The organism is Paraclostridium sp. (assembly GCF_051657365.1).
Lineage (GTDB): Bacteria > Bacillota > Clostridia > Peptostreptococcales > Peptostreptococcaceae > Paraclostridium.
Map to the genome: position 1 here is coordinate 1 of NZ_JBOFKN010000177.1, position 56491 is coordinate 56491.

General features: G+C 27.4%; 55 protein-coding genes and 2 riboswitches. Of the genes, 54 read left to right on the top strand and 1 reads right to left on the bottom strand.

All coding sequences use genetic code 11. The features are described from left to right. The 35 genes from ACRCYC_RS13890 to ACRCYC_RS14060 all read left to right on the top strand — a co-directional run. On the top strand, nt 1–218 hold a 218-nt coding region (locus ACRCYC_RS13890), incomplete at its 5' end, for a flagellin (protein WP_438619732.1). 63 nt (nt 219–281) lie between these two features. Next, nucleotides 282–2537: a glycosyltransferase gene (locus tag ACRCYC_RS13895; RefSeq protein ID WP_438619733.1), complete on the top strand. Its 2256-nt coding sequence runs from the start codon at nt 282–284 to the stop codon at nt 2535–2537. 25 nt (nt 2538–2562) lie between these two features. Next, a complete protein-coding gene (locus ACRCYC_RS13900) occupies nt 2563–4410 on the top strand; it encodes a CDP-glycerol glycerophosphotransferase family protein (RefSeq protein ID WP_438619734.1) in 1848 nt (615 codons plus the stop codon). Next, a complete protein-coding gene (locus ACRCYC_RS13905) occupies nt 4407–5123 on the top strand; it encodes an IspD/TarI family cytidylyltransferase (protein WP_438619735.1) in 717 nt (238 codons plus the stop codon). The genes ACRCYC_RS13900 and ACRCYC_RS13905 overlap by 4 nt, the downstream gene beginning before the upstream one ends. Then, a complete protein-coding gene (locus ACRCYC_RS13910) occupies nt 5120–6139 on the top strand; it encodes an alcohol dehydrogenase catalytic domain-containing protein (RefSeq protein ID WP_438619736.1) in 1020 nt (339 codons plus the stop codon). Before ACRCYC_RS13905 ends, ACRCYC_RS13910 begins: the two co-directional genes overlap by 4 nt. A gap of 19 nt (nt 6140–6158) precedes the next feature. Further along, a complete protein-coding gene (locus ACRCYC_RS13915) occupies nt 6159–7646 on the top strand; it encodes a hypothetical protein (RefSeq protein ID WP_438619737.1) in 1488 nt (495 codons plus the stop codon). 166 nt (nt 7647–7812) lie between these two features. Next, nucleotides 7813–7904, top strand: a riboswitch (cyclic di-GMP riboswitch). Between the two features lie 211 nt (nt 7905–8115). Next, nucleotides 8116–8442 (top strand): flagellar basal body protein, encoded by a 327-nt coding sequence (locus ACRCYC_RS13920; RefSeq protein WP_438619738.1) that lies wholly within the window; start codon nt 8116–8118, stop codon nt 8440–8442. Nucleotides 8443–8446: 4 nt separating this feature from the next. After that, entirely contained in the window at nt 8447–8851 is a 405-nt protein-coding gene (flgC, locus tag ACRCYC_RS13925; protein WP_438619739.1) for a flagellar basal body rod protein FlgC, read from the top strand. 11 nt (nt 8852–8862) lie between these two features. Beyond that, complete coding sequence (fliE, locus tag ACRCYC_RS13930; protein ID WP_438619740.1) at nt 8863–9171, top strand: flagellar hook-basal body complex protein FliE; 309 nt, start codon at nt 8863–8865, stop codon at nt 9169–9171. Nucleotides 9172–9194: 23 nt separating this feature from the next. After that, a complete protein-coding gene (gene fliF, locus ACRCYC_RS13935; protein WP_438619741.1) occupies nt 9195–10772 on the top strand; it encodes a flagellar basal-body MS-ring/collar protein FliF in 1578 nt (525 codons plus the stop codon). Between the two features lie 13 nt (nt 10773–10785). Beyond that, entirely contained in the window at nt 10786–11838 is a 1053-nt protein-coding gene (gene fliG, locus ACRCYC_RS13940; protein WP_438619742.1) for a flagellar motor switch protein FliG, read from the top strand. Then, on the top strand, nt 11825–12610 hold the full coding sequence (locus tag ACRCYC_RS13945) for a FliH/SctL family protein (RefSeq protein ID WP_438619743.1): 786 nt from the start codon (nt 11825–11827) through the stop codon (nt 12608–12610). Before fliG ends, ACRCYC_RS13945 begins: the two co-directional genes overlap by 14 nt. Next, a complete protein-coding gene (gene fliI, locus ACRCYC_RS13950; protein ID WP_438619744.1) occupies nt 12607–13914 on the top strand; it encodes a flagellar protein export ATPase FliI in 1308 nt (435 codons plus the stop codon). Before ACRCYC_RS13945 ends, fliI begins: the two co-directional genes overlap by 4 nt. Before the next feature lie 15 nt (nt 13915–13929). Then, a complete protein-coding gene (fliJ, locus tag ACRCYC_RS13955) occupies nt 13930–14370 on the top strand; it encodes a flagellar export protein FliJ (RefSeq protein ID WP_438619745.1) in 441 nt (146 codons plus the stop codon). A 14-nt stretch (nt 14371–14384) separates the two neighbouring features. Then, nucleotides 14385–15635 carry a flagellar hook-length control protein FliK gene (locus tag ACRCYC_RS13960; protein WP_438619746.1) on the top strand — a complete coding sequence of 417 codons (1251 nt, stop codon included), beginning with the start codon at nt 14385–14387 and terminating at the stop codon, nt 15633–15635. Between the two features lie 10 nt (nt 15636–15645). Continuing rightward, nucleotides 15646–16224, top strand: a complete 579-nt coding sequence (locus ACRCYC_RS13965) for a flagellar hook assembly protein FlgD (RefSeq protein WP_438619747.1) — start codon at nt 15646–15648, stop codon at nt 16222–16224. Nucleotides 16225–16245: 21 nt separating this feature from the next. Beyond that, a complete protein-coding gene (locus ACRCYC_RS13970; RefSeq protein ID WP_438619748.1) occupies nt 16246–17079 on the top strand; it encodes a flagellar hook-basal body protein in 834 nt (277 codons plus the stop codon). Between the two features lie 14 nt (nt 17080–17093). Further along, a complete protein-coding gene (locus ACRCYC_RS13975; RefSeq protein ID WP_438619749.1) occupies nt 17094–17906 on the top strand; it encodes a motility protein A in 813 nt (270 codons plus the stop codon). Further along, nucleotides 17896–18648, top strand: a complete 753-nt coding sequence (locus ACRCYC_RS13980) for an OmpA/MotB family protein (protein ID WP_438619750.1) — start codon at nt 17896–17898, stop codon at nt 18646–18648. The genes ACRCYC_RS13975 and ACRCYC_RS13980 overlap by 11 nt, the downstream gene beginning before the upstream one ends. Nucleotides 18649–18654: 6 nt before the next feature. Next, complete coding sequence (locus tag ACRCYC_RS13985) at nt 18655–19080, top strand: hypothetical protein (RefSeq protein WP_438619751.1); 426 nt, start codon at nt 18655–18657, stop codon at nt 19078–19080. Beyond that, a complete protein-coding gene (gene fliP / locus ACRCYC_RS13990) occupies nt 19064–19729 on the top strand; it encodes a flagellar type III secretion system pore protein FliP (RefSeq protein ID WP_438619752.1) in 666 nt (221 codons plus the stop codon). The genes ACRCYC_RS13985 and fliP overlap by 17 nt, the downstream gene beginning before the upstream one ends. Nucleotides 19730–19747: 18 nt before the next feature. Continuing rightward, complete coding sequence (fliQ, locus tag ACRCYC_RS13995) at nt 19748–20017, top strand: flagellar biosynthesis protein FliQ (RefSeq protein ID WP_438619753.1); 270 nt, start codon at nt 19748–19750, stop codon at nt 20015–20017. Between the two features lie 8 nt (nt 20018–20025). Next, on the top strand, nt 20026–21852 hold the full coding sequence (locus ACRCYC_RS14000) for a fused FliR family export protein/FlhB family type III secretion system protein (protein WP_438619754.1): 1827 nt from the start codon (nt 20026–20028) through the stop codon (nt 21850–21852). A 14-nt stretch (nt 21853–21866) separates the two neighbouring features. Then, nucleotides 21867–23924, top strand: coding sequence for a flagellar biosynthesis protein FlhA (gene flhA / locus ACRCYC_RS14005; protein ID WP_438619755.1), 2058 nt, complete (start codon nt 21867–21869; stop codon nt 23922–23924). A 19-nt stretch (nt 23925–23943) separates the two neighbouring features. After that, nucleotides 23944–24648, top strand: a complete 705-nt coding sequence (locus ACRCYC_RS14010) for a sigma-70 family RNA polymerase sigma factor (RefSeq protein WP_438619756.1) — start codon at nt 23944–23946, stop codon at nt 24646–24648. A gap of 8 nt (nt 24649–24656) precedes the next feature. Next, the gene (locus ACRCYC_RS14015) at nt 24657–25430 is read left to right on the top strand and encodes a flagellar hook-basal body complex protein (RefSeq protein ID WP_438619757.1); all 774 of its coding nucleotides are present in this window, start codon (nt 24657–24659) and stop codon (nt 25428–25430) included. Nucleotides 25431–25438: 8 nt separating this feature from the next. Further along, a complete protein-coding gene (locus ACRCYC_RS14020; protein WP_438619758.1) occupies nt 25439–26194 on the top strand; it encodes a flagellar hook-basal body complex protein in 756 nt (251 codons plus the stop codon). 43 nt (nt 26195–26237) lie between these two features. Then, nucleotides 26238–27353 carry a hypothetical protein gene (locus ACRCYC_RS14025; protein ID WP_438619759.1) on the top strand — a complete coding sequence of 372 codons (1116 nt, stop codon included), beginning with the start codon at nt 26238–26240 and terminating at the stop codon, nt 27351–27353. Nucleotides 27354–27477: 124 nt separating this feature from the next. Then, nucleotides 27478–28395 carry a TraB/GumN family protein gene (locus ACRCYC_RS14030; RefSeq protein ID WP_438619760.1) on the top strand — a complete coding sequence of 306 codons (918 nt, stop codon included), beginning with the start codon at nt 27478–27480 and terminating at the stop codon, nt 28393–28395. Between the two features lie 107 nt (nt 28396–28502). Then, entirely contained in the window at nt 28503–29432 is a 930-nt protein-coding gene (locus ACRCYC_RS14035; protein ID WP_438619761.1) for a TraB/GumN family protein, read from the top strand. Between the two features lie 193 nt (nt 29433–29625). Then, entirely contained in the window at nt 29626–30267 is a 642-nt protein-coding gene (gene pcp, locus ACRCYC_RS14040) for a pyroglutamyl-peptidase I (protein ID WP_438619762.1), read from the top strand. Further along, entirely contained in the window at nt 30261–33473 is a 3213-nt protein-coding gene (locus tag ACRCYC_RS14045) for a M14 family metallopeptidase (RefSeq protein WP_438619763.1), read from the top strand. The genes pcp and ACRCYC_RS14045 overlap by 7 nt, the downstream gene beginning before the upstream one ends. A gap of 27 nt (nt 33474–33500) precedes the next feature. After that, nucleotides 33501–34184: a DUF969 domain-containing protein gene (locus tag ACRCYC_RS14050; protein WP_438619764.1), complete on the top strand. Its 684-nt coding sequence runs from the start codon at nt 33501–33503 to the stop codon at nt 34182–34184. Beyond that, nucleotides 34184–35104: a DUF979 domain-containing protein gene (locus ACRCYC_RS14055; protein ID WP_438619765.1), complete on the top strand. Its 921-nt coding sequence runs from the start codon at nt 34184–34186 to the stop codon at nt 35102–35104. The genes ACRCYC_RS14050 and ACRCYC_RS14055 overlap by 1 nt, the downstream gene beginning before the upstream one ends. 5 nt (nt 35105–35109) lie before the next feature. After that, the gene (locus ACRCYC_RS14060) at nt 35110–35523 is read left to right on the top strand and encodes a gamma-glutamylcyclotransferase family protein (protein WP_438619766.1); all 414 of its coding nucleotides are present in this window, start codon (nt 35110–35112) and stop codon (nt 35521–35523) included. A 67-nt stretch (nt 35524–35590) separates the two neighbouring features. Here ACRCYC_RS14060 and ACRCYC_RS14065 read toward each other — a convergent pair whose 3' ends face one another. Then, nucleotides 35591–35779: a hypothetical protein gene (locus ACRCYC_RS14065; RefSeq protein WP_438619767.1), complete on the bottom strand. Its 189-nt coding sequence runs from the start codon at nt 35777–35779 to the stop codon at nt 35591–35593. 272 nt (nt 35780–36051) lie between these two features. On the opposite strand from ACRCYC_RS14065, the gene murQ reads away from it, so the two are divergent. From murQ to ACRCYC_RS14160, 19 genes are all read left to right on the top strand, one after another. Further along, nucleotides 36052–36957, top strand: a complete 906-nt coding sequence (gene murQ, locus ACRCYC_RS14070) for an N-acetylmuramic acid 6-phosphate etherase (protein ID WP_438619768.1) — start codon at nt 36052–36054, stop codon at nt 36955–36957. Between the two features lie 22 nt (nt 36958–36979). Continuing rightward, the gene (locus tag ACRCYC_RS14075; protein WP_438619769.1) at nt 36980–38341 is read left to right on the top strand and encodes a PTS transporter subunit EIIC; all 1362 of its coding nucleotides are present in this window, start codon (nt 36980–36982) and stop codon (nt 38339–38341) included. An 83-nt stretch (nt 38342–38424) separates the two neighbouring features. Beyond that, complete coding sequence (locus tag ACRCYC_RS14080) at nt 38425–39495, top strand: DUF871 domain-containing protein (RefSeq protein WP_438619770.1); 1071 nt, start codon at nt 38425–38427, stop codon at nt 39493–39495. After that, nucleotides 39467–40345 carry a MurR/RpiR family transcriptional regulator gene (locus ACRCYC_RS14085; protein ID WP_438619771.1) on the top strand — a complete coding sequence of 293 codons (879 nt, stop codon included), beginning with the start codon at nt 39467–39469 and terminating at the stop codon, nt 40343–40345. Before ACRCYC_RS14080 ends, ACRCYC_RS14085 begins: the two co-directional genes overlap by 29 nt. Nucleotides 40346–40645: 300 nt before the next feature. Next, the gene (locus ACRCYC_RS14090; protein WP_438619772.1) at nt 40646–41200 is read left to right on the top strand and encodes a hypothetical protein; all 555 of its coding nucleotides are present in this window, start codon (nt 40646–40648) and stop codon (nt 41198–41200) included. Nucleotides 41201–41293: 93 nt separating this feature from the next. After that, complete coding sequence (locus ACRCYC_RS14095) at nt 41294–42058, top strand: LPXTG cell wall anchor domain-containing protein (RefSeq protein ID WP_438619773.1); 765 nt, start codon at nt 41294–41296, stop codon at nt 42056–42058. Further along, entirely contained in the window at nt 42051–43412 is a 1362-nt protein-coding gene (locus tag ACRCYC_RS14100; RefSeq protein ID WP_438619774.1) for a TasA family protein, read from the top strand. Before ACRCYC_RS14095 ends, ACRCYC_RS14100 begins: the two co-directional genes overlap by 8 nt. A gap of 62 nt (nt 43413–43474) precedes the next feature. Continuing rightward, entirely contained in the window at nt 43475–43960 is a 486-nt protein-coding gene (locus ACRCYC_RS14105) for a signal peptidase I (RefSeq protein WP_438619775.1), read from the top strand. 11 nt (nt 43961–43971) lie between these two features. Continuing rightward, nucleotides 43972–44538 carry a class D sortase gene (locus ACRCYC_RS14110; RefSeq protein WP_438619776.1) on the top strand — a complete coding sequence of 189 codons (567 nt, stop codon included), beginning with the start codon at nt 43972–43974 and terminating at the stop codon, nt 44536–44538. 67 nt (nt 44539–44605) lie between these two features. Continuing rightward, nucleotides 44606–45205, top strand: coding sequence for a response regulator transcription factor (locus ACRCYC_RS14115; RefSeq protein WP_438619777.1), 600 nt, complete (start codon nt 44606–44608; stop codon nt 45203–45205). A 182-nt stretch (nt 45206–45387) separates the two neighbouring features. Continuing rightward, nucleotides 45388–45471, top strand: a riboswitch (cyclic di-GMP riboswitch). Nucleotides 45472–45531: 60 nt separating this feature from the next. After that, nucleotides 45532–46161: a response regulator transcription factor gene (locus tag ACRCYC_RS14120; protein WP_438619778.1), complete on the top strand. Its 630-nt coding sequence runs from the start codon at nt 45532–45534 to the stop codon at nt 46159–46161. A 108-nt stretch (nt 46162–46269) separates the two neighbouring features. Continuing rightward, nucleotides 46270–47040: a LamB/YcsF family protein gene (locus tag ACRCYC_RS14125; RefSeq protein ID WP_438619779.1), complete on the top strand. Its 771-nt coding sequence runs from the start codon at nt 46270–46272 to the stop codon at nt 47038–47040. Between the two features lie 16 nt (nt 47041–47056). Continuing rightward, nucleotides 47057–48247 (top strand): NRAMP family divalent metal transporter, encoded by a 1191-nt coding sequence (locus tag ACRCYC_RS14130; protein ID WP_438619780.1) that lies wholly within the window; start codon nt 47057–47059, stop codon nt 48245–48247. Between the two features lie 26 nt (nt 48248–48273). Next, the gene (gene pxpB / locus ACRCYC_RS14135; protein WP_438619781.1) at nt 48274–48990 is read left to right on the top strand and encodes a 5-oxoprolinase subunit PxpB; all 717 of its coding nucleotides are present in this window, start codon (nt 48274–48276) and stop codon (nt 48988–48990) included. Then, complete coding sequence (locus tag ACRCYC_RS14140; protein WP_438619782.1) at nt 48965–49990, top strand: biotin-dependent carboxyltransferase family protein; 1026 nt, start codon at nt 48965–48967, stop codon at nt 49988–49990. The genes pxpB and ACRCYC_RS14140 overlap by 26 nt, the downstream gene beginning before the upstream one ends. 227 nt (nt 49991–50217) lie before the next feature. Next, a complete protein-coding gene (locus ACRCYC_RS14145; RefSeq protein WP_438619783.1) occupies nt 50218–50826 on the top strand; it encodes a hypothetical protein in 609 nt (202 codons plus the stop codon). Between the two features lie 25 nt (nt 50827–50851). Next, nucleotides 50852–54010 (top strand): ligand-binding sensor domain-containing protein, encoded by a 3159-nt coding sequence (locus tag ACRCYC_RS14150; RefSeq protein ID WP_438619784.1) that lies wholly within the window; start codon nt 50852–50854, stop codon nt 54008–54010. A 194-nt stretch (nt 54011–54204) separates the two neighbouring features. Beyond that, entirely contained in the window at nt 54205–55053 is an 849-nt protein-coding gene (locus ACRCYC_RS14155) for a GGDEF domain-containing protein (RefSeq protein WP_438619785.1), read from the top strand. Next, nucleotides 55043–56491: DUF2334 domain-containing protein (locus ACRCYC_RS14160; RefSeq protein ID WP_438619786.1), on the top strand; the 1449-nt coding region annotated here is incomplete at its 3' end. The genes ACRCYC_RS14155 and ACRCYC_RS14160, both read left to right, overlap by 11 nt.

A 56491-nucleotide genomic window follows, 5' to 3' on the forward strand; every position in this document is an offset into this window, starting at 1 on the left:
CTAATTTAGGAGCAACTCAAAATAGATTAGAGTATACTTCTTCTAACTTAACAACTTCAACTGAGAACTTATCAGCTGCAGAGTCAAGAATAAGAGACGTTGATGTTGCTAAAGAAATGGTTAAATTATCTAAGTTAAACATATTAAATCAAGCTTCTCAAGCTATGGTTTCACAAGCTAAGCAACAACCTGAGAGTGTAACTCAATTATTAAGATAATTATTAAACTTAAAACTAAGGGGTAAAGCATGTGCTTTACTCTTTATTTTTAAATTTAATGACTTGAAAGGAATAAAAAATATGTTGTTAAGTATTGTTATGATGATGAAAAATGAAGAAATATATTTAAATAAAACATTAAAAGCATTACAGCCCTTAATGGAAAATATTAATAGTGAGCTTGTAATACTAGATACAGGATCTACAGACTCTAGTGTTGAAATAGCTAAACAATATACTGATAAAGTATACTCTGCTAAATGGAATGATAATTTTGCAGATATGAGAAATATATCAATAGGGTATGCTAGTGGAGATTGGATACTTATATTAGATGCAGATGAAGAGTTAACAGATTATGATAAATTAAGGGTATTTTTCAATTCATCTTTATGTGAGAAATATAACAGTGCTAGTATAACATTGAAAAATATACTTTCTCAAGATGAAAAAGTATATAGTATCTCACCTCTTATAAGAGTATTTAAAAACTATGAAGGTTTTAGATATGAAGGTGCAATACATGAACAACCAATATTTAAAAATCCTATATACAATGATATAGCTAGATTTAATCATTATGGATATTTATTTGAAAATGAAGAAGTAAAACAATTAAAAGACAGTAGAAATAAAAAAATATTATTAGAAGAAATAAAAGATAAACCACTAGACCCATACACTAATTATCAGTTAGGTAAAAATTATATTATATCTAGTGATTATGAAGATGCAATATACTATATGGAAAAAAGCTATGATTTATATACTAAGGCTAGATATATACCTATATTTGTAACTTTAGATTTAGTTAGTGTTTATATTGATTTAAGTGAGTTTGAGAAGTGTGAAAAATTATGCATTAAATATATAAAACAAGATAATAAAAATATAGATATTTATTATTATCTTGCAACAAGTCAAAAGCAATTGGGTAAATACAAGCATAGTATAGAAAATTACAAAAAATATTTATATTTATTAGAAAACTATGATACATCTACCCAAGCAACTAATAGTGAATGCAACTTTGATACTTTTATTCATAAAGATAAATGTATGGTAAATATAATAGATAATTACTATAAATTAGAAATGTATGAAGATGTTATAAAAAATATTGATGAATTAAAAATAGAAGTATTGGAAGAAGCATATTTAGTTATATTTATGAGTTTATATAAGTTAAATAAACTTAATAAAATAATAGAATTATATGAGTTAACCTCAGGTTCTATAGTTCAACAACAAAAATTTAAGATAGCATTAGAATCTATTTTAAAACGAATGAAAGAAAAAGATAGATTAAAAATGTATGAATTACTTTGTAATATAGATGGAAGTTATTCTGTCCTTAATAAAATAAGACTTGGAAAAGAAATAGATATACAAAGATACAATGAGGTTTTAAACTGTGAAAAAGATATATATTATTCAGAAGTGCTATATTATGCAATAAAACAAAATATAGATATAGTTGAAATTTTAAAGGATACGAGTTATTTGAAAATTAAAATGTATATAGAGTATGTAATTAAAAGTAAACGAGATTGTATAATTGATTTTTATGATTATTTACTTAATGCACCAATTACATTGGATATAAAAAAAATACAAATATACAGCTGTTTATCTAAGTCATTATTAATACATGGGAATTTAGTGAATGAAAAATATGAAAATTTATTTTTGATGTATATGACTTATGCATATGAGTGTATAAAGCAAATTTACAATGAAAATTTAACTGATGAACAGCTGATTGAGGTTCTAAGAGATGAAGATGATGAGTTTGTAGTTAGGATGAATATAATTAATAAATTAAAAAACACTGATAAATTAGAATATATAAAAAAATTAAAAGATCTACTTATAAATCATCCTCAGTACAAAAAAGCTGTACAAGTATTAATATCTAAATTTGAATATGAATTAAATTTAACTTCGGAATTATTAGAGCTTAAGTCAAAATATAAATTAATAATTGAGAATAGTATAAATAGTGGAAATTTAAATGAAGCTACAATTATGATTACAGAATATGAAAATATGTTTAGTGAGGAATTTGACATATTTAATATGAAATCGATTATAGCTTTATTGAGTAGTAATTTAGAAGACGCGGAAATTACGTTGAAAAAAGCATGGATTTTAGAAAATAACAACTTCAATATTCTTTTTAATATTGGATATTTAAAAGAAATTTCAGGCGACAAATATGAAGCTATAAATTTTTATAATAAGATTATTAAATATTGTAAAGATCAAACTATAGTAGGTGAAGCTAGAGAAAAAATCAATTTAATTATGCAAAATTAATATAATGAATGAGGAGATTGGATTTATGGACACTATCAATAAAATAAAAAATATGATATTAAATAATGATATAGAAAATGCATATAAATTGATAATAGAAAATGAAAAAGAATACATAAATAACTCTGAGTATTGGAACTTAAGGGGTATGTTATGTTTTAAAATACAAGAGTACGATATCGCTATTAGTTGTTATGAAACTTCAATTAATATAGCTAACAACTATTTAGATGGGTACTTTAATTTGATTTATATGTACAAGATAACTGGAGAAAAACTTAAATCGGCCTTATATGCAGGTATTGCATTAAGATACACTGATGATATTGAATTTATAAATGATATAAATGATTTATATAAAGATGAAGTCTTATATGAAAATTATAAAGCTATAATAAATGAAGTTAAAAACAACTTAGATATAAGATTAGATAATATGGGATTTATTAGATATATATATGCTGATTTTAATGGCGTAGATGAAGAATACATAAGGGTACTAGCTAAAAATAATATATGTCAAAATTGGGCTTATGTAAAAGCAAACCATATAATTACAAGTAAAGAAATATTAACTATTGATAGTTTTATAGTGAATAAAGAACATTTTGAGCTTGAGGTTGTAGTTCCATATGACATAAATTACATAAGCGTAGTTAGAGAACTTGCATTAAAAGGATTAGAAAAATGTTTTATAATGCTTTCTATAGAAAATAAATTTAAACGAATAGAAATTGATTATAAAACTATGCAAGATTTAAAAAATAAAGATTTTGATAGAACAATAACTTTTAACAAGTTTAATGCAGCTGACTCTAATGTTAATGCTCTTATCAAATATATGCCTGAAAAATATAAAGGATTATATAAAATTAACTTAATAAATGGCAGAGATGTATTTGATATAGAAAATATGATTAAAGTACCTTTAGTATCTTCAGTAACCGTTTCTGGATTTAATACTTTTGTTAGCTATCCCAAGTTCACATACAATATTGATGTAGGACATGGTGCAGTATCGTTTAAAGCTGCTGGATTAATGGATAAAAAAAATAAAAACTTTGCATTTACACCTGAGGAATATAAAAATATAGATAAAGTATGTATTACATCTAATATGAATATGCTGACACTTAGTTCTATGGCAGCTATTCCTGAGGATAAATATGAGATTACAGGTAATCCAAGAACGGATACTCTTTTATTAACTGATGGAAAGAAAAATTTAGAAAAACTTTTAGGTAAAAGTATAGGGGATAAAAAAGTTGTATTTAATATGCCAACCTTCCATGTTCATGAAAACACAGGCCTAGCAAGTGGGTCAAAAGAACTTAATGATGTTATAAAAATAAAAGACTTTGATTATCAAAAGTTTGATGAGTTTTTAGAAGAAAATAACATGGTATGTATAGCTAAAGTTCATCATGCAGAAGAGAGAACTGTTACGAATAAAAATGAAGAAAGAAAATTAAATAATTTAATATTCATATCAAATAAAAATCTAGATGAAAATGACTTGGATTTATATGAAATTTTAAATTGTGCAGATCTTTTAATCACAGATTATTCTAGCATATATGGTGATTTTTTATTTATGAATAAGCCAACTATATTTATTCCTACAGATATTGAACAATATAGAAAAGAAAAGGGTATACTTTTAGAGCCTTATGATTTTTGGACGGCAGGACCTAAAGTATTAAATCAAGGAGATTTACAATATGAAATAATGAAAAGTTTAAATGAACCTGATTATTTTAAACAAAAAAGAGAAGATTTAAGAGATACATTTTATAAATATAAGGATAGCGATGCTTCATTAAGAGTTTGGGATCATATAAATGAACAACTTTCTAGGGAGAATAGACAATGATTTATGCAGAAATTTTAGCTGGTGGAAAAGGAACAAGAATGGGTAAAACGGAAATGCCTAAACAATTTTTAAATATAGGAAAAAAACCTATTATAATTCACACAATAGATAGGTTTTTACTAAATAATAAAATAGATAAAATAATAGTTATAACACCTAAAGAGTGGATTGCTCACACTAAAGATATAGTGAATAAATATATATTAAAATCAAATAGACATAAAATACTTATCTGTGAAGGCGGAAAAGACAGAAATGAATCTATAATGAATGGGATTGAATATATAGCAAGTGAATTTGGATTAAATAGTGATGATATAGTTATAACTCATGATGCAGTAAGACCTTTTTTAACACATAGGATAATAGAAGAAAATATTGAAATGGCTATTAAATATGGAGCTACTGACACAGTTATACCGGCTACTGATACAATAGTTGAGTCAGTAGATGGGCAAAATATTAGTAACATACCTGTAAGAAGTGAGATGTATCAAGGACAGACTCCTCAAAGTTTTAATATACAAAAACTACAACAACTTTATAAAGGGCTCAGTAAAGATGAAAAAAATATTTTAACAGATGCATCTAAAATATTTGTCGTAAAAAATCAAACGGTGAAATTAGTTATGGGAGATGTATCTAATATAAAGATAACGACTCAATACGATTTAAAGGTAGCGAATGCAATGTTAAGTGGAGAAATTATATGATAAACAGAGTATACAAACTTATTTCTCCTGGTCAGATTGTAGTTGATTTTGAAGAAAAGGAACTTGATGGAAAAGATTTGGTAATTAGACCAGAAAAGTTGTCAATATGTGCAGCAGATCAAAGATATTATACAGGTAGTAGAGGAAGAGATGTGATAAAAAATAAATTACCTATGGCACTTATTCACGAAGCTGTAGGGAGGGTTGTATATGATAAAAATAACGAATTTAAACCTGGTGATAAAGTTATTATGATTCCTAATACTCCAGTTGAGAAGGATGAGGTAATTAGTGAAAATTATTTAACGTCTAGTAAGTTTAGATCTAGTGGATATGATGGATTTACTCAAGACTATGTATTTATGGATAGGGATAGAGTTGTAAGGTATGAAAATATAGATGCTGATATTGCATCATTTATAGAACTTATTAGTGTAGCTATGCATGCTATAGGTCGATTTGAAAAAAAATCTAATATCAAAAAAGACATTCTTGGAGTATGGGGAGATGGTAATTTAGGATTTATTATATCTTTAATATTAAAAACTAAGTATCCTGATTCAAAAATATTAGTTTTTGGCAAAAATGATGAAAAATTAAGTTTTTTTTCATTTGTGGATGAAGTATATCAAATAGATGAAATTCCAAGTGATTTATCAATAGATCATGGATTTGAAGCTGTTGGAGGTATAGGAAGTAATTTTGCCATAAATCAGATAATAGATTATATAAATCCGGAAGGCAGCATAATTTTACTAGGTGTATCAGAAAAGTTAATTGAAATGAATACAAGGATGGTTTTAGAAAAAGGTTTGACACTTATTGGAAACAGTAGGAGTGGGAAAAATGATTTTATAGAAACTGTAAAGTTCCTAGAACAAAATTTAGAATGTCAAAATCAACTTCAAAAACTAATTTCAAAGGTTATTGATATTAAGTGTATAGATGATTTAAATAAATCTTTTGAACAGGATTTAACAGTAACATTTAAAACTATTTTGAACTGGAATTTATAAATTAAGAAGGAATAAAACAATGGGAAACTATAGAGAAACTAATAATAAATATAATTTAAATGAGCATTTAAAAAATAAAGAAATAATAGAAGCTATAAGCAATTTACTATCAAAAAAAAATATTAGTGAATCAGAATTGATAGACATAATAAATATATTAGCTGATTTTATGCAATATAATAATGAATATTATTCAAATATTAAACCATTTATTGACTTAGCCGATAAGTTAGTAAATATAATTGAAAATTTTGGAGACGAAGATTGTTGTCAAGCAATAATAAAAGATGAACTTAATATATACTTAAATAAATTTGATACTTACATGCAAAAATATGACAATATTAATTTGTTTTTTTATGGAGTAGATAAATATAACATATTAAAAACATCAATTAATCATAAAATTGTATATATAGAAAATATAGATGAATATAAAAACCTATATAAACAACATGATAACTCACAAATAAATATACTTATTTATAGTGAAGAAAGCCAAGTATGTGATTTAGACTTAGACTTTAAATTGTACTTTAATGATGTTGTATACTATGATAAAACAATGAACTATATGTTTGATATTAGTAATAAAATATATTATAGCAATTATGATTATAATTATTTATTGAAGTCTTTAGAAAAATCTAAAGATAAAGATATAGAAACTATAGTAGTAGGGAATTCATATCCACTAACGGGAATTAATACAAACTTATTAGTATCAAAGAGTATAAGTTTAGCTTTATCTAGCCAAGATTTATACTATTCATATAAATTAGCAAAATTAGCTATAGATAATAATAAATCTATAAAGAGATGTATTATAGGTGGAGGGTACTATTTAGTGAATCATGATTTGTCAAAGTCAAAGAGTGATTATTCTGTAAATTTAATTAAAAATACATACTATCCAATATTAAAAGATAAACATAACTTAGAAGTTGTAGATTGTATAGAGTTATTAAATATTGAAAAGGTATTAAATGATAAAGTTCTAGAATATACATTTAACTTAGAAAATCTAGATTATTACTTTAAAGATTTAATATACAGAGATAACAATGGATATTTTAACATTAATTTTAAAAGAGAAATGAATAGTATACTCAGAGGTACAAAATTAAGTGATATTAGCGAATTAGAAAAATATAGGCTAGGTAAAGAGCGAGCTAATCAACATAATAAATTATCTAGTTACTCACAGACAAAAGAAGAATATAAATGTATATTTAATCAATTTATAAATTTTTTAAAAGAAAAGAATATAGAACCAATTATAGTTGTATTTCCAAATACTAAATACTATAGCGAGTTTTTAAATAAAGAATATGAATGTGAATTTTACAAGATATTAAATGAGATTGAAGAAAAATTTAAAATAAAATTAATCGATTTTACAAAAGAAGGCATATTTGAAGAATGTGATTTTATTGATTTAGATCATATTGGTGAAATTGGATCTGTTAAAATAACTAATTTAATAAATCAATATTTAAGTGTATAATTTGATAGTATGTATATATTTGGCTAAAAAATACATATAAAACGACAAATTATAAGTTTTTTTATATAAATGAGAATATTTCCATTTGTTGAAAAAATTAGAATTTAAAGTGAATGCTTGAATAAAAACGAATAATGTTATATTATAAATATATAAGTCGAAAAACAATACTTAAGGGCAAAACTAGGGAAACTTAGTGACGCAAAACTATAGGGGTTAAGGTTTATGTTACATAAACTATGCCAGCCAGCTGCCGAAGAGTTAATAAACTTTTTGTTATCATTGCTAATATGTGTATTATAATTTAGGATGAAAAACATATAATATAAACCAAGGAATAAGTGGGTATATTTATATAATTTTATTTTGATTTTGTAACATAATAGTAAGTATTGATATATTATAAAAGTGATTGAACTACTCTTTAAGAGTAGTTTTTTTTGTTTTAATAAAAAAATTGGAGGTAATAATGGAAATTTATGGTTTAATCAAGGCGGGATTAGATGCAACAGAGCTTAGAGGCAGAGTTATTGCTAACAATATTGCAAATATTAATACCCCTAATTACAAAAGAAAGTATGTAACGTTTGAAGAAACATTAGATGATTCTATAAATAAAAAACCAAAAATAGAAGTTAAAACAGATGAAGTGAGTTCTATGAGAGAAGATGGAAACAATATTGATTTAGAAAATGAAAAGGTCAATCAAGCTGCTACTACTCTTGAATATAACGCACTTATAACTTTAACTAATATAAAATTGGGCATGACCAGAAATGTTATAACGGGGAGGTAAGTAGATGAGTGTTTTTGGAGGAATGAGAATCAGTGCAAGTGCTTTATCTGCAGAGAGGTTAAGAATGGATGTAGTATCATCTAACGTAGCCAATATGAAAACAACAAGAACTAAAGATGGTGGAGCATATAGACGTAAAGTTGCTGTATTTGAAGAAAATTACGATGAAAAATTAGGCATGTTAGGTGTAAAAACTAAATCTATAGAAGAAGATAAATCACCTCTTAGAAAATTATATGAGCCTAATCATCCAGATGCGGATAAAGAAGGATACGTAGAATATCCAAACGTAGATATATTAGTAGAAATGACTGATTTAATGACAGCATCTAGATCATATGAATCTAATGTAGATACATTAAATGCACAAAAAAATATGATTTCTAAGGCTTTAGAAATAGGTAGATAAAGGAGTATATTATGAGTGGAGTAGGCGCTATAAATGCAGTAAACAATATATCAACAACTAATAATGCACTTATGAAAACTACTAAAAGTAGCGAAAGTGAAAGTAGTTTTTCAAATATAATAGAAAATGCATTACATAAAGTTAATGATAAGCAAGTGGATGCAAATAACAAAATTGAAGGCCTTATAAAAGGAGATAATGTTGCCATGCATGATGTTATGATGGCAGCACAAGAATCTCAATTATCGATGCAGTTAATGGTTGAGGTTAGAAATAAGGTGTATGAAGCTTATCAAGAGCTAAATAGAGTTCAATTATAACTTCATAGCAAGGAGAATTTTAGATGAATATAAAGGAATTGCCACAAAAAACGAAAGATTTTGTGATAGTTAAAAAAGAACAATTTGAGGCCTTATCTAAAAAGAAAAAAATAGCAGTGATAGTTGCAGTTATATCTTTAGTGCTGGCAATAATATTTGGGATAAATTATGCAAAACAAAATAAATATGGTGTGCTTTTTTCAGGGTTAGATCCTAGTGATGCTACTGCAGTAACTAAAGAATTAGAATCTAAAAAAATTGAAACAAAAATAGAAGGAAATTCTATATTAGTTCCTAAAGAAGATGTAGATAAATTAAGAATGGAATTATCAAATAGTGTATCTAATGGATCTAAGGGATTTGAAATAATGGATGAAGGTTCATCATTTGGTATGACAGATGAAGAATTTCAAATAAAAAAACAAAGAATGCTTCAAGGCGAAATTGAAAAAACAATTAAAGTTTTTCCGCAAGTGGAGAGTGCCAGAGTTCATATAACTGAAGGTGAAGAATCAGTTTTTGCAAATGAAAGTGTACCAGGTAAAGCGGCAGTTTATTTGAGTTTAAAACCAGGAGAAAATCTACAACCATCTCAAGTAAGATCTATAATGTCTTTAGTTTGTGCGAGTACAGATAATGTACCAAAACAAAATGTAGAAGTAATAGATCAAAATATGAAATTATTATCAGAAGGACTAATAGATGAAGATGGAAATATAAATACGTCTAACTTAAATGATGTAGATGAAGCTATGAAAGCAGAGAAAGATTTAAGTAGACAACTTGAACAATCAATAACAGGACTTTTAGAACCTATATTTGGACCAGGAAATGTTAGGGCAACTGTAAATACAGATTTAAACTTTGATACAAGTGAAAAAACTGAGATTGTAATTGATCCAAACAAAGTAATAACTAAAGAATCAAAATCAAACAGTAAGTCTACTGAAAAGCAAAATACAGGTGGAGCAGTAGATAACAACATGAGTAACGTTAACGAAAGTGGAGCGGGACAAAATGAAAATACTGAAGAAAATATCGAGTATCAAACAGGAAAGACAGAAACAAAGACTATAAAGTCAAAAGGTGAAATAAATAAATTAACAGCATCTGTAGCTATAAATGGACAATTAACTGATGATGTTATAAGAAATGTACAAGCTATGGTAGGAAATGCTATAGGAATAGATGATAAAAGAGGCGACAATGTAAAAGTAGTTGCTATGGGATTTGACTCAGAGAAAAAAGATACTTCTACATTTGGCGTTATAAAAGATGCTATAAGTAAGGATAAATCAATGTCGACTATATTAATAGTTGTTGCAGTAATATTTGTGTTAGCAGTGATTTTATTAATAGCTGCACTAATACATATGCTTCTTAAAAAGAAGAAAGATAAATCTGTAGATTTAGATTATGTTGGAGAAGAAGACGAAGTAGAATTAATCAACAAAAGACTAGAAGAAATAGAACAAAATAGATTAAACAGTGACGAAGAAGAGGATGAAGAAAGCATAAGCTTAGAAGATGAAGTTAAGAAATTCGCAGCTGATAATCCAGATCAAGTTACAGACCTAGTTAATAGTTGGTTAAATGAGTAAAGGGTGATGTTATTTGCAAAATGAAGGTGTTAAAGGTAATGCGTTTGACTTAGGTGATATACCTAAGTTTAGAAGAGTTACAGGTGCAAGAAAAGCAGCTATTTTATTAATGACTTTAGGGCCAGATGTTGCTTCTAGTGTGATAAAAAATTTATCTGATAGAAAAATACAAAAAATAGGTGTTGAGATAGCTAATACAAATATGGTTAGACCTAGAGAAAGAAGAGAAGTTTTACAAGAATTTATAGAATTGAATAAAGGTAAAGAGTTTGTTATAGAAGGTGGTATAGATTGTGCTAAGTCTCTACTTAATGGAGCTTTAGGAAGTCAAAGAGCCAATAAGCTTTTAGAAGGTATAAAATATGATGCTTATACGAAATTATTTATATCAGCTAGAAAAGCAGAGCCAGAACAAATACTATCTTGTATTCAAGGAGAAAGTCCTCAAGCTATAGCGATACTTTTATCTCATATTCAGCCTGATAAAGCTGCAGTTGTTTTATCTGAGTTATCAGATGAGTTAAAACTTGAAATTTCTCTAAAGATAGGGTTGACATCTAATGTACCTCCAGCTGTTATAAAAGCTATAGATAAAGCTATAGAACAAAAATTAAATAGCTTAGGTAAATTAGATATGGAAAGCTATGGTGGTGTTAATAACTTAGTTGAGATATTAAGTAATGTTGATAGAAAAACAGAAAAAAGCATCATAAAATTCATTGAAGAGAAGAATGAAGAATTAGCTGAAGAAATAAAATCTAATATGTTCATATTTGACGACATTATTAGACTTGATAATATGGCGATACAAAGAATTCTTAAAGAAGTTAATGTTAAAGACCTTGCATTTGCTCTTAAAGGTGCATCAGGAGAGGTTTCAAACTCTATATTTAGAAACCAATCTCAAAGAGCATCACAAGCTTTAAGAGAAGAAATCGAATTATTAGGAAAGGTAAAAATATCTCAAGTGGAAGAAGCTCAACAATCTGTTGTAAATGTTGTTAGAAGACTTGAAGACGCTGGAGAAATAACATTATCTAGAGGTTCAGAAGATGAATTCATTTAAACATAATAATATTTTGAAATCTGAAGGAGTAGTTTTTAAAGGTGTAAAGCCTTTAAAAACTATCGCTACAGATAAATTAAACATAGCACATAATAATAAAATAGATGAATCAATAAAAATAGAGCTAGAAAATACAAGAGAAGAATTAGAATTACAAATAGAACAAGCTAAAAAAGAGTATGAAGAAATTGTAAAAGAAGCAGAGTTAAAAAGTGAAAGTATTATACAACAAGCTTCAGAAAGTGCAAAAGACATAAAAAAAGAAGCTTATGAAGAGGGCCATACACAAGGTCTTAAAAATGGATATGAAGATGGTTACAAAGAAGCTTATGAAGAAAATATTGAAAAAGCTAAATTAGAATCAGAAGAAATAACAAATCAAGCTAATCATATTTTGATAGATGCCAAAAATAAAGTAGCTAATTATTTAAAAGATAATAAAAAACAGATAATAGATTTAAGCATAACAATAGCTGAGAAAGTGCTTAAAGAAAAATTTAATGAAATAGATTCGATGAACAAAATAATAGAATCTGCAATTAGTGAATATGAAATAAAAGAAAATTTTGTTATTAGAACAAACTCAATATATATAGAAAGTTTAAATGAAGAAGTTACTTCTTTAAAAGAAGAACAATCTATAAAAGGTGAAGTATTTATATTACCAGATGATTCTATAGATCAAGGCAATGCAATAATTGAAACTAATAAAGGTAGATTAATTATAGGTATTGATTGTGTCTTAGAAAAAGTAAAAGAGGAGCTATTATGATAGATTTAGATTTTGAAAGATTAAAACACAAGGTTTTAGATATAAAAGGTGTAATAGCTGAAGGAAAAGTTACTAAGATAATTGGATTGACAGTAGAAGTTGAAGGTATAAAAGCTTTTGTTGGAGAGTTATGTATTGTATACAACTATGCAGATGAAGCTATAAATTGTGAGGTTGTAGGTTTTAAAGATAAGAATGTAATACTTATGCCATTAGGTGAACTTGCAGGTGTAGCACCTGGATGTAGAGTTGTGGCTAGAGGAATTCCACTGAGTGTTAAATGTAGTGATGATCTTTTAGGCAAGGTATTAGATGGTATAGGAAATCCAATCGATGATATGGAAGTTATAGGTGGGGAAAGATATAGTCTTTCAAACGAACCGCCAGATCCTATGAAAAGACCAAGAATAAAAAATATTATGCCAACGGGAATAAGAGCTATTGATGGATTTTTAACTTGTGGAGAAGGACAAAGGATAGGTATATTTGCAGGAAGTGGAGTAGGAAAAAGTACTACTTTAGGTATGATAGCAAGAACAGCTAAAGCAGATGTGAATGTTATTGCACTTATAGGGGAAAGAGGAAGAGAAGTCCTAGATTTTATTGAAAGAGATTTAGGTGAAGAGGGTATGAAAAAGTCTGTAGTAGTTTGTGCAACATCAGATAAATCACCACTACTTAGATTAAAAGGAGCATTAACTGCTACTGCTATTGCCGAGTACTTCAGAGATCAAGGTAAAAAAGTAATACTTATGATGGACTCAGTGACCAGATTTGCAATGGCTCAAAGAGAAGTTGGGCTTGCCATAGGTGAACCACCAGCACAAAAAGGATATACTCCATCTGTGTTTGCAATACTTCCTAAACTTATGGAAAGAAGTGGGATGTCAGAAAAAGGATCAATAACAGCATTTTACACAGTATTGGTAGATGGAGATGATTTTAATGAACCTATAGCTGATACGGTAAGAGGTATATTAGATGGACATATAGTTTTATCAAGAGATCTTGCACATAAAAATCATTACCCAGCTATAGATATATTAAATAGCGTAAGTAGATTGATGAAAGAAATATGTGAAGATGAACACCAAGATTGTGCATCTTTAGCTAGAGATATATTAGCTACTTATAAAGAGGCTGAAGATTTAATCAACATAGGAGCTTATGAAAAAGGATCAAATAAAAAAATAGACATGTCTATTGAATATATAGATAAAGTAAATTCCTTTTTAAAACAAGGTGTAAATGAAAATACAAAGTTTGATGAAAGTGTAGTTGAATTGAAGCACATATTCAAATAACAAGGAGCATTTTAATTGACAACATATAAATTTAAGCTACAAAAGCTGTTAGATATAAGATTAAAAGAAGAAGAAGAAAGCAAAGTAGAATATACAAAAGCTCAAAATGATAAGAGAGAAGTAGAAAAAAATATAGAAGAACTAGATTCTAATTATAAAAAATATTCGCAATTTAATTCATTTGAAGATATTGTTAGTCAAAAAATTAGATTAAACTACTTACATTCTATTACTCATACTATTGAGCAGTGCAACATAATATTAGAAGAAAAAGAGCAAAAGGTAATTGAAGCTAAAGATAATTTTATTGAAAAACAAATAGATAGAAAATCTTTAGAAACCTTAAAAGAAAACAAATTTAATAAGTTAAAAAAAGAAGAAGAAAGAAAAGAGCAAATAGAAAATGATGAGTTTGCTTTATATGCATACATGAGAAACAAAATGAATATATCGTAAAAGGATGATTATATATGAACTTTAATTTAAATGTTTCTAAGGATTTTTTAAAGACTATATCTGATAAGGCTAGTTTAAGTAAGACTTCTTCAAAGAGTGTTGAATTTGATGATTTACTTAAAGCATTAGATGAACAAAATACAAATTCTAAAGATTCAATGGGGATTATGGAATTAATACAAAATCTTCTTGCTAATATAGAATCATTTAAAGCTATTAACAATAATGATACAAATGATAATCCTCAAAAAGGTGAATTGTTAAAAGAAATAGATTCTATAATTGATAAAATTAATAAGCAAGAAAATGGATTGAAAATAAATGAAAAATTAAACTTAAGAGAAATTCTAGTAAATTTTAAAAATGAAAATAATGATGATAACAAAGATTTGAATTTTAACATAGATTTTGATATACAAGATATTGAAAATAAGATTAAAACAAATTTATCACAAGGAGTTAATGATGATAAAGATGGAGTTAATTTATTACAAAAAATATCTGAAACATTGAATATAGACAAGGAAGTTAACATAAAAGAAGTGTCGAAAAATACTGATGAAAAAACATCTAAAATAATTAAATTAGATGATAAAGCTCATATTAACAATGTTGAAAAATTAGATACTGAGATAAAAACTTTAAAATCATATGAGGAGCTAAATGTATCTACCAATTTAAATAAAAATAATATTGTCGATGTTAAGGCAAAAGAAGATGATAAAGATTTAAATGTTTTAGAAAATATAATAGACAAAAATACTAATTTACTTTCGGCATCAAATAATAAAATATTTACACAAACCCCAGCTGAACATAATAGCTTGCCAGTTGTAACTATTAGGGCAGATCACATGGGTGATGATTTTATAAAAATGGTTAAATATTTAAAAAACAATAACATAGAAGAAATAAAAGTAAACATAAATCCTAGAGAGTTAGGCGATATGACGATAAAACTTGTAAAAGACAGTGAAGCTACCAAGGTATTTATAAATGTAGCTAAAGAAGATACTTTTAATATGTTAAATAAAAATATAGGTGATATAAATAAACACTTATTTGACTTAGGAATAAAAGCTAAAGATGTAATTGTAACAATGAAATCAAATAATGAAAATTTCTTTTCAGACAATTTAAATCAACAATTTAATAAAAGAGAAGAGTCTAGAAAACAAAGAAAAAATAACCAAAATCAATCAAGTTCTATAGACGATATAGAAGAAATTGATATTTCACAAGAGAATTTTAATATATTAGCATAGAAGGTGAATTATGAATAATTTTATGAAAGTAACTCAAAAGAGTTCAACTCAAAGTAATGCAAAATCAAGTAACGTTAAATCTGCAGGTAAAACTGAAAATGGAACAGATATAATAATGCCTGGTGAAGAAACTGACAAAGATATGTTTTTAAAGTTACTAGTAGCACAAATGGGTAATCAAGATCCAATGAATCCCCAAGATCCTACTCAATATGTAACCCAATTAGCTCAATTTAGTACACTTGAACAAATGCAAAGTATGAATGATGGGATGCAATACCTGGTAGGATTAACAAATGGAGTACTTGTAAACTCAGCTATGGCTACAGCTTCAGGATTAATAGGAAAGCAAGTTGAAGTTTATGCACCTAAAGAAGATGAAGATATAGATGGAATTGATGATACAGACACAGATACAGATACAGATGAACCTAAAACTTTAACTGGTGTTGTTGAAGGTATAAAAATAGAAAATGGAATTGTATATATGGAAGTTAGAGTGGATGAAACAGGAGAATTAAAATCTGTAGAATATGGATCACTGATAAAAGCAAGTGAGAAAAAACTAGATACAGATGAAAATTTATAAAATAAAAGGGAGATTAAACTTATGTTAAAGTCAATGTATTCAGGAATAAGTGGAATGAAAGCAAATCAAACTAAAATGGATGTTGTAGGTAATAATATTGCAAATGTAGGAACAACTGCATTTAAAAAATCAACTACAAGATTTTCAGATGCACTAAATCAAACTATAATATATTCAAGTGTTCCAGGTGGTAATGCTAATGACCCTAATGTTATAGGAGGGGTAAATCCAGGACAAGTTGGAATAGGTACAAAGGTAAGTGGAATTTTTAGAAATATGGCTCAAGGAGCTATACAACCAACTGGAAGACCAACAGACTTAGCAATAGATGGAGATGGCTTCTTTACTGTTAGTGTAGGACCAAATCAAGAAGCATTTACAAGAGATGGTTCATTTACATTAGATGCAAATGGTAACTTAGTAACATCTGATGGATATAAAGTTTTAAATGACAAAAATGAGCCTATATTAATTCCTAAAGAGGAAAAAAATCCAGATGGAGAAACTCAAAAAGTTTTATCATTTAATATATCAAAAGAAGGTAGTGTTTCATATTTATTAGCAGATGGAACTAAAGTTGAAAATGCACAAACTTTAAAAGTTGCAGTATTTCAAAATCCAGAAGGTTTAGAATCTCTAAGTGGAAACTTATATAGAGAAAGTGCAAACTCTGGAAAGCCTATGTTTGAGGCTAAACATGGACTTATAAATCAAGGAGCAATAGAAATGTCAAATGTTGACCTTTCAGAAGAATTCACAGAAATGATAGTAACAACAAGAGCTTTCCAAGCAGCAGGTAAAGTTATAACAACAAGTGATGAGTTGTTACAAGAAATAATAAATTTAAAAAGATAATATAGGAGGGTAATATGAAAAAAATAGATATATTAACTCCCATAGGATTGATATTTGTTATAGGATCTATATTATTCGGTATAGCACAAGGAAAAACAGGGATCGGCGCATTTATAGATGTGCCATCCATTGCTATAACAGTTGGGGGATCAATTGCAGCAGTATTTGTAACATTTCCTATGGATGATATAAAGGTAGGGTTAAAAACAACAAAAGAATTATTTAGAACTACAAATGTCAATAAAGTTGACTTAGTAGATCAATTTAAAGAGTTAGCAAGAAAAGTGAGAAAAGATGGACCACTTTCAGTTGAACAAGAAGTATCAGAGATAGAAGATAGCTTTTTAAAAAAAGGTCTAGAATTAGCAATAGATGGGATAGAATCAGAGGCTATACAAGAAATATTAGAAATAGAAATTATGGAAGTAGAAAGTAATTATAGCAAAGGATCTAAAGTTTATAAAGTATGGTCATCATATTCACCAGCATTTGGTATGGTAGGTACTTTAATCGGGCTTATCCAAATGCTATCAGATATGGGATCTCCAGATACTATAGCAGCAGGTATGGCAGCAGCCCTTATAACTACTTTTTACGGAGCTATAATGGCCAATGGTTTTTTAACACCTATGGGAATTAACATACAAACAAAGGGTGAAAAAGATTGTGAACGTATGGATATGATGCTATGCGGAATTATGAGTATGCAAAATGGAGATAGCACTAGGGTTATAGAGGAAAAATTAGTTAACTTTTTAAGTGCAAAAGAAAAGAAAAATTATTATAGCAGAGAATCAATAGAAGGTGAGGCAGCACATGTCGCGTAGAGATAGAAGAAGAAAGAAAGATGATGACGTAGATACAGGCTCTTGGCTAGATACTTATGCTGATACTATAACATTACTTCTTACTTTCTTTATATTACTATATTCAATATCGGCAGTAGATAGCCAGAAATTAAAGCAACTATCAAAAGCTCTTCAAGGATCTTTAGGAGGTAGTACAGCAGTAACAGAGCTTGAAAATATAGATGATTTAAAAGTAGATGTAAAAGATGCAGCTAAAGATGCAGCCAAAGATGCTAAGGATACTAAAGAAGATTTAACAAAAAAAGTAAATGAGGCAATAAATAAAAATAGTCTTAATAATGTTATAAAAGTAAGAGAAGAAGAGAGAGGGATAGTATTACAATTAGATGAAACTATATTGTTTGATTCAGGTAGAGATGAGTTAAAGCAAACCAGTATAGCTGCACTAGATACTATAACTAAGTTAGTAAATGATGTTGATAATGATATTTTAGTAGAAGGTCATACAGATAATGTTCCTATACATAATTCAAGGTTTGCTTCAAACTGGGATTTATCAACATCAAGAGCTGTGAGTGTTGTAAGTTACTTTGTTGAAAATAAAGGTATAAAGCCAACTAGATTTTCAGTGAAAGGATATGGAGAATTTAAGCCATTAGTACCTAATGATACAGCAGAAAATAGATCGATAAATAGAAGAGTAGACATTTTAATAGTAGATCAAAAGGATGAGGTACAACCTCAAACGAAAAAGGAGTAAAAAATTATGGTGGATGAGACATTAAAGTATTTAGTAAATTTAAGTGCCTTTATTATTTTGATGTTTGGTGTGATTTTAGTAGCTCATAAGATGAATGGACTTAATCTACAAAATATGGGCATGTATAGATATGCAAAAGTAATTGAAAAATTGCATATAAGTAAAGACATTCATTTGATAGTTTTAAAAACTGGAGAAGAAGGATGTGTTTTATTAATTTCACCTAACAATTTACAAAAAATAAAAGATTTAAGCAAAGAGGATATAGAAGTTATAGAGAATAATAAAAAAAATAATAGTAATAAATTAAAATTTGACAAGTCAAAATTTATCTTTGTTAAATTTAATAAAATTAAGTTTAACAAAGATAAATATAACACTATGGAATTAATACAAAAGCTAAAGGAGAATAAAGATGCAAACATTAAGTGATATAACACCATATTTAAATGACTACACTCCTTTAATGAAAGTATTTTTAATTTTAACAGTACTTATGTTTTTAAGTACTATAGTATTTATGACTACAAGTTTTGTAAGAATTATAATTACATTTTCTTTTATAAAATCAGCGCTAGGAGCTCAACAGTCAATACCAAATCAAGTATTGGTAGGGCTTGCAATGTGTTTGACTATGTTTATTATGGCGCCTACTGTAAAAGAAATAAATGAACAGGCTTTAAAACCATATATAGATCATGATATTAAATTTGAACAAGCAGTAGAGAAAGCTGAAGAACCTGTGAGAAAATTTCTTTTAAAGCAAACTAGACAAGAAGATATAAAATTATTTGTTGAAAACTCAGATATAAAACAAAAAAATTTAACAAGAGACAATATACCTTTATATATATTGGTGCCAGCTTTTGCTATTAGTGAATTAAAAACAGCTTTCCAAATCGGATTTTTAATATATTTACCATTTTTATTAATAGACTTAGTAGTATCAAGTGTACTTATGTCTATGGGAATGTTTATGCTTCCACCTGTTATGATTTCACTACCATTTAAACTACTATTATTTATTATGGTAGATGGATGGAATTTATTAATTAAATCTTTATTGTTAAGTTTTCAATAATTAAGGAGCGTATTCATTATGAATGAAAGTATAGTAGTCAGCATAGTAAAAGAAACTTTATATACAGGAATGTTAGTAGGGGGACCCGTATTAATATTATCTTTAATTGTAGGATTATTAGTAAGTATATTTCAAGCAACCACTCAAATTCAGGAGCAAACATTAACTTTTATACCGAAGTTAATAGTTGTAGCGCTAACTTTAGTAGTAGGCGGCTCTTGGATGTTACATGAGCTTATGCAGTTTACTAATAAGATTATGAATATGATAGCAACAATAAAAGGATAATTTGGAAATTGATATTCGTATTTATTAGATTAATCGCATTTTTTTCTTGTATAAATATAATATTTCCAAGTGGAACACCGAAAGTATTTAAAATTACCTTCTCTTTATTTATGTCGGTAATAATATCTTTTACTATAGATGTAAACGTAGAAATAAATAATTTTTATAATTTAATTTATATAACAATAATGGAAACTATAACAGGATTGGTTTTAGGATACATAACAAGCATATGTATAAGCAGTTTGAAAATAGCAGGTAGTTTAATAGATCAACAGTTAGGATTATCAATGATAAGCATATATGACCCTAATAGTCATGATAATACTACATTAATTGAAAATATAATGTACTGGGTTGGAATAATGGTATTTTTTAGTATAAATGGACACCACAGACTAATAATTGGCATAAGTCAAAGCTTTAAACTTATAAAAGTTGGAAGTTATATACTAGAAAGTAATTATAGTTACATAGTAAATGTATTTATACAATGCTTTGTAATAGGATTTAAAATAGCAGTACCAATAATACTCGCTCTTATAATAACAGATTTTATAATGGGCTTAATATCAAGAAGTGTTCCGCAATTAAATGTAATGATTATAGGAATGCCTTTAAAAGTAATTGTTGGAATAATGTTCTTTGTAATATCATTGCCATTTATATTAAATGAAATGCATAATTTATTGCTCAATATGACTGATATATTAAATGGAACCTTTATGAGTCATAATTCTTATTTTACAGCAATGGCTCCACTAGGAGCAATGTTGTCAACTGACAAGACTGAAGATCCATCATCTAAAAAAATAAAGGATGCTAGAAAAAGTGGAAATGTAGCAAAGAGTAAAGAGGTTATAACTACAGTAACACTATTAGGTGTACTTATGATAATTTATGCTATGTCAGATTTTATAATAGGAGAACTTCAAAATTCTATAGTCAAATATCTAAGTATTGGATTCTCAAGTGAGTTTTCAATGAATACAGTTGGAAATTTACTTATGATGGCACTTTTAGGATTTATGAAAATAATAATACCTATTGGGATGTGTATAATTGTATTTTCAGCAATTGGAAATCTAATACAAAGTGGATTTATGATGACTACAGATCCTTTAAAGCCTAAGTTATCAAAATTGAATCCTATAACTGGATTTAAAAATATGTTTTCAAAAAAGGCATTAGGAACACTAATAAAAAGTATACTTATCGTAGTTATATTATTTAAAATAGGATATTCCTTTATGGAGAAAAACTTCATGGGAATTTTAAAAACAGGAGATGTATACCTTCCATATTTAATGAGTACAATTGTTGAACTTATTAAAGATTTGATACAAAGTATATTACTAGCTTTAGTGGTAATTGCAGTACTTGATTTTGCTTATCAAAAATATGTTTACAAAAAAGATTTGAAAATGACAAAACAAGAAGTTAAAGAAGAGCACAAGCAAATGGAAGGTAATCCAGAAATAAAAGGAAAGATAAAACAAAAACAAAGAGAAATGGCTTCAAGAAGAATGATGGAAGCAGTACCATCGGCTACTGTAATTGTAACAAATCCTACTCATATATCTATAGCTATAAAATATGAAAAAGGTAAAGATCAAGCGCCGACAGTAGTTGCTAAAGGTGCCGACTTAATAGCCTTTAAGATAAGAGAAATAGCAAAAGAACATGAAATACCTATTATAGAAAACAAGCCTTTAGCAAGACTTATGTATAAAGAGGTAGAAATTGAACAAGAGGTACCTGAAAAAATGTATCAAGAAGTAGCAGAGGTATTAGTTGCAGTTTATAAAATAAGAAATAGATATAAAAAAATATAAAAAAGAGGTTTTAAATGAAAAAGTTAAAGCTTAAAGAAAGAGCTGATATAGTAGTTGGATTTGGGATAATTGGAATAATTCTTATGATAATAATTCCACTACCACCTTTTTTACTAGATATAATGTTAGCTATAAATATAGCATTTTCAGTGTTAATACTACTTATGACTATTTTTTCAACTAGTATATTAGAATTATCAATATTCCCTACAATACTTTTGGTAACGACCTTATTTAGACTAGGACTTAATATATCTTCAACTAGACTTATATTAGGAGAAGGATATGCAGGTAATGTAATTGAGTCATTTGGTAGTTTCGTTGTCGGAGGAAATTACATAGTAGGTATAATCATATTTTTAATTATTATAATAATACAATTTGTTGTTATAACAAGTGGTTCAAGTAGAGTATCTGAAGTATCTGCAAGATTTACACTAGATGCTATGCCAGGAAAACAAATGAGTGTAGATGCAGATTTGAATGCAGGTATGATAGATGAAAAAACTGCAAGAAAAAGAAGGACAGAGCTTCAACAAGAAGCTGAATTTTATGGAGCAATGGATGGGGCATCTAAATTCGTAAAAGGAGATGCAATTGCAGGAATAATAATAACTACAATAAATATACTTGCGGGGATAGTAATAGGAGTTGTAATGCTTGATATGGATTTTATGGAATCTATACAAACATATACAAGACTTACTATAGGAGATGGATTAGTAAGTCAGATTCCAGCATTAATCATATCAACATCAGCAGGTATATTAGTAACTAAAGTTAGTGGTGATGAAAACTTTAGTAATCAGTTAGGTAAGCAATTAATATCTATTCCAAAAGCAATACTTATGACAGGAATAGTACTATGTTTATTAGGTCTTTTACCAGGACTACCTAAATTATCGTTTTTCGCTTTAGGAGGAGGAGCTATATTTATAGGATATACTCTTGGAAAAGAAGAAAAAGTTGATGAAAGTGAAGCTTTATTTGAAGCAGAAGAAGCACAAACGGCAGAAGAAAGTTTAGAAAATGCAGAAGATGTATCAACACTTATAAATGTAGAACCTATAGAAGTTGAAATAGGTTATGGAATAATACCACTAGCTGATGAAAGTAGTGGAGGCGATTTGCTACAAAGAATAGTATCAGTCAGAAGACAATGTGCAATAGATATGGGAATAATTGTACATCCAATAAGGATAAGGGACAATCTACAATTAGAACCAAATCAATACACAATAAAAATAAAAGGAATACCAGTTACAACATATGAACTTATGCCAAATATGTTGTTGTGTATGAACCCAATGGGAATGGATGTAGATATGGAAGGTATATCTACAAAAGAACCTACCTTTGGATTAGATGCCTTATGGATAGAAAAAGATAAGGCAGAGGAAGCAGAATTATATGGATTTACAGTTGTAGACCCTACAACGATATTAGTAACGCACTTACTGGAGACTATAAAGGCAAGATCTCATGAGCTTATGGGAAGACAAGAGGTTAAAGCTGTAATAGATGCTACAAGAGAGAGATATAGTGCGGTTGTAGATGAATTAATACCAGATTTAATGACATTAGGAGAAGTCCAAAAAATATTCCAAAATTTATTAAAAGAAAAAGTATCTATAAAAGATAGAGTTACCATATTAGAAACTTTAGCAGATAATGTAAGAAACACTAAAGATTTAGAACTACTTACCGAATATGTAAGAATGGCTATGAGTAGAAGCATATGTTTTGAATTGATAGATGAGAATAACTCAATTACAGTAACTACATTATCTATGGAGCTTGAAAACTTAGTTGCTAATAGTTTACAAAGGTCTGTAAATGGAACATATCCAGCTATAGATCCAGATACTACTAATAAAATTTTCAAAGGAATACAAAGTACTATAGAGTCTGTAAACTTTAATAATAATAGACCTATATTATTGGTTTCACCAAAAATAAGGGCACCGTTTAGAAGACTAGTAGATATGGTCTTTCCTAACTTAACTATATTGTCATTAAATGAAATACCTAGTGATGTTCAAATAAAATCCCAAGGTGTAGTTAATATATAGTGATTGGAGAGTTATAGTTATGATTAGTAAAGAAGAACTTATAAATCAAAATATGCCTATCGTAAAAAGTATTGCATACAAGTATTATACAAATAAGATAGGTATGGAGTTTGAAGATTTAGTAAGCTATGGTGTTATGGGATTGTTAGATGCAAGTGATAAATTTGATGAAGAAAAAGGTGTCAAATTTTCAACTTATGCATCTATAAGAATAACATCTTATATAATAGATGAAATAAGAAAGCAATCACCTGTGTCTAGGGGGTGCTTAAGTAAAGTAAAGTCATATAAAAATTGTATAGAAGATTTACAACATAAATACCTTAGACAACCTACAGTAGATGAAATATCAAACTATATGGATATATCAAAAGATGAAGTTCATAAGATAAAAAGAAGTACTTTAAATCTAAACACAAGCTCTCTTGATAATATAGTTTTAGATAGTGAAAATGATTTAAAACTTATTGATATACTAAAAGATGATTCTGTAAATATAGAAGATGATATAGAAAAAGAAGAGCTAATAAAAACTGTAACTAAAGCATTAGATATGCTAAAAGAAAGAGATAAATTAGTACTATCACTATACTATTATGAAGAATTAACACTAAAGGAAATTGGTGCAGTATTAGGAGTTTCTGAATCTAGGGTATCACAATTAAATAAAAAGGCTATTTTAAATTTAAGAAATATGATGAAAAAATTAAATTACCTAGATTAGGAGGAAATATGCTAAGAGGAATATATACATCAGTGTCATCGATGCTTAATTTACAAGAAAGACAAAGTGTTTTAACTAATAACATGGCTAACTTAAAAACTAATGGATATAAAGAGGATAAGTTGATATCTAAGAGTTTTGATGAAATGACCTTATCAAATAATGATAACTATAAAAATGGAGTTCCAACTAACCAAGTTTTAGGTGGGTTAAGTTTTGGAACTAAAATAGATGAAATTAATACAAATTTTAAGCAAGGAACTTTTTCACAAACTGAAAATAATTCTGATTTTGCTTTGAATGGTAGTGGTTTTTTTCAAGTTAGAGACTATGAAGGAAACATATTTTACTCTAGAGATGGTTCTTTTAAAGTTAACTCGCAAGGATATTTAGTAACTAATGGTGGACACCAAGTTATGGGTATAAATCAATCGACTGGAAGTACTGAACCTATAAATGTAGGTAATGGAAAGATGACAATGACACCATCAAATGAATTAGTTATAGAAGGTGGAAATAGTTATAAATTTAGTATTGTGGATTTTAATGATTATAAAAAACTTAAAAAAGTTGGAGATAATCTATATTCAGGAAATAACCCTATAAACACTAATAACTACTCAATTAAACAGGGTTATGTAGAAGGATCAAATGTAGATTATATATCTGCTATGGCTGAAGGAATGGAAACTATTAAAGAGTTTGAAGCTAATCAAAAGGTTATACAAACTATAGACTCTACACTAAAACAAATTGCTAATGAAATAGGAAGCGTAAGGTAGGTAAAAATATGTATAATATAATGCATAATAGCAAGTCTGGCATGCTAGCAAGTCAATCAAATATAGATACAATATCTAACAATATGACAAATATGCAAACTGTGGGATATAAAAAAGTAGACATAAGTTTTTTAGATTTAATGGAAGAATCGCTAAATAAAACTTCTCTTCCGATAAATTCTAAGGAGTATGTAAAAGGGACTGGGTCTAAAGTTTCTCAAATAACGAGAGATTTTTCGCAAGGAGCAATAAAAGAAACAAAAATAAATACTAACCTTGCTATAGATGGAGAAGGATTTTTTAGAGTGATAAGATCAGATGGAAGTTATGCATATACTAGAAATGGAGAATTTAATCTAGATGCTAATGGGAATTTGGTAGATGACAAAGGAAATATATTAGATATAACTCCAGTTAATGGAGCTTTGAAAAATATAAATTTGAAAAATGGCGAGCTGGGTATAAATAAAAATGGAGAAGTTTACTTAGATGATCAAAAAGTAGGAGATATAAATTTATACACATCTTCTGGAGATGCAGACTTTACATCTATAGGTGATAATTTATTTACAACAAAGGCAAACAACATTGAAATCGTTAAAAACAAAACTATTTTACAAGGTCATGTAGAAATGTCAAATGTAAATATGCAAACTGAAATGGTAGATTTAATAATGGCTCAAAGAGTATTTCAATCTAACAGTAGGGGAATGAAAACAGTTGATGAAATGTGGTCAATAGCAAATAATCTCCAAAGTAGATAACATATAAAAATCAAAGTTCATTTGCGAAGGGTGAAAATTATATATGACAAAGATACTAAAAAGTAAATACAGTAGTAGTGGAGAGCGATGTGTAGACTCATGCTTAAATTATGGAGATCTAAGGTTTACAAATGAAGATGGAACTCCTGTGAGTATTGAAATTCCATTAGATAAATATGAAGAGGCTATAGGGGATTTTGAAGACAGAATAAAAGAAGGCATGACTCACATAACACTAGATCCAAAAGATATATTAAAAAGAGGTGGATTTACATATAACCAAGCTAAAATCATAGCTAATGAAGAAAAAGTAAAAGGCATAGATTTTTTTGAAATAGATGGAAGTATAGAAACTGAACATATTTTAGGTATGTCAGGATGTATAGAATATGCTCTTTCTATATGGAATGGAGACTCTAAAGAAGAAGCTCTAATAAAATCCGTTATAAGATGTATAAAGGTTCATGGAGAAGAATTTATTGAAAGTATAAAGTTAGATAATACTGTAGATAAAAATGAGTATATTAGATTTGCAAGAAACTTATATTCAACTAATGGATCACTAGATATACAATTATATAAGTACAGAAATCATGCTATAGAAGATGATTTTCAATTAGAGGATCAAAAAAACTTTCAAAAAATTAATAATGTAAAAATAGCTTTAGGCATTTTAGGTGGATCAATATCATTTTTGGTATTGTCACTAGTTACCAAATTTGGAGAATTGATAGGTAATTTAAACATATATATTGCATTAAACATACTATTCATAGGAATAGGAGCCATAGTAGGGTCTAAAGGATCTAAACTTATGATTGATAAGTATGTAAAAAGTACTAACAAAGAAGTTATGAATATGTTTAATGAAGAAGTAGAACGAGTTTCTAATGATAATTTACTTACAGAAAAAGAAATATATATAATATTAAAAAATATAACAAAAGGGGAATTTTCAAAACTACTTTTAGATATGAAAGGTAGTGTAAACAAGAAAATTTCTAGTGTTAATATAGTTAATAAAGAAAGTAAATTTATACTAGATGCAAGACGTTATGTAGTACTTCCCACAGAGTATGAAATAAGACAAGCTTTAAGTTTACTTGTAAATGGATATAGGGAAAAATTAGATAATGAATATAATATTGATAATGTATAACATATAGGGTGGATGGTTTAGAAACTATCTGCCCTATACTTTTTTATATATCATAAATTGGAAAAATATTAGGAGTATGTTACAATCATAACGATAAGGGCATTAAAGAAAATAGGGGGATTATATGGGGAAAATTAGAAAAATAATGATTATATCAATTGCTATAATGATAACTTTTTTATTTGTTGGATGTACTACCGATGCACAAGAACAAGCATATAAAAAACCAATAGTAGCAAAAGGTTTTTTTTGGAAAGCAACTAAAGATGATAAATCTGTATATCTTATAGGAACAATGCATCCTGATAAATCTAATATAAACTATTTAAATAGTAATATGGAAAAAGTGCTAAATGAAACTGATGCATTAGCATTAGAAATAAATTTTTCTGATGAAAATGTTCAAAATGAAATTGAAAAATTAGATAATGAAAGTACTTATTTAAAAAATGGAGAATTAAAAGATTTATTGACACAAGCTGAAAATGAAAAATTAGAAAAAATATTAGAGTCTTTAGATTTAAAATATGAAGATGTAAAAAATCTGACTCCAGAAGCTATTTTAAATTTAATTACATCGGAAATATATACCAGAGCTGGGTATACGGGAACTACATCAGATATGTATCTACAAAATATATACAATTCAAATAAGAAGAAAATAGTATCACTCGAAGCTATAGAAGAACAAGAGGAATTAACTAATTTGACAAATTCAGATTTGAAAGATTTTATAAAAGTATTTAATGCAAAAACAATAGAATCTGATATAAAAGATGTTAATGAAGTTATGTATGCTTTTATAAAAGGTGACTCAAAGTTTATGGAGGAGAGAGTAGATAATCAATATGAACAGGATAAAGAGAAGTATAATAAGATACTAAAAGATAGAAATATAAAAATGGCCAATAAAATAGATGAATTAGCAAAAGAAAACGACAAGTATGCAATAGCGGTGGGAACTCTTCACTTCTTTGGAAAAGATAGTATAATAAAACAACTAGAGGATAAAGGCTATAAAGTAAATAAATTAAAAAGTTAAAAAATACACATAATATAAGTAAAGCCCTTCAACTTAAAACTTGAAGGGTTATTTTATATCGTGTTACAATTGTGACAGGACATAATAAAAACAAGGGAGGATTTTTTGTGAAAATCTTAAAAAAAATAGTAGCTATGACAATACCAGTTATGATATTAGCTTTAAGTGTAGGTTGTACACCTAGGACTGAAGATCAGACAGCAAAAGAAAAACCATCAATATCTACAAATGGTTTTTTCTGGGAAGCAAAAAAAGGAGACGACAGCATTTACCTTGTAGCATCAATGCAGCCAAGTAAGCCAAATTTAGATTACTTAAACAGTGAGATGAAAACCATATTAAAAGATACAAACGCACTTGCACTTGAAATAAACTTTACAGATCAAAAAACAGTAAAAGAATTACAAGAACAACAACAAAAAGAATTATATTTAGAAAAAGGCGAATTAAAAGATTTACTAACAAAAGAAGAACAAACTAAGTTAGATAAAGTGTTAGAAACATTAAATTTAAAATATAAAGATGTTAAAGACTTAAGTCCTAGCGGATTTTTATCTTTAGTAAAACAAGTAGAAGCAGAGAAAGCAGGACTTACGGGAACATCTTTAAACTCATTTATAGCAGAAAAATTTAGTAAAGATAAAAAAGAAATAGTATCATTAGAAAGCAATAAGACTCAACTTGAGATACTTAAAAAATCAACAAAAGATTTACAAAACTTTATAAATACATATAATACAGATACACTAAAAAGTACAACAAAAAGTATGAATGAAGATATGGATGCCTTTATAAAAGGAGATTTTGAGTATATGGATAAAAAAGCTAATGAATTATATACTAAAGATCAACAATCATATGATAAACAGTACAAAGATAGAGATATAAATATGGCTAAAAAAATAGATACTTTAGCAAAAGAAAAAAATAAATATGTAGTATCAGTAGGTACAATGCATTTCTTTGGAAATGAAAATATATTAAAAAATCTAGAAAATATGGGATATACAATAACTCAATTAAACACAAATAAATAAAATTAATTAAAAATAAAAAAGAAGTCTGAAGAATAATTAAAAATTTTTCAGACTTCTTTTTGTTAAAATAAAATATAATTTTAACAAGAAAATATAATTGTCGGAAAATAAAGAATAATTTGTATTTACAAATTATTACAAAAATTGTATTATATATATAAATATTTTTTTACAAAATAATGGAGGGGAAAAAATGAAAATACTAATAACAGGATTTGATCCATTTGGGGGAGAAAGCATCAACCCAGCTGAAGAAGCAGTAAAAAGATTAAAAGATGAAATAAATGGAGCAAAAATAATAAAGCTAACAATACCTACAGTGAGAGAAAAATCACTTAAAGCAATAGAAGAAGCAATACAAACATACAACCCGGATATAGTAATATCTATAGGACAAGCGGGAGGAAGATTTGATATAACACCAGAAAGAATAGCTATAAATATAGATGATTTTAGAATAACAGATAATGAAGGAAATCAGCCGACAGATGAAGCTGTTCGTGTGGATGGAGAAATTGCATATATAACAAGTTTACCGGTAAAGGCTATGGTAGAACATATGAAAGAAAATGGTATACCTGCATCTGTATCATATACTGCTGGAACATTTGTATGTAACCATGTAATGTATGGAGTTTTATACATGATAGATAAAAAATATCCTAATATAAAAGGTGGATTTATACATATACCATACACAACTAGTCAAGTTCTAGATAAAAGAAACATGGCATATATGTCATTAGATGAAATTGTTAAAGGATTAGAACTAGCAATAGAAGCATGTACTATGTATAAGGAAGATATAAGCATAAGCGGAGGAGAAATATGCTAATAGATAATTTAAAAAGTTTATTAATAAAAAATAAATTTTTTAATATAGATAAAGACACTAATGAAGTAGATGGACTAAATGGATATGTAGTTATACCTAGAGGAGCAAGTACATATGAAAAAATAGAAACTATAAACTTGTGTAATATCATAGGATTTGAAAGTACAGCACTAGATTTACCAATAGTTAAAATAATAGATATAGAAAATGAAGTTGAAGAATTTGATATTAACTCAAAAGATTATCCAATTTCCATAAACAATAAAAATCTAAAAGAAAGCAAAGTGAAATTTGAAAAAAATTTTTATGAAATAAAAGACTTAGCTGATTTAAACAATATAAACAAAGGTCTTTTACTTGATACAGACAATGATTTTTTACCAGATTATATAAATGCCCAAATCATTATAGATGAAAAATGTAATGATAATGAACTTATAGCAGCTTGTAATATCTCAACAATATTAGGATTAAACAGTCTAGGTTGTAGTAGTTCAATAGGTTTTACAAATAAAGATGCAAATTTAGAAATTGGTAAAATAAATATATATATCGGAGATGAATTTTTAAGAGAAAAATTAAATAATAAAAACTCTAATATAGTTTTTATAAAAGAAGAAAATGCTCTTATTATAGGTGGAAAAGAAGAAGAAATTTTAGAAGTATCAAAGTTCTTTTGTGAAAACTATGAATACTTTATAAAACCTAATGAAGTGAGTTTAGAAGAATTTAAAAATGAATTGAAAGTTTTATTGATAAATCAAGAAAAACCTAGCAAGGAAATAATATTTGAAAAAGAATTTAATTTTGAATGGGAAGTTGATGAAGTAAAACATATATTGAACAAGAAACTATTAGATAATTTGAACTTTGGGGATGAAGTTGAAATAAAAGTTTTAGTAAGTGAAGAAAAAGAAATAAGAGATAATTTAAAAGAGTATATAGAAAATAAGGTTCAATCAAAAGGTTGTAAATTAGTAAAATGTAGTGTGCTGTGCTCATACAAACAAGGTTTAAGTTGGATAATGGAAGAAATCGTTCCTAAAATAAAATGTAATATGAATACAGAAGAAATAAGCGCTATTGATATAAAATTCAAGCCATTTTTGCCAAAAGGAAAAACTAAATGGGATGATGAAGATGGATCGATTCCAAATATTGATGCATCTAGAAAAGATAATCCTGATAAGTTTTTTGACCTTCCAATAAGATTAGTTCAAGAATTATTTCCAATAGATGATTTAATGGAAGGTGAGCTTGGGATTTCTAGAGATAATATTAACTTTGATATTTTAGAAGATAAAGATTATAGCTATGAACTTGTAGTTTATAACAAATATAGAGAAGTCGTATTAAGTGAAACTTTTGATGTTATATATTCAGAAAGACCATATTTAAGCGGATTTGAAGATATAGGTAAAGTTCATCCTAATACAGGACTTATACAAGTTAAAGTAAATCAAGAAACTATAATAAATAAAATTATAAAAACAGATGTAGAAAAAATATGGGATGCATATCAAGATGAAATACTAAATGATTGTAAAACTTACATATTAGATAAAACAAAAGGGAATCCAACAAAAGAAAAACAGCCATTTTTTAATACTTTAAAACTAGATATTTTAACTAGTGAACCAGATTATAAATTAAATGTAAGACAAGATATAATATCTGTTTTAAGTGCGCTTCATGAAGATATATATTTTGCAGGATTAGATTTCTTTAAAACTTTAGGGCTTAGAACGGTTAATGAAGTATTAGATGAGCCAGGATTAATACTTCCTATTATAAACAAACGAAATGGACAAGGAACATATATGAAAGCTACCTTGGAAGTTTTAAATACAGTTAATTATGGGGATTTAGGATTAGAATTATATATCAATGAGATTTATATAAAAAATAATGAAATAGATAAAGTTTATGTAGATATAGTGGGGGATAACAAGGCATTTAATAATATAAAACAAGAAATAAATAAACTTGAAGAAAAAATTAGTAAAGAAAATTATGCTTTCAATACTTTGGTTATAAGACATGATAATCAAGAGATTTATATTAATAATGCAAATAAATATGAAAAGGTTAAAAATATTATTGGGATAAAAGATATAGATATACCTCAAGACAGAGTCATTGGATATGATGAATATATAGAAATTATAAATAAGTTAAGAAATGTAGATGGAATAAATATTTTAAGAGCATCTAAATCTTATCAAGGAAGAGATATTTATGCTATAGAACTTGTGAAAAAATACAAATCAAGTTTCGTTTCTAAAAATAAACTTATAAATAATAAACCAGTATTTCAGATAAACAATAGGCATCACGCAAATGAAGTATCTAGTACAAATTCAGCATTTTTACTTATAGAACAAATACTTTCAAATGAAGATTATAAAAAGTATTTAGATAAAGTAAATATAGTTATGATTCCTTTTGAAAATGTGGATGGGGGATATATTCACTACGAATTACAAAAGGATAACCCACAATGGCAGTTTCATATAGCTAGATTCAATAGTGTGGGAAAAGAATTTGCTAGGGAATACTTCAAAGAAGATAGTAAATATACAGAAAGTAGAGCATTAACTAAATTATGGTATAAGTGGTTACCGGATATATTAGTTGATAATCATGGAGTTCCAAAACATGAATGGGATCAACAGTTTTCAGGATATACATCTCCTTGGTTTAAAGGATTTTGGTTACCAAGAGCATTATTTTACGGATACTTTTGGTACTTAGATGATGAAAGGTATCCAGGAAATAAGTTAATCAGTGAAGCTCTACAAGATGTTGTGAGTGATTATATAAACGAAGATGAAGAAATAACTAAGTGGAATATGGATTGGCAAAATAGATTTGAGAAATATGCTCATCAATGGATGCCTAAGTTATTCCCTGCAAACTACTACAAGGATTTAATATATTATTGGATACCATATAAAGTTGATGAAAACTCTTGGCACGTATCTCATAGATATCCTTGGATAACGGCAGTTGATTGGACCACTGAAGTATCGGATGAAACTGCACAAGGAGATTATCTTGAACTGTGTAGTAAAACTCATAACTTATCAGATATAGCAACTATTGATATGATGTATAATGCTAAGTTTGAAAGAAAAAGAGAAGTTATAGAAAATGAAAAAGAAGTTTTACTAAAAGACATAAGAATTAGGCCTATACAGGTTTAAATAAAAAATATAAAAGGAGGATTTCATATGATTAAATTAATCGGTATTTTAATTATAGTAGTGGGATTTGCACTAAAGTTAAACGCTATAGCTATAGTAATGGCTGCTGGTATAGTTACTGGTTTAGTAGGTGGAATGAGCATCCCAGAAATACTAGCTACACTAGGGGACACATTTGTAGCTAATAGATATATGGCTATGTTTATAATCACGCTTCCTGTTGTTGGAGTTTTAGAAAAGAACGGATTAAAACAAGTCGCAGGAGATTTAATAGCAAAAATGCAAAAAGCTACACCAGGTTTAATAGCAATAGGATATACAGTTATAAGAGGAGCTTTAGCTGCTTTTAACGTAAGTTTCGGAGGTGTTGCAGGATTTATCAGACCAGTAATATGCCCTATGGCAGAAGCATCTGTTGAAAAACATGGAACTAAATTAGAAGAAGAAGACAAAGATACAATTAAAGCAATGAATAGTGCCGCAGAAAATATAAGTTGGTTCTTTGGACAAGTATTATTTATAGCAGGGTCGGGAGTCTTATTAGTAAAAAGTACCCTAGAACCATTTAATTATCAGATAGACCCAGTGTCAGCAGTAAAAGCAGAGATACCAGTATTTTTAATAGCAGTAATAGTATCAGGTATATACTTTATGATAATAGATAAGAAAATTATGAAAAAGTATAAGAAAAAGGCAGGTGTGAAAAACTAATGACTAGCAAAGATATTATAATGGAAATTATATACATAGCATGTGGACTTATGGCTGCATATGTAGGCGCAAGAGCTTTAAAAGATGAAGGACAAAAAAATAAAGTAGGAACAGCAGTTTTTTGGTTTTCCCTTGCAGCTGTATTAGGATTAGGAAACTTCCTTCCAAGTGAAATATCTGGAGTATTAGTTGTTTTAATGACAATACCTCCAATACTTAATAAAGTTGCACCAGGAATAAACAAAGTAGTACCAGAAGAATACAAAAGAAAAATGGCAGATAAGATAGGAAATAAAATATTTATACCAGCATTAGCTATGGGAGTTTTAGCTTTGGTATTCGGAATAGTATTACCAGATTTAGGAGCTTTAGTTGGTATGGGATTTGGTATATTGGTATCAGCTATAATAATACTAATAATGTCTAAAGATAAGTTAAGTGCAATACCAACAGAAGGTAAAAAATTATTAGAATCAGTTGGACCACTATCAATACTTCCACAATTGCTAGCATCACTAGGGGCTATATTTGCAGCAGCAGGAGTTGGCGATGTTATAGCAAGTATGGTTAGTAATGTAGTACCAGAAGGAAATGTAACAGTAGCAATAATAATATATGCAGTAGCAATGGCACTATTTACTATGATAATGGGAAATGCATTTGCAGCATTCTCTGTTATAACAATAGGAATAGGAATACCATTCATACTAGCATATGGATTGGATCCAAATGTTATAGGTATGATTGGATTAACAAGTGGATACTGTGGAACGCTTATGACGCCAATGGCTGCAAACTTTAATATAGTACCGGTGGCCATACTCGAAATGAAAGACAAATATGGAGTTATAAAAAAACAATTGCCAATAGCTTTAATAATGTTAGTTGCTCAAATTATATTAATGAGAGTAATGGGATAAAATAAATGAAATTTAAAATGTTTGTATATGGAACACTTATGAAAGACTACCATAACTATGATAAGTATCTTAAAGAATATGCAATATCACATAAAAAAGCATACACTCATGGGAACATGTATCATCTTCCTTCTAAAAAATGCCCAGCAGTGGTAGAAGGAGATAATAAGATATATGGACAGGTAATTGAAATAGAGGATAATGAACAAAGAAGTGTATTAAAATCTGTAGATTATCTGGAAAAATATTTTGATGGTAGTAATGAAATAATGTATAAACGTAAAGATAAAGAAGTATTTTACGAAGATGGAAGCTTTGAAACAATAGGAGTGTATATTTTCGTTAATGAAAACTATTTAAAAAATAATGAGACTATATTAGTAGAAGACGGTAATTGGCATGAATTTAAATTAAAATAAGAAATATTAAAAAGCTGTTTCAATGTGATATTAAATCACTTTGAAACAGCTTTTTTAATTCGAAAATTTAATTACTTAAACCTTTTTCAACAGAAGAAATAGCTAACCCTGAAAGTATAAGCCCGCACAAAGCAGAACCTGTAAACAATACAGGCGTTAATATTGGTGTATCGAGTAAAGCACCTGATATACCACAGATTATGCCTAAAAGTAACAGCATAAGCATATTATAACTTCTTCTCAACCGATGATCCATTTTTCATAGACCTCCTTTAAAATTTATAAAATCGTAGGAAGCACAAATACGAATGCAGCCAAAATAAAATATATTAAATAGCTGCATATATATATTTTAACATAAATACGAATTCTAACCAATCAAAGGATAAAAAATATTTTCTGAAATAATATTTCTTTTTATATAAAATATATTGAAATAATATTTTAAAAATGATATTATAAATTCATAATTAAGAAAACGAATTCATAAATACATTTAAATATAAAAAATAAGCGGAGGAACAAGAAATGGATAAATTAAATTTAGGAAAACTAACAACAGAAAGTAGAAATCAAAACACATTAGATATAGATAAAATAAGTACACTAGAAATGGTGAAAAAAATAAATAACGAAGACAAAAAAGTAGCACTAGCAGTAGAAACACAATTACCACAAATAGCAAAAGCAATAGATGGTATAGTAGATAGGATGCATAAAGGTGGAAGACTAATATATATAGGGGCAGGTACATCAGGAAGACTAGGAATATTAGATGCATCAGAATGTCCTCCAACATATGGTGTATCAGAAGATTTAGTACAAGGAGTAATAGCGGGAGGACAAGAAGCTATATTTAGAGCAAAAGAAGGTTCAGAAGATTCAAAAGAATTAGCAATACAAGATTTAAAAGAAAAAAGCTTAAATGAAAATGATACATTAGTAGGAATAGCGGCATCAGGAAGAACTCCATATGTAATAGGTGCACTAGAATATGCAAATAAAATAGGAGCATTAACAGTATCGATAACATGTAACTCAGATTCAGAAGTAGCAAAAGTAGCAAAAATATCAATATCACCAGTAGTAGGAGCTGAAGTAGTAACAGGATCTACAAGATTAAAATCAGGAACTGCTCAAAAGTTAGTATTAAATATGTTATCAACAGGAAGTATGATAAAAATGGGAAAAGTATACGGAAACTTAATGGTAGATGTAAAATCAACAAATGAAAAACTAGTGGAAAGAGCAAAAAAAATAGTAAGTGAGGCAACAGGTATTAATATAAATGAAGCAACAGAAGTTTTAAACAAAACAGACTTTGATGTTAAACTGTCAATATTTATGATTTTATCAAATTTAGAAAAAATAAAAGCAAAAGAAATACTAGATTCAAATAAAGGATATATAGCAAAGGCTCTACAAAATATATAAAAAATATATAGGAGGAATAAAAATGACAAATCAAGAAATAGCAAAAGGCTTAATTGAATTAGTTGGTGGAAAAGAAAATATAATTTCAGCACAAAACTGTATGACTCGTTGTAGACTAGAAATTAATGATTACTCAAAAGTAAAAATGGAAGAACTAAAAAAATCAGAAGGAGCTTTGGGAGTTGTTAAAGCTGAAGGTCAATTACAAATAATTTATGGACCAGGAAAAGTAAATAAAATAACAGAAGAATTAAATAAACTAATAGATAAAAAAGTATTACTAGGTGATGATGCAATAAAACAAACAAAAGAAAAATTAAAAGAAAAAAATAACACTAAATTTAAAAATGTACTTAAAAAAATAGGTAATATATTTATACCATTGATACCATTATTTGTATCATGTGGGTTAGTATTGGCAGTGAATAATATAGCGGGCGTATATTTAGGCGAAGTATACACGACAACAACTTTAGCACAGATAATAGGATTAATAGGTAATGGAGTATTTGCTATATTATCAGTATTAGTAGGTGTAAATGCAGCAAAAGAATTTGGATCACAAATGCCAATGATGGGTGGAGTACTTGGAGGTATTTTATCATCACCAGCATTAGCTAATATAAACTTATTTGGAACAACATTAACACCAGGTAGAGGTGGAATAATATCCGTAATATTAGTTGTATTATTAGCAGTTTATATTGAAAAAGCATGTAAAAAAGTAGTTCCAGATGTCCTAGATTTATTTATAACACCACTAGTAACATTAACTGTATCAGTTTTAGTAGCACTATTAGTATTACAACCAGTAGGTGGATTTATATCAGATTCAATAGGAATGGTAGTAGCAAATACAGTAGCATCAAGCAATATAATAGTATCAGTACTATCAGGAGCGGTATCGGGAGCATTATTCTTGCCATTAGTAATGACAGGAATGCACCAAGCTTTAACACCAATACATGCAGACTTAATAGCAAGCACAGGATCGACAGTATTACTTCCAATATTAGCAACAGCAGGTATGGCACAGGTTGGGGCAGCAATAGCTGTATTAAGAAGAACAAAGAATAAAAGATTAAAAGAAACAGCTAAAAATGGATTAGTACCAGGATTTTTAGGAATAGGAGAACCTTTAATATATGGAGTAACATTACCGCTTGGAAAACCTTTCTTGGGAGCTTGTTTAGGAGCAGGAATAGGTGGGGCTGTAATGGCATTTTTCAAAGTGGGAGCAGTAGCACTTGGAGTATCTGGATTGCCACTAGCGTTATTAATAGCTGATGGGAAAATGTTTGTCTTCTTGATAGGAGTATTAGTATCTTATATAGGAGGATATTTCTTTACAGAAATGCTTGGATTCGAAGATCCAATAGAATAAAAAAATAACAAAGGACTGATCATAGTTTGGTGCTCATTCGCTAAACAATGGTAGTCCTTTTATAATATTAGGAGGAAGATGAGATGAGTTTTGGATTTTCAATATATTTTGGACTAGACAATACTAAGGATGAGAATATAAAGTTGTTAAAAGATGCGCATGAATTAGGATTTAGTAGAATTTTTACTTCTTTGCATATTCCTGAGGCTGATTATGAGGTGTTGAAGGTTGAAGTAAGGGAGTTTTTTAGTTTGGCTAAGGAATATGATATGGATATAATAAGTGATATTTCTCCTAATACTTTTAAGTTTTTAGATCTTGAAAATATGGATTTAGAAGGGCTTAAAGAGATGGGTGTAAAGACTATTAGGATAGATTTTGGATACACTGAGGAAGAGGTTGCTGCGATGAGTAAAAACAGCTATGGGATACAAATTCAGTTAAATGCATCCACTATAACTAAGGAGTTTTTTAATAAGTTAGACAAGTTTAATCCAAATTATGCAAATATGGATGCATTGCATAATTTTTATCCAAGAATAGGAACTGGTATCTCAGAGGAGTGTATGGTAGAGAAAAATGAGATACTAAAAGAAAAAAATATAAAAATTTGTGCTTTTATTCAATCAAATAATAGAAAAAGAAGTCCACTAAAGGATGGGTTACCGACGCTTGAAGATCATAGAAATATGGATGTATCAGATGCTTGTAACCACTTGTTTGCACTTGGAAATGATTGTGTGTTCATAGGCGATTCGCTACCTAGTGAATATGAGCTAAGATCATTAATAAATTTAAACTTAGGTGCAATAAGATTAAGAATAAATATAGATATAGAAGATGAAGTCTGTGAAAGATTATTAAATGAAGTATATAGTTCAAGATGTGATGAAGCAAGAGATGCAATAAGAGCTAGTGAAAGTAGATTGATTTTAAATGGAGAAAAAATAAAGCCATTAAATACCGTAGATAAAAAATATGGAGATATAACAATTGATAACGAAGGATATAAAAGATATATGGGAGAGCTTCAAATTTTAAAAACAGATCAAGATGCAGATTTTAGAACTAATAAAGTAGCATCTATTTTACAGAATGATTTATATCTATTAAAATATATAAAAGATGGTAAAAAGTTCTACTTTAGAAAGTGAGGTATTTAAAATTTTAGAATATATAAAACAAAATTATGAAAATTTTACAGATAGAGAAAAGCTAATAGCTAAGTATTTGCTTTCTAACAAAGAAAGTATAATAAATTTATCAGCTAAAGAAATTGGTGATTTAACAAACACTTCAGCAGCAACATTGATTAGATTTTCAAAAAAATTAGGATTTAATAGTTTGAATGAAATGAAGCTTAATTTATCTATGAGTATAAATGAAAGTAAAGAAAATACAGGATTTGAATATATAGATAAAAAGCTTGAAATTACAGATATAATCTATGGCATAAAAAATTCCATAGATGCAGTTATGGATAAAACGGTTAAATTGATAAAAGAAGAAGATCTTGAAAAGGCTATAGATATATTAATAAAAGCAAAAAACATATATATTTACAGCGTAGGAGTATCTGGGTTAGTAGGTATGGATTTTTATTATAAATTAAGCAGAATAAATAAAAGGTGTATAGCTCACACAGATACACATCTTCAGATAACGTCTTCTATATTAATGGAAGAAGGAGATGTAGCAGTAGCTATATCTTATTCAGGAAGTACGAAAGAAGTAATAAAATGTGTAGAAAATGCGAATAAAAATAAAGTTCCGGTGATATCAATAACAAAAGCTAGTGTAAATAATTTACTAGAGTCTATGTCTGATATAACATTAAAAGTACCATATGTAGAGAAATCTCTAAGAGAAGGTGCAATGAGTTCAAGAATATCACAATTAGCAGTAATAGATATGTTGTTTATTGGAATGGCTAAAAATAATTTAGAAGAAATAGAAAATAAACTTATATTAACAAGAGAAGCAGTAAGAGAATTAAAGTTTTAAAAATTATTCTAAATAAAAATTAAAGTATAAAAATAGACTCTTTTAAAAGAGTCTATTTTTATACTTTAATTTAGGTCAATAACTATATTAAAAGCAGAACGTTCCACTAAAAGAGAAAGAAAAATACTACTAAAGAGTAATGCGGATTTTATAAATATTATACTAATTAGTTAATTATATAAGGTTAGTAAATTTGGGTTTTTAAGGTAATATATTTTCTTTATTCAATAAATTAATATATATATTGTGGTTAACAAAATTTGAAAAATAAAAAAGTTAATAAACAGGGGGAATAAAATAATGAAAAAGAATAAAACGATAGCATATGCATTAGCAGCTACATTATTAGTAGGGGGAACTTTTGCAGGAACTAAGGCATTATTTAGTGACAAAGCAGAGGCTTACAACGATTTAGTAATAACAATGGGGAATTTAAATGTTGATGTAGTAGAAGGCGAATGGACATTAGAAAATTCAGATTCAGAATCTGAAAATTCAACTAATAATGATAGATTTACAAATGTAAAGCCTGGGGATAGTTTTTTAAAGAAGGTAACTGTTACGAATAATGGATCATTAAATCAAAAATTATCTGTTGAACAAAATGCTATTGGAGCTATACCAGATACTATAAAAGTAGGTGAAACACTTACTAGAGATTTAAATGGAAAAACTTTAGCACCAGGTCAATCTATAGAGACTGCTATAAATGTAAACATACACCCTGATATGGGAGGAGCATATGGAGAAGAAGGAAGTTACAACCAAAATCAAAAGCCAACATTTAACTTTAATGAATTATCATCTGTATTTGAAATAACTGCAGAACAAATACATGAAAAAGAAGCAAAATAGTTCTATTAATTAATGACATTTTTTATAAATAGTTGTTAAAATAAAAAAGCATTCTTATTTATATAAGGGTGCTTTTTTGAAAGAGAGGAAATAATGTTATATAAAAAAACAATATATAAGATAATATCGATTAGTTCAATAGCAATTTTACTTTCAATGCCTATATCATATGCAGATGATAAAACAAAAGCTATAAGTATAGATCCTATATTTATACATGAAGATGGACATTGGCATCCAGGAAGAATTGAATCTAAAGATTTTTATATATCAAATAATACAGAAAAAACTATAGATATAGATAGAATATATATAGAGTTGAAGTCGTCTAAAAACTATATAACTAATCAAAGTATAGATATAAATGATAAAGAATTTAAAGAAAAATCTAAAAATAGTCAAGTAAAGTTGACTTATGATGATAAAGTATTATTTGAAGATAGCTTAGACAACTTATTAAAAAATAAAGAGATAGTTTTATCTAGAGAAGTTCAAGTTAAACAACATGGAAAAGAACTTTTTAATATGACTATAGATATGGATGAATCTATGGTAAATGAGGCACAGGCACTTGAAAATATATTCAGTATAGGTGTGGGATATAAAGTGAACTCTGATACTGGTATAGGTGGAGAAACGGATAGTGAAGATGACAATAATAATTCAGGAGACAGTATTGGCGGCAATAACGGGAGTACTGGATCTGGAATCAATAAGCCAGCAGGTGGTAAATTACCTCAAACAGGTGGAATAATAAACTCCGTAAGTATAATAGCCATAGGTGTAGGGGTAGTAGGTACAGGATTAGTACTAAACAAGAAAGAATCATCAGATAAAGGAGGAAATAAACATGAGTAGATTAAAAAGACTTAAGTATAAAAGAAAACAAAATAGAGAAGCTATAAAAGCTAGTATGACAAGTATCGTATTAGCATTAGGTATAGGAACTTGTGGTAGTTTAGATACTTATGCTTACTTTGCTGATGAGGAAATGGTATCAAATGATTTAAACATAGAAATGGGAAATTTAGATGTAAGTATTAGTGAAGGTTTAAATGTAGAAGGTTTAAAAGAAAATCAGGAAAGACCAGATAGTGAATATAAAGAATTTTATATAAAAAATGAAGGAAGTTTAAAACAAAATTTAAGTATAAAGTTTGAGGAATTAACATCAAACAACATGGATGATAGTGAGTTAAGTAAATTAACTTATGAGGTTATTATTCATAACAAAGATGGGGTTGAAATACTAAAGATAGAGAAAAACTTAAAAGACTTATTAGATGGAGAGTCAATTAGACTAGTAGATTTAGATGGAAATAAAATTAAATTAAATAAAGATGAAAGTATTTTATGTAAATCTAAAATAAAATCAGATACCGAGTTATCAGATAGTATGTCTAATAAAGTAGCAAAATTTAAACTCATAGTAAAAGCTACTCAAACTGAAACGGAAAAAGGATTTTTTGATATAGCAACACAAGTAAATACAATTAGTATGGACGAAATAAAAAATATACCTGATATTAACTTAGATTTAGATGATGTTAAATTTGAGGATTGCCCAGAAAATGAAAATTGTAAAAAACATTGCAAAACAGATGAAATTGAAATTAAATGTGGATTAAAAAAATTACCAGATGGATTTAAATATAAGTTTGAGTATATAGATAGTACTGGACAATTTTCAAATATTGAAATTGAGCATGAGAATAAAAATTGTGGCCAAGGTTATTGTCTAGAAATAGATAAGAAAAATGATATGGAATTTGAACTTAATAAAAGTTATGGTAATAATAATATTCTTAATATGAGTATAAGTATAGTTGATAGCAATGGGGAAATTGTAAAATCAAAAGAATTTAAAATATACTTTAGATATGATAAGAATGTTAATCCACATAATTTGGAAGCAACACTTGAACCATCAAGTATAATCATTGATTCACAATTAGAGGAACCTTCAATTGAAGAAGTAATAATAGAACCTCCAGTAGTAGAGATACCAAATGAACCAGAAATAGAGCAACTGCCAGTAGTAGAGACACCAAGTAAACCAGAAATAGAGCAATCACCAGTTGAAAAAGTACCGAGTGAACCAGAGATAGAACAAAAACCTATTGAAGAAGTTCCAAATAAACCTGAATTAATAGAACCTCCAAAAGAGCAGGAAAAGACAGATATCGATACTCAAGAAAATCCAGAAATATAAATATATGATAAAGGTGGTATCTAATTAGATGCCACTTTTAAATATGACAGGGGAGAATATATATGGAAGATATAAAACAAAAATCATCTAAAATACTATATTACATAGTTATAGTATTTTTAGCATTAATAATATTAAACACATTAACATCTAAATCTGATAAATTATTCAATATATTTGGATATAGAACCTATACCGTATTATCAGGTAGTATGGAACCGGAGTTTTATCCAGGAGACATGGTAGTAGTTAAGCATAAAAATAAAACAGATATAGAATTAAATGATATAGTGACTTTTGTAGATAATGAAGGCGTAGTAGTGACTCATAGAATAATAGAAAAAAGCAGTGGTGGGTATATAACAAAAGGTGATAATAATAATATAGATGATGCAGATATATTACAAAAAAATAATATAATAGGAGAAGTAAAATTTCATATACCTAAGTTAGGATATATAAATAATTTCTTATCAGATCCAAAGATAATCGCAATTGAAATGATAGCTTTAGCTATATTTATTTTCATATATTACAAAGAAGCTTAAAAGGTGAAATTATGAAAAAAATTATAGGTAAGTTATTAATAGTAGTAGGATTATTAATAATATCATCAGTAGTCTATATAAACTATAAAACAAATAAAAATAACGATGATATGGTAAAAGAATATGAAACCTTAATGCTGAATGAAAATGAAACAAAAGATGAAACTACACAGAATATACCTGAGGGTATAATTGGTATATTAGAAATACCAAAGCTTAATTTAAAAGTAGTTGTAGAAGAAGGAACAGATAATGAAACATTAAAATATGCAGTAGGTCATTTTGAAAATACGGCAATGCCTGGAGAAGAAGGTAATTTTGCTGTTGCAGGACATAGAGCCTATACGTATAATAAATTCTTCAGTAATTTAGACGAAGTTAAAATTGGAGATTATATAAACATGCACACAAGTAAAGGTTCATATAGATATAAGGTAACTAATTCTAATGTAGTTACTCCAGATAAAGTTGATGTGTTAGATTTTATAGATGGTGAAAAAATTATAACACTAGTAACCTGTACACCAAAATATATAGGAAGTCATAGGTTGATACTAAAGGGTGAATTATGTGATTAAAGTATAATATACCAAAGTATACTGGTTGGTATATTTATTTTAAAATTAAAGATGGAGGATATATCCTGTGAATGTATTGATGATAATGAAAAATTTTATAGCAAGGGAAGCTATTAATATATTACTAAAGAAACATTTTGATGTAGTTAATATAGATACAATAGAGGATTTACATTGCATAGAAACTATTAAAATAAATAACTACGATACTGTATTTATAGATGGTAGTTATAATATATTAGAAATAGAAAAACTACTGAATTCTAAAAGTTATAAATCGCATACAAAAACACTGATTTTAGATAATAATAGGAATGAAAATTTGCTTATTAGATCTATAAAATCAGGAGTAGATGCATACATCTGTGGAATAAATAATGAATATGAATTTAACTATATAATAGATAATATTAAAATAGGTAAGAAGTTTTATGATAGTGATTTAATTGAAAGTTATATAAAGAAAAAAGACGATATAAAATTTACAAACTTAACAAATAGAGAGATTGAAATTATGGATGAAGTTTGTAAAGGACTTAGTAATATTGAGATAGGTAATAATTTGTGTATAACTGAATTTACAGTAAAAAAACATATAAGTAGCATATTATCAAAATTAAATTTAAAAAATAGAAGAGATATAATTTTATGTAATAAAAATATATAGTTGTATATTAGTCTATAATTATAAATAAAAATTAAATAATAAGAAAAAATAATGAAAAATGTTGCAAAAAAGACAAAAAAGACATAATTTATCGATATTTGAAGTTATAAAATTATTGAATATTTATAACATTGTTGATATTATTTATAGTGCAAGAAGGTAGTAAGAAAGTAGTAAAAAAAATAATGAAAAGATACTAAGAAATATACTCTTTATTTGGGCACCTGGAGTATATGGAGTAAGTGGTGCAACCGGCTTTATATATAAATGTAGATTATATATTTATATATTTATAGCCGGTTTTTTATTTATCTAAGGGGGATTTTATGAACATAAAAATAATATCTAAGTCTTTTATAATGAAAGAAGTTTTAAAATCTATAGTGGATCAAGTTATTATAAATGAAAATATAGAGTGTATAAGTACAGTCAAAGAAATAGATTTGAATTTATTACCAGCTACAGACTTTATATTAATTGATTTAAGTAGCAATCAGACTGACTTTGATAGTGAATACGAGTTAGAAGCTATAAAAAAATTAAAAGAATCGTATAATAATATAAAGGTATTAGTTGTTGATTTAAATAAAAATGCTAGGTTATTTAATAAAGCATTGAAATGTAAAGTAGATGGATATACAGTGGATAGTTCTGATAAGGATGAATTTTTATATATAATTAATAAGGTAATAAAAGGTAAAAAATATTATGATGGTGATTTAGTAACTTTAGGAATGAAAAGTGAAAAATATAATGCTTTTTATAATTTAACGCAAAGAGAGTTGGATATCTTAAAAGAACTAGGAAAAGGATTTAACAACAGAGAAATTGCAACTAAATTGTATATAACAGAGCATACTGTTAAAAAACATGTAAGTAATATATTACAGAAAATAAACTGCAAAAATAGAAAACAGGCTATTATATATGTTAGAGAATCATATATGTATCAGTAAAAATAATGGTATGACTTAATTTAAGTCATACCATTATTTTTTTATACATAAAATTAAAATAGGACAATAAATATATACAATTTTAATTTATATTTGGGGGGAGTAAAAATGTACAAGGTAGATTTAAATAGTGATTTAGGAGAAAGTTTTGGTAGTTACAAAATAGGAATGGATGAAGAAATATTAAATCATATAACATCTGCAAATATAGCCTGTGGATTTCATGCAGGAGATCCAATACATATGGATAAGACCACAAAAATAGCAATAAAAAATAATGTGAAATTAGGAGCTCACCCAGGATTTATGGATTTGATGGGTTTTGGAAGACGCGAAATGAAAATAACCAAAGAAGAAGCAAAAGCTTATATCAAATATCAGTTAGGAGCATTGAATGCTTTTGCAATTTCAAAGGGAGAAAAAATACAACATGTAAAAGCACATGGAGCACTTTATAACATGGCAGCTAAAGATTACGAATTAGCTTTAGCTATAGCTGAATCTGTATATGAAGTAGATAAAGACATAATATTACTAGGTTTAGCTAATAGCTCGATGATAGATGCAGGAAAAGAAGTTGGACTAAAAGTAGCTAGTGAAGTATTTGCAGATAGAGCTTACAACGGGGATGGAACTTTGGTATCAAGAAGCATAGAAGGATCAGTTATACATGATACTAACCTTGTTATAAAAAGAGTTATAAAGATGGTAAAAGAAAATAAAGTTGAAAGCATAGATGGAAAATATATAGATATAAAAGCAGATTCCATATGCGTACATGGAGATAATCCAAAAGCTATAGAGTTTGTAAAGAATATAAAAGAAGCACTTTTAAAAGAAAATATAGAATTAGCTTGTATAAGTGAAGTTATAAAATAAGTTTGGGGGGATAATTATGACAAATAAAAAAAATATAACTGCATTAATGGGTGCAGCTTTTATAATGGCCACATCGGCTATAGGTCCAGGTTTTTTGACTCAAACAGCTACATTTACAAATCAATATGGAGCTAACTTTGGTTTTGTTGTATTAATAGCTACTATATTTTTTATAGGAGCACAGCTAAATGTATGGCGAGTTATAGGGGTATCAGGACTTAGAGGACAAGATATTGCAAATAAAGTTTTACCTGGGCTAGGTTATTTTATAGCAGTACTTGTAGGAATAGGAGGGCTTGCATTTAATATAGGAAATGTAGGTGGAGCAGCTCTTGGAGTAAATGTTATGTTTAATTCAGATATTACAATATCTACTATAGTTTGTGGACTTATAGCCATAGCTATATTTTTAATAAAAGAGTCTGGACCAGTGATAGATAAATTCACAAGGTTACTTGCGATTATAGTTATATTGGTAGTAGGATATGTAGCTATAATAAATAGACCTGATATGGGTCAGGTTATAAAAGGAACTTTTATGCCGGAAAATCCAGGAAGTTTAATATTTCCAATTATAACATTATTGGGTGGTAGTGTGGGAGGATATATAACTTTTGCAGGAGGACATAGGTTAATAGATGCAAACATAACAGGAGAAGAGAATTTAAAAGATATAACAAACTCATCAATACTTGGGATTAGTGTAGCTACTATAGTAAGAATATTTTTATTTTTAGCTGTATTTGCAGTAGTTTCAAAAGGGGTAAGTTTAGATCCTGAAAATCCAGCAGCTTCAGCTTTTAAATTTGGAGCAGGAGAACTTGGATATAAGTTTTTTGGATTAGTTTTATGGTGTGCGAGTATCACTTCAGTTATAGGAGCTGCTTATACCTCAGTTTCATTTATAAAAACGCTTCATCATTTTATAGAAAAACATGAAAATAAATTTATAATACTATTTATTTTAGTATCCACTTTAATAATGGCATTAATAGGAAAACCAGCAAGTTTACTTATTTTAGCAGGTTCTTTAAATGGATTAATACTTCCTATAACTTTAGGTGTTATATTAATAGCTTCTAGAAAAGAATCTATAGTAGGCGAGTATAAGCATCCTAAGTGGTTATTCATATTAGGAATTATAGTAGTTATAGTAACTGCTGTTGGAGGAGTAATCTCATTACAAGATATAACTAAGTTATTTTAAAGAAATTTGTTTTAGGAGGCTAAGATATGAAAACTAGATATTTACTAGCAGGGGATAAATCTATAGTAGTAGAGTTTGGTGATATTATAGATGAAACTATAAATAGGAAAGTTATAAATTTAATGAAAAATATTGAAGTGTCTAATTTAACTAGTGTTATAGATGAAATGATACCAACTTATAGATCTTTAATGATAAATTATAATCCTTTAAAAATAGAGTATGATGATTTTGTATTAGAGATAAAAAAATTAGAAAAAAAAATAAAAACTACAGATAAATTGGAAAAAAATATAATTGAAATTCCAGTTTTGTACGGTGGTGAATTTGGACCAGATATAGAAAATGTAGCAAGTCATAACAATTTATCAATTAAAGAAGTTATAGATATACATAGTAAATGTGAGTACTTGGTATATATGTTAGGTTTTACTCCGGGGTTTACATATCTTGGAGGGATGGATGACAAAATAGAAACACCAAGATTAAAATCTCCCAGAGTCAAAATACCTGCCGGTTCTGTTGGTATAGCAGGAAAACAAACTGGTGTATACCCAATAGATAGTCCTGGGGGATGGCAGTTAATAGGAAGAACTCCAATTAAATTATACGATATTAATAAAGAAAGACCTATATTATTAAGTGCTGGGGACTATGTCAAATTTGTACCTATAAATAAGACAGAATATGAAAATATATTAATGAAGGAGGAACTAAATGATGGGATTTACAGTTTTGAATAAAGGTATTTTAAGTTTAGTTCAAGGAGGACCTAGAATTGGATTTCAACAATTTGGAGTTCCTGTTTCTGGAGGTATGGACGATTTTTCTTTGAGAATTGCTAATATATTGGTAGGAAATAATGAATATGAAGCTTGTATAGAAGCGCTTATAATAGGGCCTAGTATAAGATTTGAGGATAAAACTAGGATAGCTATAACTGGTGGGGATTTAGGACCGATGTTAAATGGAATAGAAATAGATATGTATAGAAGTTATATAGTAAACAAAGGGGATATATTAACTTTTTCGGGTATAAAATCAGGGTGTAGAACATATATTGCTTTCAGTGGAGGAATTGATGTTGAGGTGGTTATGGGTAGCAAATCCACTTATGTGAAAGCTAAACTGGGTGGTTACGAAGGTAGAGAACTTATAGATGGAGATTATGTAAAGCTTCATAAAAGTGAAGTTAATGTAAATTATATACTTCCAAAAGAATATATTCCAAATTTTACTGACGATATAGTTTTAAGGGCTATAAGAGGTCCACAAGATAATATGTTTGATGAAGAAAATATAAAAAAGTTATTTACTTCAAAATATAGTATAACTAACGAGTGTGATAGGATGGGATATAGATTAGATGGGAATAAAATTAATCATATAGATGGAGCAGATATTGTTTCTGATGGAATAGCATTTGGGGCTATACAGGTTCCGGGACACGGAAATCCAATTATTATGATGGCTGATAGGCAAACAGTTGGTGGATACACGAAAATTGCTAATGTTATTAGCATTGATTTGTATAAGTTAGCTCAAGCTAAACCAGGAAATACTATAAGCTTTAAAGAAATTGATATATATGATGCTCATAGGAAACTTAAAAAGCATGAAAATAAGATATATGAGATAAAAAATAATATTAAAAAGTTTGAAGTTATTAATCAAAGATTATATGGCATATCAATAAATGGAATTTATTATAATACTATAGTAGAAGAAATTAATAATCAATAAAAAAGCTACTTTTGATAAGGTAGCTTTTTTATTAATTATTAATTTTGATAAGCAGCCCGTAAACAAAAAAGGAATAAAATGGAATGAATTTCATAGTTGATATAAGTAGTTGATAATATTTTTTAAAATTCTGAAAAAAATTACATAAACTGCGCATTTCGACAAAATAAAACAATACAAAAGTGTATACTCGTATTAATAATAAATTTGTCAAAAGGGGGAGTTTGATGACGAAAAAAATAATAGATATATACTCAAGCTTAAGAGGTAAGGTTTTAAAAAAAGCTAAATGTGATAGTAAATTTAATTATACATTAAACAATAAAGAAACTACGGTAAATAAAATAATGAATTCTTATAGTTACTTTGAAGAAGAGAACATAGATAAAAACTATATAGATAATTATAATTATGAAATAGAAGATATACATAAAAAAATTTTAGAAGAAATTAATTGGATAAACTCAATAGATAATATAAAAGAAGTTGATGATTTAATAAAAAATAGTAACTCCCCTAAGTATTTAAAAAAGAATTCTTTGTACTATAAATCTAATTACATTTGTCCAAATTGTAACGAACAGGTGCTTTATAAAATAAGAGCTTATAATATGGATACCGTATTTAATGGAAAATATAAAAAATTACATCATATATTTACCTGTCCCAATTGTCGCATATTTTTAGGATCAATTAGAATATATAATAAGTTACATACTAAATGGATTGGAAATAAACTTTCAAATTACGCTCTTATAAGTGATAAATACTCAAAATTAAAATATAACAAAATAATTAACTATACAGAAAGTATATATAGTGATGATATATACTGATTTTACACAGGAGCAAAAATATATTATGAAAAAATTTTATGTGAAGATATTGATGTCAGTAGTTTTATTTTTATTAGGGATTACTACAACTTCAAATGCTCAGGAAAGTATAAATTTTAAAAATATAACTATAGATGATGGATTATCACAAGGAACGGTACAAGCTTTGATGCAAGATAGTAAAGGCCGTATATGGATTGGTAGTAATGACGGGTTAAATATGTATAATGGGTATGAATTTAAGATATATACACAAAAAAAAGATCAGGAAAAGGGTATAGTAAATAACTATATTCTAGATATAGAAGAAGATAATGAAGGAAACATATGGGTAGCTACGATAGGTGGGATAAGTAAAATAAATACTGAAAATGATACTATAAGTAATTATTATCAAGGTAAAAGTTGTGGTAATTTATCTAATAATAATATATATACAATACTTATATCAAAGTCAGGAGATATAATAATAGGAACATCTAATGGAATAGATATATATGATAAAACCAAAGATGAATTTAGGAAATATAATATAGATATAGATAAGCTTGAAAGTAAGCGTATTTATGCAATAGAAGAAGACGAAAATAGCGATATATGGATAGGAACTAAAACTGGATTATACAAATTAGATAAAGAGAATGGTGAAATTAAGGAAATTTCAACTGAAGATTCTAATGAAAATGACTTACATATTTATAAAATATATTTTGACAGTGATGATAATGTATGGATAGGTGCAAAATCTGAAAATTTATATAAATTAGATAATAATAAGTTGAAAAAGTATCCACTTCCATATAGCAACAAAGTATTATCGGTAAGAGATATAATACAAGATGATAAAAAAGATTTATGGATAGCCACAGATGAAGGTCTAGTAAAATATAATATTAAAAAAAATAAGTTTAGATCATATCAAAGGGATATATATGAGACTAATGCTTTAGTTGATAATAACCTATACTGTATAATGAAAGACAGCACTGGGCTTTTATGGTTAGGTACATATTCTGGAATAAGTATGTTTGAGCCAAATAATAATATAAAATATTATAAGCACGATGGAGACATAGAAGATAAAGTCTCTATATCTGAAAATATGGTAAGTGGAATATATAAAGATAATGAAGGTTTATTGTGGATAGGAACTAAATCTACTGGAGTAAATATATTTGATAGAGAAAATGACAAGATTAGATATTTGACGACGGAAGAAGGATTAAGTTGCAATAACATATATGATATAGAAGGAAATGGAGATTTAATATTTATATCTACAGACGATGGCGTAAATATAGTTAATAAAAAAGATAATACAATAAAAAAATATGATAAAAGTAATGGACTTGAAAAAAGCAATGTAAGAAGTATATTAATAGATGATAATGATTATGTATGGTTAGGGACTACAGAAGGTGTAGTTGTATTAAATATAAAAACTGGAGAAATAAAAGACTTATCTATTATAGAAGATAGATTTCATATAAAAGATAAGTTTAATGGGTGTTTATATAAAGATAGCAAAGGAACTTATTGGATTGGATATTTTTTAGATGGTGGGTTACTAAAATTGGATCCTAAGACTAATAAAAGTAAATTATATAAAATGAAAGGTAATGACACAAATTCTATTAGTAATAACTCTGTGAAGAGCATTTCAGAGGATAGCAAGGGCAACTTATGGATAGGCACTAATTTTGGACTGAATAAATTTGATAAAGATACTGAAAAATTTGAAAGATATATGATGGAAGATGGACTCCCTAATAATACTATTTATGGGATTATAATAGATAAGAAAGATCATATATGGGTTAGTACAAACTATGGAATATCAAAATTTGATAGTGATAAAAATGAGTTTGCTAATTTCGGAATTGTAGATGGATTGCAAGGAAGAGCATTCAATGGAAAGTCATTTCACTTAAGTTATGATAATGAAATTTTCTTTGGAGGAACTAATGGATTAAATTCTTTTAGATGTGAAGAGTTACAAAAGAAAAAGAATTATATTAACTTAGAAATCCAAACTATTTATGTAAATGAAAAAAAATACAATAATATAGAGAATTTGAAGTTTAAATATTATGAAAATAATATAAATGTGGAGATGTTTTTACCTTATTATAAAAATGTAAAGGGAACTAAGTATTATTACAAATTAGACAAAATAGATAGAGAGTTTAAAGAGTTTAAAGGTAATAAGCTGTCTTTAGTAAATTTATCACCAGGTAAGTATACACTAAGATTAAAAGCATTAAATAGCAATGTAGCAATGTCACAAGAAGAAACTATTGATTTTACTATAAAACCTCCATTTTGGATGAGTAAAACAGCTTTGATTATTTATATAGTCATAGTAATATTTTGTATTTTATATTATAAAAACAAAGTTAAACTATTAGATACTATGGTAAATAAAAGAACACGAGCGCTCACTAATGAAATAGAAAGAAATGAAGAATTATTTAAAAAAGTATTAAAACTAGAGAAAAATAAAAACAGTTATTTCGTAAACTTATCGCATGAATTAAGAACTCCTTTAAATGTAATTTCTTCAACAGAACAATTAATAACTAGGATTTCGAATAAAAAAGGTATAGGTAATGAAAGCTTAGCTTACCATATGGGAGTCATTAAAAAAAATTCAGAGCGATTATTAGAACTAATTACAAATTTAATGGATATAGAAAAAATAGAATATGGAAAATACAAATTAAATAAGGAGAAACAAGACATAGTTGAAGTTATAGAAGATGAAGCATTAAGGCTTAAAAATCATATAGAGTGTAATGGTATAGAAATTGTTATAGATCCTGAAGTGGAAGAAAAAATAGTTAGTTTTGATAAAAATGAAATAAAAAGATGTATTGAAAATTTAATAAGCAATGCAGTTAAATTTACTCCAGAAGGCGGTACAATTGAGATAGTAATTAAAGACTTAGATGAGAAGGTTATGATATCAGTAGAAGATAATGGAATTGGTATTGATGAAAAAAATCAAAAAATTATTTTTGATAGATTTAGACAAGTTGTAGATGCTAATGAAGAAATACAAAATTCAAGTGGATTAGGGCTTACTATAACGAGAGATATTATTAAGCTTCATGGTGGAGAAATATACCTAGAGAGTAAGATTGGAAAAGGAAGTAAATTTACTATAGTATTACCAGTTGAATAAAAAAAGAATGTGTTAATCACATTCTTTTTTTTGAATAAGAAAACTATATTTAAATTTATTACTAAATATTCCGATGGAATTTTTAATTGTATGTAATAAAAAAGTTAAGCTAAATTGACAGTGTTGAAAAATGACGAAAAAGGGTATAATTAATAAATATATACAAGTATATAAATAAAAAAGGAGGAAAATGGATGAATTCGGTATCTAAAAAGATAGATTCCTATATAATAGCATTATTAATGGAAATACTTATAATAGTATTTATTTTATTTATATCCAAAACGGATGAATATATTTTTATGGATTTTTTAATGTTAGGAATAACTTTTTTAATAGCTATAACAACATATACTGGAGGTATGGTAGTAGGGCTTATAATAACGTCTATTACTGTATTTTTATATGCAAGTTTAGTATTTTATAATAATACATTTTTTAATATGCATATAAACTATATTTCTTATGTATGGATGGTAAGTATTCCAATAATATGTATGACAAGTGGAAAATTATCAAGTAATATATTGAAATTACAGAAAATTAATGAAGATCTTGAAACTAAATATAAACATTTAGTTATGGTGGATGAAACTACTGGACTTGGAAATATAAAGCATTTCTATAAAACCTTAGAAAAAGAAATGGGCAAATCGAGAAGACATAAAAATAACTTAACTTTAATGATGATAAAACTTCCTTATTACAAAGAAATTAAAAGGATAATAGGGGAAGAAAAAACTAATAAATTAATTAAAAGTATAAGCGATATAATCATAGAGGCTACAAGAGGAGAAGATGAAAGATATTATATTGATAAAGATATGCTTGCAATTGTAATGCCGCATACTCCAATAGATGGAGCTAAGATTGTAAAAGAGAGAATAAAGTCAAAAATAAATGAATTAAATTTAGAAGTAAACCAAGGCAAATATTATGTTGATATAGATACTAAGATAGCTGTGATTGAATATAAGGATAGTATTAAAAATCCTATAGAATTTAAATCTTTATGTGAAGAGGAAATTCAGTATGATGTATAAAAAAGTTACAGGATTATTTTTAAGTTTATTATTAATAATTGGAAGTTTTAATATTTCTTTAGCAGATAATAAAATCAAAGGAAGTAGTCTAATAGTCTATGAAAATCAAAAGACATTTTCTTTTAATGAAAATGTAGTAAACCACTTAAATGAACTTCTTTATAAATTTAATAATAAAGTTGATAAAGTATATGTAAATGATTATAAAAAAGATATGCTGAAAAACTATGATTCTATATTTGTGATAAATATAGATAATAAAATAAGTAATGTAGATTTAATTTCTGATCTTTCTAATTACACTAATAAAATATATTGGATGGGCGATAGAGTAGAAAATCTTTTAAATTCAAGCAATAAATATGATATAACTTATGATAAAAAAATAAATAGTATAAATAAATTGAATTATAAAGGTAAAGAAATATCAATAGTAGGAGATGATTATTTTAATCTTGTTAATATAGAAAATAAAAATGTTCAAGTATTAGCTACAATGAAAGATTCTTATAATGAATACCCTTATGTTTTAAAAGATAAAAATTTATATTTCATATCAAACTATAAAGTAGGAAAATCTTTTATATTTGAAGATACATTAAATGACTTTTATGATATTAAAGAATTTAAAAAAGGGCAAGTATTTGTAAGAATTGAAGATGTCCATATGTTTAGAGATAAAAAGAATTTAAGAGAAATAGCAGATTATTTGTATGAGGAAAATATACCTTTTATGATAGCATTAATACCAGCATATATAGATAGTAAAAGTGGTAAAATAAACACTTTTGAAGAAGATAAAGAGTTTGTTGAAACGATAAAATATATGCAAGATAGAGGTGGAAGTGTTGTATTACATGGATATATGCACTCTCTAGATGATAGGGAGATATCTGGAGAAGGTTATGAATTTTGGGATATGGAAAAAGATAAACCTATAGATGATGATATAAATACTTATGTAAAATACAGAGTACTTAGTGGACTTAGATTATGTGTAGAAAATGGCATTTATCCGCTTGCATTCGAAGCTCCACACTACGCTATGGATGAAGATGGATATAGAGAACTTAAAAAGTATTTTTCTACATATGTAGGACAATATCAAAATAATAATGAAAACTTCGCTACAAGTACTTTTCCATACATAATAAAAGATAGTGAGAATTTTAAGATGTTAATACCTGAAAATCTAGGTTATATAGAAAATGGAAATGATTTTAGCATAGATATACTAAAAGAAAATTTTGAAAAACTTTCTATGGTTAGAGGATATACAGGTGGATTTTTCTTTCATCCATATATGAATATAAACTATTTAAAACAAATGGTAAATTATTTAAAAGATAATAATGCAGAGTTTTTAGATTTGAAAGATTATGATAATAGTGTTAAAGCTGATGATATAAGTATAACTTCTAAAAATGGTAATATAGAT

Bases quoted from the DNA above. Each gene is read 5' to 3' on its own strand.
- ACRCYC_RS13900 (WP_438619734.1), top strand. From the start codon at position 2,563: ATGGACACTATCAATAAAATAAAAAATATGATATTAAATAATGATATA.
- ACRCYC_RS13905 (WP_438619735.1), top strand. From the start codon at position 4,407: ATGATTTATGCAGAAATTTTAGCTGGTGGAAAAGGAACAAGAATGGGT.
- ACRCYC_RS13910 (WP_438619736.1), top strand. From the start codon at position 5,120: ATGATAAACAGAGTATACAAACTTATTTCTCCTGGTCAGATTGTAGTT.
- ACRCYC_RS13915 (WP_438619737.1), top strand. From the start codon at position 6,159: ATGGGAAACTATAGAGAAACTAATAATAAATATAATTTAAATGAGCAT.
- ACRCYC_RS13920 (WP_438619738.1), top strand. From the start codon at position 8,116: ATGGAAATTTATGGTTTAATCAAGGCGGGATTAGATGCAACAGAGCTT.
- flgC (WP_438619739.1), top strand. From the start codon at position 8,447: ATGAGTGTTTTTGGAGGAATGAGAATCAGTGCAAGTGCTTTATCTGCA.
- fliE (WP_438619740.1), top strand. From the start codon at position 8,863: ATGAGTGGAGTAGGCGCTATAAATGCAGTAAACAATATATCAACAACT.
- fliF (WP_438619741.1), top strand. From the start codon at position 9,195: ATGAATATAAAGGAATTGCCACAAAAAACGAAAGATTTTGTGATAGTT.
- ACRCYC_RS13945 (WP_438619743.1), top strand. From the start codon at position 11,825: ATGAATTCATTTAAACATAATAATATTTTGAAATCTGAAGGAGTAGTT.
- fliI (WP_438619744.1), top strand. From the start codon at position 12,607: ATGATAGATTTAGATTTTGAAAGATTAAAACACAAGGTTTTAGATATA.
- ACRCYC_RS13960 (WP_438619746.1), top strand. From the start codon at position 14,385: ATGAACTTTAATTTAAATGTTTCTAAGGATTTTTTAAAGACTATATCT.
- ACRCYC_RS13965 (WP_438619747.1), top strand. From the start codon at position 15,646: ATGAATAATTTTATGAAAGTAACTCAAAAGAGTTCAACTCAAAGTAAT.
- ACRCYC_RS13970 (WP_438619748.1), top strand. From the start codon at position 16,246: ATGTTAAAGTCAATGTATTCAGGAATAAGTGGAATGAAAGCAAATCAA.
- ACRCYC_RS13975 (WP_438619749.1), top strand. From the start codon at position 17,094: ATGAAAAAAATAGATATATTAACTCCCATAGGATTGATATTTGTTATA.
- ACRCYC_RS13980 (WP_438619750.1), top strand. From the start codon at position 17,896: ATGTCGCGTAGAGATAGAAGAAGAAAGAAAGATGATGACGTAGATACA.
- ACRCYC_RS13985 (WP_438619751.1), top strand. From the start codon at position 18,655: ATGGTGGATGAGACATTAAAGTATTTAGTAAATTTAAGTGCCTTTATT.
- fliP (WP_438619752.1), top strand. From the start codon at position 19,064: ATGCAAACATTAAGTGATATAACACCATATTTAAATGACTACACTCCT.
- fliQ (WP_438619753.1), top strand. From the start codon at position 19,748: ATGAATGAAAGTATAGTAGTCAGCATAGTAAAAGAAACTTTATATACA.
- flhA (WP_438619755.1), top strand. From the start codon at position 21,867: ATGAAAAAGTTAAAGCTTAAAGAAAGAGCTGATATAGTAGTTGGATTT.
- ACRCYC_RS14010 (WP_438619756.1), top strand. From the start codon at position 23,944: ATGATTAGTAAAGAAGAACTTATAAATCAAAATATGCCTATCGTAAAA.
- ACRCYC_RS14015 (WP_438619757.1), top strand. From the start codon at position 24,657: ATGCTAAGAGGAATATATACATCAGTGTCATCGATGCTTAATTTACAA.
- ACRCYC_RS14020 (WP_438619758.1), top strand. From the start codon at position 25,439: ATGTATAATATAATGCATAATAGCAAGTCTGGCATGCTAGCAAGTCAA.
- ACRCYC_RS14025 (WP_438619759.1), top strand. From the start codon at position 26,238: ATGACAAAGATACTAAAAAGTAAATACAGTAGTAGTGGAGAGCGATGT.
- ACRCYC_RS14030 (WP_438619760.1), top strand. From the start codon at position 27,478: ATGGGGAAAATTAGAAAAATAATGATTATATCAATTGCTATAATGATA.
- pcp (WP_438619762.1), top strand. From the start codon at position 29,626: ATGAAAATACTAATAACAGGATTTGATCCATTTGGGGGAGAAAGCATC.
- ACRCYC_RS14045 (WP_438619763.1), top strand. From the start codon at position 30,261: ATGCTAATAGATAATTTAAAAAGTTTATTAATAAAAAATAAATTTTTT.
- ACRCYC_RS14050 (WP_438619764.1), top strand. From the start codon at position 33,501: ATGATTAAATTAATCGGTATTTTAATTATAGTAGTGGGATTTGCACTA.
- ACRCYC_RS14055 (WP_438619765.1), top strand. From the start codon at position 34,184: ATGACTAGCAAAGATATTATAATGGAAATTATATACATAGCATGTGGA.
- ACRCYC_RS14060 (WP_438619766.1), top strand. From the start codon at position 35,110: ATGAAATTTAAAATGTTTGTATATGGAACACTTATGAAAGACTACCAT.
- ACRCYC_RS14065 (WP_438619767.1), bottom strand. From the start codon at position 35,779: ATGGATCATCGGTTGAGAAGAAGTTATAATATGCTTATGCTGTTACTT.
- murQ (WP_438619768.1), top strand. From the start codon at position 36,052: ATGGATAAATTAAATTTAGGAAAACTAACAACAGAAAGTAGAAATCAA.
- ACRCYC_RS14075 (WP_438619769.1), top strand. From the start codon at position 36,980: ATGACAAATCAAGAAATAGCAAAAGGCTTAATTGAATTAGTTGGTGGA.
- ACRCYC_RS14080 (WP_438619770.1), top strand. From the start codon at position 38,425: ATGAGTTTTGGATTTTCAATATATTTTGGACTAGACAATACTAAGGAT.
- ACRCYC_RS14085 (WP_438619771.1), top strand. From the start codon at position 39,467: ATGGTAAAAAGTTCTACTTTAGAAAGTGAGGTATTTAAAATTTTAGAA.
- ACRCYC_RS14090 (WP_438619772.1), top strand. From the start codon at position 40,646: ATGAAAAAGAATAAAACGATAGCATATGCATTAGCAGCTACATTATTA.
- ACRCYC_RS14095 (WP_438619773.1), top strand. From the start codon at position 41,294: ATGTTATATAAAAAAACAATATATAAGATAATATCGATTAGTTCAATA.
- ACRCYC_RS14100 (WP_438619774.1), top strand. From the start codon at position 42,051: ATGAGTAGATTAAAAAGACTTAAGTATAAAAGAAAACAAAATAGAGAA.
- ACRCYC_RS14105 (WP_438619775.1), top strand. From the start codon at position 43,475: ATGGAAGATATAAAACAAAAATCATCTAAAATACTATATTACATAGTT.
- ACRCYC_RS14110 (WP_438619776.1), top strand. From the start codon at position 43,972: ATGAAAAAAATTATAGGTAAGTTATTAATAGTAGTAGGATTATTAATA.
- ACRCYC_RS14120 (WP_438619778.1), top strand. From the start codon at position 45,532: ATGAACATAAAAATAATATCTAAGTCTTTTATAATGAAAGAAGTTTTA.
- ACRCYC_RS14125 (WP_438619779.1), top strand. From the start codon at position 46,270: ATGTACAAGGTAGATTTAAATAGTGATTTAGGAGAAAGTTTTGGTAGT.
- ACRCYC_RS14130 (WP_438619780.1), top strand. From the start codon at position 47,057: ATGACAAATAAAAAAAATATAACTGCATTAATGGGTGCAGCTTTTATA.
- pxpB (WP_438619781.1), top strand. From the start codon at position 48,274: ATGAAAACTAGATATTTACTAGCAGGGGATAAATCTATAGTAGTAGAG.
- ACRCYC_RS14140 (WP_438619782.1), top strand. From the start codon at position 48,965: ATGATGGGATTTACAGTTTTGAATAAAGGTATTTTAAGTTTAGTTCAA.
- ACRCYC_RS14145 (WP_438619783.1), top strand. From the start codon at position 50,218: ATGACGAAAAAAATAATAGATATATACTCAAGCTTAAGAGGTAAGGTT.
- ACRCYC_RS14150 (WP_438619784.1), top strand. From the start codon at position 50,852: ATGAAAAAATTTTATGTGAAGATATTGATGTCAGTAGTTTTATTTTTA.
- ACRCYC_RS14155 (WP_438619785.1), top strand. From the start codon at position 54,205: ATGAATTCGGTATCTAAAAAGATAGATTCCTATATAATAGCATTATTA.